47 protein-coding genes are annotated in these 56,894 nt (G+C 72.3%); 17 read left to right on the forward strand and 30 right to left on the reverse strand.

Annotated elements, in window-relative coordinates; translation table 11 throughout:
* Positions 1 to 170: 170 nt before the first annotated feature.
* From AB0C87_RS19820 to AB0C87_RS19830, 3 genes are all read right to left on the reverse strand, one after another.
* The gene (locus tag AB0C87_RS19820) at positions 171 to 1,103 is read right to left on the reverse strand and encodes an aminoglycoside phosphotransferase family protein (RefSeq protein WP_345179338.1); all 933 of its coding nucleotides are present in this window, start codon (positions 1,101 to 1,103) and stop codon (positions 171 to 173) included.
* Between the two features lie 112 nt (positions 1,104 to 1,215).
* Complete coding sequence (locus AB0C87_RS19825; protein WP_360578839.1) at positions 1,216 to 2,808, reverse strand: Coagulation factor 5/8 type domain-containing protein; 1,593 nt, start codon at positions 2,806 to 2,808, stop codon at positions 1,216 to 1,218.
* Positions 2,809 to 2,930: 122 nt separating this feature from the next.
* Positions 2,931 to 4,052 (reverse strand): FAD-dependent monooxygenase, encoded by a 1,122-nt coding sequence (locus AB0C87_RS19830; protein WP_345179342.1) that lies wholly within the window; start codon positions 4,050 to 4,052, stop codon positions 2,931 to 2,933.
* A 62-nt stretch (positions 4,053 to 4,114) separates the two neighbouring features.
* Between AB0C87_RS19830 and AB0C87_RS19835 the strand changes: the two genes are divergently transcribed.
* Positions 4,115 to 4,561, forward strand: coding sequence for a MarR family transcriptional regulator (locus AB0C87_RS19835; protein WP_345179343.1), 447 nt, complete (start codon positions 4,115 to 4,117; stop codon positions 4,559 to 4,561).
* A 112-nt stretch (positions 4,562 to 4,673) separates the two neighbouring features.
* Positions 4,674 to 6,233 (forward strand): FadD3 family acyl-CoA ligase, encoded by a 1,560-nt coding sequence (locus AB0C87_RS19840; RefSeq protein ID WP_345179344.1) that lies wholly within the window; start codon positions 4,674 to 4,676, stop codon positions 6,231 to 6,233.
* Here the strand turns inward: AB0C87_RS19840 and AB0C87_RS19845 are convergent.
* A complete protein-coding gene (locus AB0C87_RS19845; protein ID WP_360578841.1) occupies positions 6,230 to 7,132 on the reverse strand; it encodes an acyl-CoA dehydrogenase family protein in 903 nt (300 codons plus the stop codon). The genes AB0C87_RS19840 and AB0C87_RS19845 overlap by 4 nt on opposite strands.
* Positions 7,129 to 8,313 (reverse strand): acyl-CoA dehydrogenase family protein, encoded by a 1,185-nt coding sequence (locus tag AB0C87_RS19850; RefSeq protein ID WP_360578843.1) that lies wholly within the window; start codon positions 8,311 to 8,313, stop codon positions 7,129 to 7,131. Before AB0C87_RS19850 ends, AB0C87_RS19845 begins: the two co-directional genes overlap by 4 nt.
* Before the next feature lie 254 nt (positions 8,314 to 8,567).
* Here AB0C87_RS19850 and AB0C87_RS19855 point away from each other — a divergent pair, with 254 nt between their 5' ends.
* From AB0C87_RS19855 to AB0C87_RS19870, 4 genes are all read left to right on the forward strand, one after another.
* Positions 8,568 to 10,190 carry a carboxylesterase family protein gene (locus AB0C87_RS19855; protein ID WP_360578845.1) on the forward strand — a complete coding sequence of 541 codons (1,623 nt, stop codon included), beginning with the start codon at positions 8,568 to 8,570 and terminating at the stop codon, positions 10,188 to 10,190.
* Positions 10,191 to 10,285: 95 nt separating this feature from the next.
* Positions 10,286 to 10,690, forward strand: coding sequence for a LytTR family DNA-binding domain-containing protein (locus AB0C87_RS19860; protein ID WP_345179352.1), 405 nt, complete (start codon positions 10,286 to 10,288; stop codon positions 10,688 to 10,690).
* A 10-nt stretch (positions 10,691 to 10,700) separates the two neighbouring features.
* Entirely contained in the window at positions 10,701 to 12,284 is a 1,584-nt protein-coding gene (locus AB0C87_RS19865) for a PQQ-binding-like beta-propeller repeat protein (RefSeq protein ID WP_360578847.1), read from the forward strand.
* A 264-nt stretch (positions 12,285 to 12,548) separates the two neighbouring features.
* Positions 12,549 to 13,325, forward strand: a complete 777-nt coding sequence (locus AB0C87_RS19870) for an NYN domain-containing protein (protein ID WP_353834701.1) — start codon at positions 12,549 to 12,551, stop codon at positions 13,323 to 13,325.
* A 5-nt stretch (positions 13,326 to 13,330) separates the two neighbouring features.
* Here AB0C87_RS19870 and AB0C87_RS19875 read toward each other — a convergent pair whose 3' ends face one another.
* Together AB0C87_RS19875 and AB0C87_RS19880 are read right to left on the reverse strand one after the other, a co-directional pair.
* On the reverse strand, positions 13,331 to 14,641 hold the full coding sequence (locus tag AB0C87_RS19875; RefSeq protein WP_360578849.1) for a phosphodiester glycosidase family protein: 1,311 nt from the start codon (positions 14,639 to 14,641) through the stop codon (positions 13,331 to 13,333).
* Positions 14,642 to 15,117: 476 nt separating this feature from the next.
* Complete coding sequence (locus tag AB0C87_RS19880; RefSeq protein WP_360578851.1) at positions 15,118 to 18,279, reverse strand: tetratricopeptide repeat protein; 3,162 nt, start codon at positions 18,277 to 18,279, stop codon at positions 15,118 to 15,120.
* Positions 18,280 to 18,524: 245 nt separating this feature from the next.
* Between AB0C87_RS19880 and AB0C87_RS19885 the strand changes: the two genes are divergently transcribed.
* The 3 genes from AB0C87_RS19885 to AB0C87_RS19895 are packed head-to-tail and all read left to right on the forward strand — an operon-like array spanning position 18,525 to position 21,482.
* Positions 18,525 to 19,691: a hypothetical protein gene (locus AB0C87_RS19885; RefSeq protein WP_360578853.1), complete on the forward strand. Its 1,167-nt coding sequence runs from the start codon at positions 18,525 to 18,527 to the stop codon at positions 19,689 to 19,691.
* Positions 19,692 to 19,704: 13 nt separating this feature from the next.
* Positions 19,705 to 20,946 (forward strand): hypothetical protein, encoded by a 1,242-nt coding sequence (locus tag AB0C87_RS19890; protein ID WP_360578855.1) that lies wholly within the window; start codon positions 19,705 to 19,707, stop codon positions 20,944 to 20,946.
* Entirely contained in the window at positions 20,946 to 21,482 is a 537-nt protein-coding gene (locus AB0C87_RS19895; protein ID WP_360578857.1) for a hypothetical protein, read from the forward strand. The genes AB0C87_RS19890 and AB0C87_RS19895 overlap by 1 nt, the downstream gene beginning before the upstream one ends.
* On the opposite strand, the gene AB0C87_RS19900 is transcribed toward AB0C87_RS19895, so the two are convergent.
* On the reverse strand, positions 21,403 to 23,559 hold the full coding sequence (locus tag AB0C87_RS19900; RefSeq protein WP_360578859.1) for a tetratricopeptide repeat protein: 2,157 nt from the start codon (positions 23,557 to 23,559) through the stop codon (positions 21,403 to 21,405). The two genes, AB0C87_RS19895 and AB0C87_RS19900, sit on opposite strands and share 80 nt — an antisense overlap.
* 180 nt (positions 23,560 to 23,739) lie before the next feature.
* On the opposite strand from AB0C87_RS19900, the gene AB0C87_RS19905 reads away from it, so the two are divergent.
* Complete coding sequence (locus tag AB0C87_RS19905) at positions 23,740 to 24,105, forward strand: hypothetical protein (RefSeq protein ID WP_345179369.1); 366 nt, start codon at positions 23,740 to 23,742, stop codon at positions 24,103 to 24,105.
* 18 nt (positions 24,106 to 24,123) lie between these two features.
* Here AB0C87_RS19905 and AB0C87_RS19910 read toward each other — a convergent pair whose 3' ends face one another.
* Entirely contained in the window at positions 24,124 to 25,080 is a 957-nt protein-coding gene (locus AB0C87_RS19910) for a DUF5954 family protein (protein ID WP_353834703.1), read from the reverse strand.
* Positions 25,081 to 25,310: 230 nt separating this feature from the next.
* A complete protein-coding gene (locus AB0C87_RS19915) occupies positions 25,311 to 26,672 on the reverse strand; it encodes an endo-1,4-beta-xylanase (RefSeq protein WP_360348535.1) in 1,362 nt (453 codons plus the stop codon).
* Positions 26,673 to 27,090: 418 nt separating this feature from the next.
* Between AB0C87_RS19915 and AB0C87_RS19920 the strand changes: the two genes are divergently transcribed.
* On the forward strand, positions 27,091 to 28,101 hold the full coding sequence (locus tag AB0C87_RS19920; RefSeq protein WP_353834705.1) for a patatin-like phospholipase family protein: 1,011 nt from the start codon (positions 27,091 to 27,093) through the stop codon (positions 28,099 to 28,101).
* 22 nt (positions 28,102 to 28,123) lie between these two features.
* Here the strand turns inward: AB0C87_RS19920 and AB0C87_RS19925 are convergent, their stop codons facing one another.
* From AB0C87_RS19925 to AB0C87_RS19975, 11 genes are all read right to left on the reverse strand, one after another.
* Positions 28,124 to 29,155 carry a M20/M25/M40 family metallo-hydrolase gene (locus AB0C87_RS19925; protein ID WP_353834706.1) on the reverse strand — a complete coding sequence of 344 codons (1,032 nt, stop codon included), beginning with the start codon at positions 29,153 to 29,155 and terminating at the stop codon, positions 28,124 to 28,126.
* Positions 29,152 to 29,943, reverse strand: a complete 792-nt coding sequence (locus AB0C87_RS19930; protein ID WP_360578862.1) for a [LysW]-aminoadipate kinase — start codon at positions 29,941 to 29,943, stop codon at positions 29,152 to 29,154. The genes AB0C87_RS19925 and AB0C87_RS19930 overlap by 4 nt, the downstream gene beginning before the upstream one ends.
* 23 nt (positions 29,944 to 29,966) lie before the next feature.
* Positions 29,967 to 30,980 (reverse strand): N-acetyl-gamma-glutamyl-phosphate reductase, encoded by a 1,014-nt coding sequence (gene argC / locus AB0C87_RS19935; RefSeq protein ID WP_360578864.1) that lies wholly within the window; start codon positions 30,978 to 30,980, stop codon positions 29,967 to 29,969.
* Positions 30,977 to 31,831 (reverse strand): lysine biosynthesis protein LysX, encoded by an 855-nt coding sequence (gene lysX, locus AB0C87_RS19940; RefSeq protein WP_345179382.1) that lies wholly within the window; start codon positions 31,829 to 31,831, stop codon positions 30,977 to 30,979. The genes argC and lysX overlap by 4 nt, the downstream gene beginning before the upstream one ends.
* Positions 31,828 to 31,995, reverse strand: a complete 168-nt coding sequence (gene lysW / locus AB0C87_RS19945) for a lysine biosynthesis protein LysW (protein ID WP_179846692.1) — start codon at positions 31,993 to 31,995, stop codon at positions 31,828 to 31,830. Before lysW ends, lysX begins: the two co-directional genes overlap by 4 nt.
* Complete coding sequence (locus AB0C87_RS19950) at positions 31,970 to 32,980, reverse strand: transketolase C-terminal domain-containing protein (RefSeq protein ID WP_345179384.1); 1,011 nt, start codon at positions 32,978 to 32,980, stop codon at positions 31,970 to 31,972. Before AB0C87_RS19950 ends, lysW begins: the two co-directional genes overlap by 26 nt.
* Positions 32,977 to 33,816, reverse strand: a complete 840-nt coding sequence (locus AB0C87_RS19955) for a transketolase (protein WP_353834709.1) — start codon at positions 33,814 to 33,816, stop codon at positions 32,977 to 32,979. Before AB0C87_RS19955 ends, AB0C87_RS19950 begins: the two co-directional genes overlap by 4 nt.
* Positions 33,816 to 34,670, reverse strand: coding sequence for a family 3 encapsulin nanocompartment shell protein (locus AB0C87_RS19960; RefSeq protein ID WP_360578866.1), 855 nt, complete (start codon positions 34,668 to 34,670; stop codon positions 33,816 to 33,818). Before AB0C87_RS19960 ends, AB0C87_RS19955 begins: the two co-directional genes overlap by 1 nt.
* A gap of 2 nt (positions 34,671 to 34,672) precedes the next feature.
* A complete protein-coding gene (locus AB0C87_RS19965; RefSeq protein ID WP_353834711.1) occupies positions 34,673 to 35,446 on the reverse strand; it encodes an SDR family oxidoreductase in 774 nt (257 codons plus the stop codon).
* 1 nt (position 35,447) lies between these two features.
* On the reverse strand, positions 35,448 to 36,335 hold the full coding sequence (locus AB0C87_RS19970) for a sulfotransferase (RefSeq protein ID WP_360578867.1): 888 nt from the start codon (positions 36,333 to 36,335) through the stop codon (positions 35,448 to 35,450).
* A gap of 230 nt (positions 36,336 to 36,565) precedes the next feature.
* On the reverse strand, positions 36,566 to 37,603 hold the full coding sequence (locus tag AB0C87_RS19975; RefSeq protein WP_353834712.1) for a 3-oxoacyl-[acyl-carrier-protein] synthase III C-terminal domain-containing protein: 1,038 nt from the start codon (positions 37,601 to 37,603) through the stop codon (positions 36,566 to 36,568).
* Positions 37,604 to 37,758: 155 nt separating this feature from the next.
* Here AB0C87_RS19975 and AB0C87_RS19980 point away from each other — a divergent pair, with 155 nt between their 5' ends.
* Positions 37,759 to 39,990, forward strand: a complete 2,232-nt coding sequence (locus AB0C87_RS19980) for a lantibiotic dehydratase (protein ID WP_360578869.1) — start codon at positions 37,759 to 37,761, stop codon at positions 39,988 to 39,990.
* Here the strand turns inward: AB0C87_RS19980 and AB0C87_RS19985 are convergent.
* Positions 39,963 to 41,327 carry an MFS transporter gene (locus AB0C87_RS19985; RefSeq protein ID WP_345179394.1) on the reverse strand — a complete coding sequence of 455 codons (1,365 nt, stop codon included), beginning with the start codon at positions 41,325 to 41,327 and terminating at the stop codon, positions 39,963 to 39,965. The genes AB0C87_RS19980 and AB0C87_RS19985 overlap by 28 nt on opposite strands.
* Positions 41,328 to 41,474: 147 nt before the next feature.
* Between AB0C87_RS19985 and AB0C87_RS19990 the strand changes: the two genes are divergently transcribed.
* Positions 41,475 to 42,047, forward strand: a complete 573-nt coding sequence (locus tag AB0C87_RS19990; protein WP_360578870.1) for a hypothetical protein — start codon at positions 41,475 to 41,477, stop codon at positions 42,045 to 42,047.
* Positions 42,048 to 42,081: 34 nt separating this feature from the next.
* Here AB0C87_RS19990 and AB0C87_RS19995 read toward each other — a convergent pair whose 3' ends face one another.
* The 6 genes from AB0C87_RS19995 to AB0C87_RS20020 form a co-directional block, all read right to left on the reverse strand.
* Positions 42,082 to 42,528, reverse strand: coding sequence for a hypothetical protein (locus AB0C87_RS19995; RefSeq protein ID WP_360578872.1), 447 nt, complete (start codon positions 42,526 to 42,528; stop codon positions 42,082 to 42,084).
* Positions 42,518 to 43,531, reverse strand: coding sequence for a hypothetical protein (locus AB0C87_RS20000; protein ID WP_360578874.1), 1,014 nt, complete (start codon positions 43,529 to 43,531; stop codon positions 42,518 to 42,520). The genes AB0C87_RS19995 and AB0C87_RS20000 overlap by 11 nt, the downstream gene beginning before the upstream one ends.
* A gap of 92 nt (positions 43,532 to 43,623) precedes the next feature.
* Entirely contained in the window at positions 43,624 to 45,528 is a 1,905-nt protein-coding gene (locus tag AB0C87_RS20005) for a hypothetical protein (protein WP_360578875.1), read from the reverse strand.
* Positions 45,525 to 46,250: a toll/interleukin-1 receptor domain-containing protein gene (locus AB0C87_RS20010; protein WP_360578877.1), complete on the reverse strand. Its 726-nt coding sequence runs from the start codon at positions 46,248 to 46,250 to the stop codon at positions 45,525 to 45,527. The genes AB0C87_RS20005 and AB0C87_RS20010 overlap by 4 nt, the downstream gene beginning before the upstream one ends.
* 13 nt (positions 46,251 to 46,263) lie before the next feature.
* A complete protein-coding gene (locus tag AB0C87_RS20015; protein WP_360578878.1) occupies positions 46,264 to 47,553 on the reverse strand; it encodes a helix-turn-helix transcriptional regulator in 1,290 nt (429 codons plus the stop codon).
* A gap of 162 nt (positions 47,554 to 47,715) precedes the next feature.
* Entirely contained in the window at positions 47,716 to 48,324 is a 609-nt protein-coding gene (locus AB0C87_RS20020; RefSeq protein ID WP_360578880.1) for a dihydrofolate reductase family protein, read from the reverse strand.
* Between the two features lie 761 nt (positions 48,325 to 49,085).
* Here AB0C87_RS20020 and AB0C87_RS20025 point away from each other — a divergent pair.
* Both AB0C87_RS20025 and AB0C87_RS20030 read left to right on the forward strand, forming a co-directional pair.
* Complete coding sequence (locus AB0C87_RS20025) at positions 49,086 to 50,843, forward strand: hypothetical protein (protein WP_353834716.1); 1,758 nt, start codon at positions 49,086 to 49,088, stop codon at positions 50,841 to 50,843.
* The gene (locus tag AB0C87_RS20030; protein WP_360578882.1) at positions 50,827 to 52,224 is read left to right on the forward strand and encodes a hypothetical protein; all 1,398 of its coding nucleotides are present in this window, start codon (positions 50,827 to 50,829) and stop codon (positions 52,222 to 52,224) included. The genes AB0C87_RS20025 and AB0C87_RS20030 overlap by 17 nt, the downstream gene beginning before the upstream one ends.
* Here AB0C87_RS20030 and AB0C87_RS20035 read toward each other — a convergent pair whose 3' ends face one another.
* Positions 52,225 to 53,655, reverse strand: a complete 1,431-nt coding sequence (locus AB0C87_RS20035; RefSeq protein WP_360578885.1) for an MFS transporter — start codon at positions 53,653 to 53,655, stop codon at positions 52,225 to 52,227. It lies immediately after the preceding gene.
* 128 nt (positions 53,656 to 53,783) lie between these two features.
* On the opposite strand from AB0C87_RS20035, the gene AB0C87_RS20040 reads away from it, so the two are divergent.
* Positions 53,784 to 54,413 carry a TetR/AcrR family transcriptional regulator gene (locus AB0C87_RS20040; RefSeq protein ID WP_360578887.1) on the forward strand — a complete coding sequence of 210 codons (630 nt, stop codon included), beginning with the start codon at positions 53,784 to 53,786 and terminating at the stop codon, positions 54,411 to 54,413.
* Here AB0C87_RS20040 and AB0C87_RS20045 read toward each other — a convergent pair whose 3' ends face one another.
* Entirely contained in the window at positions 54,414 to 55,682 is a 1,269-nt protein-coding gene (locus AB0C87_RS20045) for a PQQ-binding-like beta-propeller repeat protein (RefSeq protein ID WP_360578889.1), read from the reverse strand. It abuts the gene before it with no gap.
* A 116-nt stretch (positions 55,683 to 55,798) separates the two neighbouring features.
* Between AB0C87_RS20045 and AB0C87_RS20050 the strand changes: the two genes are divergently transcribed.
* Positions 55,799 to 56,743 carry a TIGR01777 family oxidoreductase gene (locus tag AB0C87_RS20050; RefSeq protein ID WP_360578891.1) on the forward strand — a complete coding sequence of 315 codons (945 nt, stop codon included), beginning with the start codon at positions 55,799 to 55,801 and terminating at the stop codon, positions 56,741 to 56,743.
* Positions 56,744 to 56,894: the final 151 nt, after the last annotated feature.

Here is a 56,894-nt window from a genome sequence, read left to right on the forward strand (position 1 = left end):
ACGGGGCCCCGGCGGGCCCCCACAGCCCCGGCCCGCCCCCACCCCCGCGCCCCCCCCCCCGGCCCCCGCGCCCCCCCCCCCCCCGGCCCCCCCCGCCCCCCCCCCCGGGGCCCCCCGGCGCGGCGCGGGCCTTCAGCCCGCGCGGGTGAGAACGGCCCGCCTCTGCGACGTCATCCGGCGCGGTGGCGGAGCAGGGCGGTGGCGATGGCGACCTGGGCGGGGTCCAGGGCGGTCTCGCCGTCCTCGACGTCCCACAGCGCGTTCTGCAGAACGCGGCCGAGCGTCCAGCCGGTGGCCCGCTTCCGGTCCAGGCCGAGGGCCTCGGTGAGCAGGTCGAAGCGGCGCAGGACCGTCCGGGTGACCGCACCGCTCGCCACCACCTCCTCCCAGCGGTTGTCCAGCGCCGGCAGCAGGTCGAATCCGGGGTCGCCGGCGAGGGGCTTGGGATCGATGGCCAGCCAGGGCTCCCGCTCGGCGGCGAGGACGTTGTCGTAGTGCAGGTCCCAGTGCAGCAGGCGGTCGCCGGGTTCGCCGACCAGTTCGGCCACGGCCGAGGCGCACGTCCGCACCAGCCGCCGGTCGGCCGGGTCGCGCAGCGCGGGCACGGCCCCGGGAACCTCGTCGAGCATGGCGGCGGCGATGTCGGCCAGGCGGCGCAGCCCCTCGGGCGCGGGCGCCGCGACCAGGCGCACCAGCAGCTCGGCCAGCACGCCGACGGCGGTGTCGTCGTCGGCCACCGACGACAGCGGCCGGGCCGCGTCCAGGCGTTCGAGCAGCATCGTGCCGGTGTCCGCGTCGTGGTCGAGCAGGCGCACCGCTCCGTCGCCGTCCCATACGCGCAGGCCGACCGGTTCGGTGGCGTGCTCGTCGGTGACCGGCTGGAGCTTGAGCGCGGCGGGCGTGCCGTCGGCGCGGGTCACCGGCAGCACGAGCGAGGCCATGCCGTGCCGTCCCGGACCGTCCAGGCGCAGGGCCCAGCGCTCCAGGAACGCGTCGGCCAGGTCGGGCAGCGCCGCGATCCAGGCGCGGCCGGACGCGCCGAAGTGCTTGCTGTGCGAGGCGGCGAGCGCCTCGGGAACGTCGATGCGGATCGACGTGCTCATGGTTGACGTCTCCTTCGTGTGCTCCGGTTCAGGTCGCGTGTCACGAAGGAGACGTCGGTGGTGCCCGGCTTCCGGGCAGGGGTCAACGCATGCCGTGAAGCCTACCGGTCTTTCAGGACGGCGCCTCCTCGGCGCCGCGCCACATCCGCAGGTAGACCTCCGCGCCGCGCGCCATGTCCTCGGTGATCTCCGGCCCGCCGACCGCGCGGAGGTCGGCGATCCAGTCCGGGACGAGGCCGTAGTTGGCGACGCCGTCGGTGTTGAGGTCCCAGGTGCGCAGCCCGGCGCGGAGGCGGTCGAGCTTCACCGCCGGGTCGATCGGCGACGTGAAGGGGTAGCGCAGCGGACCCGCGTCCCCGCCCGTGCGGGGCTCCGGCAGCGCGCCCATGCCGTTGGCGTCGAGCCCGTACCCGTAGCCGAACAGTCGGGCGGGATCGCGCTGGGCCTTGTCCCGCCGCCACTCGGCGGTGAACCGGTCGGCCGCGCTGCCGTACCCGGCCACCATGCCGCCGAGCCGGTAGACGCGGGGCAGGTACGTCGCGTCCATCCAGCTGTGGGACGAGACGACGCCGGGGTACCGCGCGGCCTCGAGGATGCCGAGGGTCCGGCCGGCGGCCTTCGCGCTCATGTGGTCGACCTCGACGATCATGTGCCGCTTCATCATCCCCTGCACCATGTACGCGCCGAGGTCGCTGAGCCCCCGGACGTTGCAGTGCGGCCCGCTCGGATAGATCGGGAGCGTGATCCCCGCCATCCCGAGCAGCTTCAGGATCGGCTGGAGGGTGTCGCCGACCTCGCCCGCCGGGGCGATCGTGTTGTCGTGGGCGGGGCCGGTGCACGTCTCGGCCTGCCAGAACCGCCCGGTGCCGACGAAGTTGGCGAGGTTGACGAACGCGCCCGCCACCCCGCCGTCGAACCGCACGCCGCACAGCGCGTTGTCGTACTTGTGGCACACGAACATCGAGGCCACGCCGAGGCTCCGCGCCTCGTCCAGCCCCCGGTCGATGTCGGCGCGCGTGCAGGCCGGGGCGCCGCCGACGAGCCGGCAGCCGAACGGCTCGGAGGTCTCGATGCCGAGGACGACGGCGAGCTTGCCGTCCTCGATGACCCGGCGGGCGTCCGCCGAGTCGCGCACGATCCGGAACCAGCCCTTGCCGGGGCCGCCGCTGCGCTCGTCGATGAAGGACTGCATCTCCCGCATCCGCTGCGCCTGGAGCCGGATGCCCGCCATCTCGTCGCAGGGGTTGCGCTTGAGCGGATAGATCTCGCAGAGCTGCCGGTTGTCCACCAGGTGGTTGACGAGGACGCGCTGCCCGGCCCGCCAGGACCGCTCCAGCCACTCGTAGTACACCTGCTGGTGGGTGCGGGAGTCGTAGGCGGGCCAGTCCTTGAACGTCGGCCAGCCGGTCGGGTCGTGGGTCCCGAACGGGGTGCCGTACCGGTTGAAGTTCTCCCACCAGGCGAGCACGCCGTTGCCGGCGTGGTCGGGGCAGTCGCGCAGCGCCTCCTGGATGCCGCGCGGGTCGAACGGCTTGCCGCACATGAGCGCGCCGCCGAACGCCTCGTACGCCATCAGGTGGCTGTGGGCGTCGACGTAGCCGCGCACCTCGCGCGGCTCGCCCTCCGCGTGCGCGCGGGGGACGGGCAGGAAGGCGAGCAGGAGAACGAGGAGGATCGGAACGCGGGTGGCACGGCGGACGGGCATGGGGGCACCTCGGCCGGGGGGAGACGTCCAGTGGCTCTCCGCCGAGTGAAACACCGATCCGGCAAAATGTGAATAGTCCTCACATCGTGGCCGGTCAGCCCGGGTTCCTCAGGAGAGCGCGGTCAGGGGGACTCCGCCGCGAGCCGGTTGCTGAACCGGGCGAGCAGGGCGCTCTGGGACGTCTCCGGGACCAGCCGGCCGACCAGCGGCGGGATGCGCCAGTTCGCGGGGTTGCGCCGCGCCATGCGGGAGACCAGGGAGATCTTCGGGTGGCGGGCCCTCTCGTAGGCGCGCAGCCCGGACGCCGGGTCACCCGCCCCGGCGAGTTCGCGGCCGAGGACCCAGGCGTCCTCAAGCGTCTGGTTGGCTCCCTGCCCGAGGGTGGGCGGCATGGTGTGCGCGGCGTCGCCGACCAGGGTGACCCGGCCCTCGCCCCAGACCTCGCGCACCTTGTTCCAGTGGTGCCCGAAGAACTCGACGTCGCCGTCGGCCGCGGCGGCGAGCACCTCCGGCACGGGGGACGCCCAGTGCCCGAAGCGCCGCCGCAACTCGGCGAGGGGGGACGCGGGCCGCGGGTCGCCGGGGGTCCAGCGCAGGTCGAACCACCACTGGAGCAGGCCGCCGCCCGCGGGCATGAGCCCGCACGCCCCCTCCCGTCCGGTGATCATGAGGTGGCGGTGGGTGCCGGTCAGCTCGATCCCGATCGGGCCGAGCCCCTGCCAGGTGCCGAACGCCGCGGGCCGCACGGCGCCGTCGCCCCACAGCTGACGCCGCACCACCGAGTGGTGGCCGTCCGCTCCGATCAGCAGGTCCCCGGTGTCGGTCGATCCGTCGTCGAAGGAAGCCGTGACGCGGTCGCCGTCCTGGGTCAGGCCCGTGCAGGCCGCGCCGTGGCGGACGAGGTCCTCCGGCAGGCCGGCGGCGAGCCGTCCGAGCAGGTCGCGGCGGGCGATGGCCTTCGTCTCGAAGCCGTAGCGGGACGCGGCGTGCGCGATGTCCTGCCCGGTGCGCAGCCGCCCGGTGGACGTGAGGGCGTCGATCCGGTCGATGCGGTTGCCGGCGCCGTCCAGCGTCACGCCGAGGTCGTGCAGGACGGCGTTGCCGTTGCTCCAGATGAGCACCGCCTTGCCGCCCGTCCGGGGCCCGGGCGCCTGCTCGTGGACCCGCACCTCGTGGCCCGCGGCGAGCAGCGCGCGCGCGACGGCCAGGCCCCCCACCCCCGCGCCGATGACGAGGATCTCCATATCCCCTCCAAAGTGAAGTATCTCCGATACGAAGATACATCGCCCCGGAGTATCCTGCGCGGGTGGGTGCCGAACGGGCGGGAGAGGACGTCTTCCGCGAATTCCTGATCGCGGTCCTCCTCCACAACGAGGCGGTCGCCGACCGGCTCGGCCTGCGGCCCCTCGACGTCGCCGCCGTGATCCTGCTGGAGATGCGCGGCCCGCTGCCGGTGGGCGCGATCTCCGAGGAGCTCCGGCTGCCGTCCGCCTCGGCGACCCGGCTGGTCGACCGGCTGGAGAAGGCCGGTTACGCGCGGCGCGTCCGCGGCGAGCACGACCGCCGGACGGTCACCGTGGAGCTGGTCGAGGACGGCCTCGACGACTACCGCGCCCTCGCCGCCGGGGCCCGCCGCCACCTGGACGAGGTCGGCGCCCGCTACTCCCCGGAGCAGGCGCCGCTGCTGGTGGGCATGCTCGACGGCATCGCCGCGGCCTACCGGACGGCCACGGCCGAAGTGCGCGACGCCTAGCGGACGGCGAGACGGGCCGCGCCTACACCCTCGTTTGCCGGGACGAGATGGATGTACCGGTCACCGGGACGCCGAAGGCCGGGCGGGGGCGCGACCGGGATGATGGTGGCTCATGAGCGAGCTGACGGTTCCGGGGTTGGTGGCGCGGGCGGCGAGGGAGTTTCCGGACGCGGAGGCGGTCGTGGACGGGGACGTCCGGGTCACCTTCGCCGAGCTGCGCGAGCAGGTCCGCCAGGCGACGGGCGCGTTCGTCGGCGCCGGGATCGAGCCGGGGGACCGCATCTCCGTCTGGGCGCCGAACGGCCTGCGCTGGATCGTCACCGTGCTCGGCGCCCTCGGCGCCGGCGCGACGCTCGTCCCGCTGAACACCCGCTACAAGGGTGACGAGGCCCGGTGGCCGCTCTCCAAGGCCGGCGCGAAGATCCTGTTCGTGGAGGACGGGTTCCTCGGCATCGACTACCCCGGCATGCTCGGCGTGGACGGATCCGGCGCCCCCGGGCTCCCCGCGCTGCGGACGGTCGTCACGTTCAACGGCGCCGCGCGCCCGGGAGTGATCTCCTGGGACGACTTCACCGCCAAGGCCGCGCCCCCGGACGAGGCGGACGCGCGGGCCGCGGCCGTCGCGCCGGACGACGTCGCCGACATCCTGTTCACCTCCGGAACCACCGGCAGGCCCAAGGGCGTCGTGGTCACGCACGAGCAGAACGTCCGCACCTACCGGGCGTGGGCGGGCCGCACCGGCGTCCGGGCGGGCGACCGCTACCTCATCGTGAATCCGATGTTCCACACGTTCGGCTACAAGGCCGGCGTGCTGGCGTGCGTGATCCAGGGCGCCACGATGGTGCTGCAGCGCACGTTCGACGTCCCCGAGACGCTGCGGCTCATCGAGCGGGAGCGGATCACCGTCCTGCCGGGGCCGCCCACCATCTACACCGCCCTCCTGGACGCCCCCGGCCGGGACGAGCGCGACCTGTCGTCCCTGCGGCTGGCGGTGACGGGGGCGGGGGACGTGCCCGTCGCGCTGGTGCGGCGCATCAAGGAGGAGCTGTTCCCCGAGGTCGTGACCGCGTACGGGCTGACCGAGTCGTCCGGCACGGTCACGGCCTGCTCGGTGGACGACGACGACGAGACCATCGCCACCACGTCCGGCAGGCCCATCGCCGACGTCGAGGTCGCGATCGTCGACGGCGACGGCGAGCGGGTCCCGCCCGGGACCGACGGCGCGATCCTCGTGCGCGGCTACAACGTCATGAAGGGCTACCTGGACGACCCGGAGGCGACCGCCGAGACGGTCCGCGACGGCTGGCTCGACACCGGCGACCGCGGGCGCGTCGACGAGCGCGGCAACATCACCATCACCGGGCGCACCAAGGAGATGTTCGTCGTCGGCGGGTTCAACGTGTACCCGGCCGAGGTGGAGAACGTCCTCGCCCGCCACGACGCCGTCGCCGAGTCGGGCGTCGTCGGCGTCCCGGACGCGCGCATGGGCGAGGTGGGGCGCGCCTACGTCCGGCTCCGCCCCGGCAGGACGGCCACGCGGGACGAGCTGGTCGCGCACTGCCGGGAGCGGCTCGCGAACTTCAAGGTCCCCCGGGAGGTCGTCTTCGTGGACGACCTCCCGAAGACCGCGTCCGGCAAGATCTGGCGCGTGAAGCTGAAGGAGCGCCTCTAGAGGGCGGCGACGACCCGCGCCCGGTGCTCGGCCACGGTGCCCCACGCCGAGTACAGGGCCCGCGCCTTGCGGATCCACAGCGACGGGTCGTACTCGTCGGTGTAGCCGATCGCGCCGTGCACCTGGAGCGCGGTCTTGGCCATCCCGTAGGACGCCTCGGACGCGGAGACCTTCGCGGCGGACACGTCCCGCGCGAAGTTCGGCGTCCCGTACGCCAGCGCCGCCCCGAACACCAGCGGGCGGGCGAACTCCAGCTCGACCATCGCGCTCGCCAGATGGTGCTTGATCGCCTGGTACTCGCCGATCGGGCGGCCGAACTGCCGCCGCGTCCTGGCGTACTCGACCGACACCTCCAGCAGCGCCCGCCCGATCCCGACCTGCTGCGCCGCGCACAGCAGCACGCCGAGGTCGGTGAACCCCGCGCCCCCGGGGACGCGGAACAGCCGCCGCGCCGGGTCCAGCGACCGGGCGGCCTCCCCGGCCGCCTTCCGCTCGACGCCGTCGGCGGTGAGCACCAGGTCGGCGACGTCGGCGTCCAGGGCGTGCGGGACGGCGAGCGTCACGACCGCCTCGCCCTCGGCGATGCGCGGCAGCCACGGCGACCCGCCCAGCAGCTCGGCGGCGGCGAGCGTCTCCACGTAGGGGCCGGGCGCGGCGGCCCGCCCCAGCTCCTCCGCGGCGACGGCCAGCTCGACGGGCAGCGGCCCGGCGCCGCCCGCCTCCTCCGGGACGGCCACCGCGAACGCCCCGGTCTCGGCGACCGCCGACCACAGCGCGCGCCCCGGCCCGGTGTCCCCCGCGGCCCAGGCGCGGGCCGCGTCGGCGGTTCCGGCCGCGCCCAGCAGCTTGCGCAGCGTCTCGCCGAACATCCGCTGCTCGGCGGAGAGAACGAACTTCACCGGGACCCCCTCGGCAGGCCGAGCAGCCGCTCGGCGATCACGTTGCGCTGGATCTCGTTCGTGCCCGCGTAGATGGGGCCGGCCAGCGAGAACACGTAGTTCTCCAGCCACTCCGACTCCAGCTCGCCGTCCGGGCCGAGCAGGTCGAGCGCGGTCTCGTGCAGCGCCACGTCCAGCTCCGACCAGAACACCTTGTTCAGGCTCGACTCCGCGCCGGCGTCGTCGTCCCGCGAGACCGTCTCGAAGCCCTTGAGCCGGTAGGCCCGCGCCCTGATCCACACGTCCGCGACCCGGTCCCGCAGCGCGTCGCCGGAGGCGTCCGCGCGCTCCTTCCACAGCTCGACGAGCCGCTCGGCCGCCGCGGTGAACCGGCCGGGGCTGCGCAGCGTGAGGCCGCGCTCGTTGCCGGCGGTGGCCATCGCGACCCGCCAGCCGTCCCCGGGCCCGCCGATGACGTCCTCGTCGGGGACGAAGACCTTGTCGAGGAACAGCTCGGCGAACGCGGGCTTGCCGTCCAGGCGCCCGATCGGGCGGACCGTCACGCCCTCCGCGTCCAGCGGGAACATCAGGTAGGTGAGCCCCTTGTGTCTACTCACTGCGGGGGGACGACCCCCCGCACCCCCCGGTTCGCTCCGCTCATCTCCGGACGCCTCGGGGTCCGACCGGAACAGGCCGAATCCCCGGTCGGCGAACGCCGCCCGGGAGCTCCACGTCTTCTGCCCGTCCAGCAGCCAGCCGCCGTCGGTCCGGGTCGCCGTCGCCCGCAGGGCCGCCAGGTCGCTGCCCGCGCCCGGCTCCGACCACGCCTGCGCCCAGATCACCTCGCCCGCCGCCATCGGCGGCAGGATCCGCGCGAGCTGCTCGGGCGTCCCATGCTTGAGCAGCGTCGGCGCCAGCAGGTTGATGCCGTTCTGGCTGACCCGTCCCGGCGCGCCCGCCGCGTAGTACTCCTCCTCGAAGACCAGCCACTGGAGCACCGACGCGCCGCGCCCGCCGTACTCCTCCGGCCACGACACCACGCCCAGCCGCGCCGCGCCGAGCGTCCGCTCCCACTCGCGGTGCGCGGCGAAGCCCTCCCCGGTCTCCAGCGACGGGAGGGGCCGCGCCGGGACGTGCTCGCGCAGCCACGCCCGCACCTCGCCGCGGAACTCCTCGTCCGCCGCCCCGAACTCAAGATCCATGCGACCCTCTTTCTAACAACTGTTTGGTAGAGTATCCGCCCCTCGCCGCCCCCGCCGCCCCCTCCCGCCCAGTGAGATCCCCGGCGGCCGGGAAACCCCCTCGGAAGCCGCCGCTCGGCGGTGAGGGGAGGCCGTTCGGCGCGTCGGCGCCGCCGCTCTCCCGCATCTGCCGGGGATGTCCTGTCGTGGGGCTCCCGGGCCGCCTTACGTTCGGGCCGTCCGGCAGGAGACCCACGCGGTGAGGACGGTCAGACATGCAGTCCAGAAGATGGCTTCTCGCGGTCGCCTCGGCGGCGTCGGCGGGAGCGGCGGCCGTGGCGTTCGCGGCCTCGGCGCCCGCCCGGGCGCAGGACGGGCCGCGCGCCGGAGAGGCCCCGACCTGCGCGGAGGGGACGACCGTGCGGACCGACAAGGGCCCGGTGTGCGGGACGGCGGGGGACGGCGTCCGCTCCTGGCTCGGCGTCCCCTACGCGGCGCCCCCCGTGGGGAACCTGCGGTGGGCGCCGACCGCGCCGCCCGCGGGTTGGACGTCCACCCTGGAGGCGACCCGGCGCGGGAGCGCGTGCCCGCAGCCGCCCGGCCTCGGACCCGGCTCGACCAGCGAGGACTGCCTCACGCTGGACATCACCGCCCCTGAGAGGACCGGCGGCCGGCCGCTGCCGGTGATGGTGGAGCTGCACGGCGGCGGGTTCCGGCTCGGGTCGCCGTCCGACGGGACGCACCTCGTCAGGGAGGGCGGCGTCATCAACGTCGGGGTGCACTATCGGCTCGGGATCTTCGGGTTCATGGCGCACGAGGGGTTCGGCGCCCACGCGGGCAACTACGCGCTGCGGGACCAGCAGGCCGCGCTGGGATGGGTCCGGCGCAACATCGCGCGCTTCGGCGGCGACCCCCGCAACGTGACGATCTACGGCGCGTCCGCCGGAGGGTCGAGCGTCTGCGCCAACACCGCGTCCCCGGCCGCGAAGGGCCTGTTCCAGAAGGGCATCGCGCAGAGCGGCGAGTACAACTCGCTGCTCGGCGTGGACGTCCAGTGGCAGCCGCAGGACTGCAAGGCCGAGCTGCCGAGCGAGGACGAGGCCCGGAAGGCCGGTGAGCGGTTCGCCGCCGCGCTCGGCTGCGAGGACGCCGCCTGCCTGCGCGCCCTGCCCGTCGACAAGCTGCTCTCGCAGGCCGGCAACGGCATCGGACCGGACACCGGGACGCAGGGCCCGATCGTGGACGGCGAGATCCTCCCGATGTCGCCCGCCCGGGCGTTCGCCGAGGGGAGGGTCAACAAGGTCACGCTGATGCACGGCGTCGACCGGGACGAGGTCCAGCTCCCGTCCGCCGACACCCCCGAGAAGTACCGGGAGTACGTCCGGCAGCAGTACGGGCCGCTCGCGAGCCGCGTCCTGAAGCTGTACCCGCTGGAGCGCTTCCCGGCGCCGTCCGCGTTCATCGCGTACCGGACGATCGTCGCCGACTCCAACTCCGTGTGCCCCGCGCTCCTCAACGACGAGCGGCTGGCCAGGCACATCCCGGTCTTCGCCTACCAGACCGACAACGCCGACGCCCCGCCCATGTTCTTCCTCGACCCGACGAAGCCGAACGGCTCCTACCACGTGAGCGAGAGCCCGTTCCTGTCGCCGTTCCCCGGCGGCGCCGAGCCGACCGCGAACCAGAAGGCGTTCGGCGCGCAGCTCACCGCCCAGTGGACGGGGTTCGCCCGCACCGGGAACCCCACCGTGGACGGGACGCCCTTCTGGCCGCGCTTCACGCCCCGGGACCCGGCCGTCCTCTCGCTCGTCCCGGCCGGGGACAGCCAGGTCACCCACGAGATCGCGGAGCAGCACCACTGCGGCTTCTGGAACCGGCACGCCCCCTTCGGAGGCTGAGCGCCTTGACGCCCGGTGCCACGACCTGTGCCGGACGTGACAGATGTCCCACCCCGCCCTTGATCATCGATCGGCCCCGCGGTTTCCATGTGCGCATGCACGCCACAGTGGTCGTCCTCGTGGTCGACGCCGGCGGGCGGCGGGAGGCCGCCGACGAGGTGATCCCGGTCGGGGTGGGGCGCGCGGTCCGGTTCGTCCGGCGGTCGGACGTCCGGTACGCCGAGGCCCACGGCGACTACGCCCGCCTCTACACGGGCACGGGCAGCCACCTCGTCCGGGTCTCGCTGGCCGCGCTGGAGGAGGCGTGGCGGGACGCCGGATTCGTCCGCATCCACCGGTCGCATCTGGTCGCCCTCGCCCACGTCGAGGAGATGGTCGTCGAGTCGGGGCGGTGCACGCTCCGGCTCGGCGACGCGCGGCTGACCGTCAGCCGCCGCAATGCCGGCGCCCTCCGCGACCGGCTCGTCCGGGGCGCCCTCCCCGGAACCAGAACCCCGTGAAGGAGATCCCATGCGTCACAGCAGACGGGCAGCGGCGCTCACCGCCGCCGCGTGCCTGGCCGTCAGCGCGTCCGTCGCCCCCGGACCGGCCGCGTCCGGACGCCCCCTGCCCGGCGACTGGCCGACCTGGCAGCAGAACCTGAACGGCACCCGGTACAACCCGGCCGAACGCGGCATCACGCCCGCGAACGTCGGCGGACTCAGGCTCAGATGGGCCTTCGGTTTCCCGAAGCAGGCGGGCGCCCCCCACAGCCAGCCCGCCGTCGTGGGCCGCACCGTCTATTTCGGCGGCCCGGACGGACGCTTCCGCGCCCGCGACGCCCGCACGGGCGCGGCCAAGTGGGAGTTCGACCTCGGCACCGTCGGGACGGGTTTCGCTCAGGTCCGCGACGGCGCGGCCGTCTCCCACGGCCGGGTGTTCTTCGGAGACACGCGCGGCTACATGTACGCCCTGGACCAGGACACCGGCAAGCTCGACTGGGCGAAACGGATCGACGACCACGTCAGCGCCACCGTCACCAGTTCCCCCATCGTCTACCGGGGCCGTGTCTATGTCGGGGTGTCCAGCGGCGAGAACCTCATGGGCAAGGAGCACCCCTGCTGCACGTTCCGCGGCCACGTCGACGCCCTGGACACCGACACGGGCGAGCTCGACTGGCGCTTCTACACCGTCCCGGAGCCGCGCCAGGACGGCACCTGGCCGAACGGGGTGCCGCGCTACACGCCGTCCGGCGCGGGCGTGTGGAGCAGCCCGTCCATCGACTCCGCCACGGGCACCCTCTACGTCGGCACCGGCCAGAACTACAGCGGCAGCGGAGGGCACTTCGACTCCGTCCTCGCCCTGGACGCCAGGACGGGGAGACCGCGCTGGACCCGCAAGATGACCGACGTCGACACCTGGCGCCGCGAGTGCAGCAGCCCGTCCCCCGAAGACCAGCAGTACTGCCCCAACCTCCCCGACGGCACCGCCCTGGACTTCGACCTCGGCGCCGCGCCCAGCCTGTTCACCGTGCACGGGCGCAGCCTCATCGGCATCGGCCAGAAGGTCGGCGTCTACCACGTCCTGGACGCCCGCACGGGGGAGATCGTCTGGCAGCGCCAGCTGTCCACGCCGATGCCGGGCGGCGGCCTGAGCGGGATCCAGTGGGGCGCGAGCTACGACGGCCACCGCCTCTACGTCGCCACCTACATGGCGAACCCGGGCACGCTGTTCGCGCTCGACCCGTCCAACGGCCACGTCGTCTGGAAGACGCCGAACCCGGCGGACGGCTGCACCACCGGCGGCGCGGCCCAGTACCCGAAGGTGTGCCGCCTCGGCCACCCGCCCGCCGTGACGACCACCCCCGGCCTCGTCTGGGAGGGCGGCATGGACGGCAAGATGCGCGCCTACTCGTCCCGCACCGGCGAGGTCCTCTGGAGCTTCGACACCATCGCCGACTTCCCGACCGTCGACGGCGGCACCGCCCGCGGCGGCTCCCTGGCCGGCGGAGGCGGCGCCGTGGTCTCGCACGGCATGGTCTACGTCCTGACCGGCGACATGTTCACGCCCTACCCCAACGACAAGGGCTACGCCCTCCTCGCCTTCAGCCGCTGACGCGGGCGACGCCGCAGAAGGCGTCCACCTCCGGCGGCTCGTCGAACGGGGACGGCTCCGGACGCCACCGGGACACCGGCACGACGCCCGGCGCCCAACCAGTGGTTCCAGATCCGCGGCGAGTGCGGAACCCGCGATCGTATTGCGGTCGGCGCTTCCGGCGACCCGCTGGCCCATGCCGGGCATCCGGCAGGGCGTGCACGACCTCTGATGTACTGGCCACGCCGCTCGGCCGAGCGGCTCGGTGGCGTTCGGGAGGTGCGTATGGTCAGCGAGAACACTGCCAGGCTGGCGGTACTGATCGATGCCGACAACGCGCAGGCCGCGATCGTCGAGGCCCTGCTGGCCGAGGTCGCGAAGTACGGGACCGCGCATGTCAAGCGGGCTTACGGCGACTGGACGGGCACCAGCCTGCGGGGCTGGAAGGAGCGGCTGCTCGACCAGTCGATCCAGCCGGTCCAGCAGTTCGCCTACACCAAGGGCAAGAACGCGACCGACGCGGCGATGGTCATCGACGCGATGGACCTGCTGTACTCCGACCGCTTCGACGGGTTCTGCCTCGTCTCCAGCGACAGCGACTTCACCCGCCTGGCCGCGCGCATCCGCGAGTCCGGCCTGACCGTGTACGGCTTCGGTGAGCGCAAGACGCCCAAGCCCTTCGTGGCGGCGTGCGACAAGTTCATCTACATCGAGAACCTGCTGTACGACCAGGACGCCACCACCCCGGCCGCCGCGACGCTCAAGCCGGCGCCCCCGACACCGGCCGCCAAGCTGAAGAAGGACGCCGCCCTCGTCAACCTTCTCCGCAACGCCGTCGAGGCGGCCTCCGACGAGGACGGGTGGGCCGCCCTGGCGTCCGTCGGCCACATCATCACCAAGCAGCGCCCCGAGTTCGACTCCCGCAACTACGGCTACGCCAAGCTCAACGAGCTGATCGCCGCGACGACGCTGTTCGTCCTGGACCGCCGCAGCCCCGGCGACGGCAAGGCGAACATCATCTACGTCCGCGACAAGCGCCAACAGGACAAGAAGTCCTCCTAGCCCCGTTAACGCGCGCCACCCGGGCGAGGGCGGTGCGGGCGGTCTGGTGTGAAGACGCCGATGCCGTTGGCGACCGCGCGTTCTGAGCCGTCCGACGGGGTGTTGCGGACGGTCACCGCGGGCTCGCCGGGGGACCGGGCGACGAGCGCCGAGGAGCCGCCGCCGTCGAGGTTCACGGCGTCGTCGGCGCCGGCCTTGTCGAGCAGGGACGCCAGTTCGGCGACGGTCAGGCCGCCGCTGCGCTCGGACCTGCCGTCCACCACCACGAGGTAGAAGTGCCGGCCGTCGCGGCTCACCCCGGCCGCCGTGCGCGGCGCCGGGCCGGTGGCGCTCAGGCCGTCCAGCGGCCTGCCGTCGCGCAGGATCGGGAACCCGCCCACGGCGAACCGGAAGCGGACCGGCCCGGTGAAGCGGTAGGAGACCCGCACCCGGTCGCCGGGCTTGAGGCGGCGCAGCGCGCCGGCGCCCTTCTCCCGGCCGACGAGCACGGTCGTGCCGGACGGGATCGCGCCGCCGCCCACCGTGCCGGAGACTCCCGTCACGACGCCCCGCCGCACGGTCACCTCGGCGGTGTCCGTGCTGCACGGGTCGTTGCGCACCTTGTCCGTCCCGCACACCGCGCGCTGCCGCGACACCTCCCCCCATTCGGGACCGAAGGCCCCGACGCCGCCGACCGGGAGCGCGTACTGGTTGAGGCCGCGCAGGGCGATGGACGTCCTGCCGGAGCGGACACTCCCGGCCAGGCGAAGGCGCCCCACGTGCCCGCGCCGGTCGACGCCGACGCCGATGACGTCCTCGGCGGACGTGCCGGGCGGCAGCGAGGGCCCGAAGCGCTGCCCGTCGGGCACGGCGCCCTTGAGCGGACGGCCGCCGTCCACCTCGGGCCCGGACGACGACCCCGTGGGCGCCACCCCGGCATGGGTCTCGCTGATGTTGAAGAAGTCGCCGTTCACCCCGGCCACGGCGTTCTGCGCGTCCGCCATCGCCGACACCGTGCGCCTTGCGGCGACCACGGGGGGCCGCAGGAGCCCGACCCCGGCCTGCCGCAGGTCGACGTCCACCAGATTCCCGGCGACCGCCCCGCCGGCCCCGGACGTCTCGAACCCCCGCAACGTCGCCCCGGACGCGAGCCTCTCGGAGGAGGTGAACCGCACGTCCCCGACCTCGGCCGAGACGCGGGCCCGCGCCCCTGCCGCGTCGGCGCGCTCCCCCGACCCGGCCCCGTCACCGGCCGGCGCGTCCGCCCGCGCCGGACCCCACCCGACCCCGACCACCACGACCGCCGCCGCCCCCGCGACCACCCACCTACCAGCCATCCGCCCGCCCTTCGATCTGGCCAAATTTCGGTGATCATGCCACGCGAAGGGTGAAAAACAGGCCACTTGCCCACTAACCTTCGAACAAGATCTTCTGACGCGTCGGCGCGGCGGACTTCACCTTATCCGTCGCAGACACAGGAAAGGGTGGGACCTGCCGTGCGGTCCCACCCGATACGTCGAATGATCAGCTCAGGTCATATGTACCAGCACTGCGGCGCTGGCCCCTCCTGCGTCGATCACTAGGACGATCAAGGCCGTGACGGCCACCGCGACAGTGCGCATCATTCGGTGTTGACCTACTTTTCTAGAGGAGTGTGAAGTGGGTTCCCCCTTGCGCTGCCACTCTATCGGTCGAAAGCAAGTGATGTGAACCGTTTTGGAATTGTACTTTTAGTCCATATTTAGACCTCATGCCGGATTTGTGTCCCCGGTGGCGCCGCATGCGGCCTTCGGCCGGAAGAGGTACGTCCGCGCTATGTGCCGGTGGCCTCGTCGAGGCGGCGGAGGCGGGTTCGGAGATTCTCAGCCTCGGCCAGGTCGAGGGACTCGAAAATTCGGGCGGCCTTCTCCCAGTACTCCCGGGTCTTGTCCTGCCCCTGGACGTGCAGGAAGGCGGTGCCGAGGCTCTCCAGCGTCTTGCCGATCTCGTCCGGCACGCCTATGCAGGCGGCGAGGTCGCCGGCTCGTTGGAGGTGCTCGATGGCGGCCGGGTACCGGCCGGACGCCGTCAGCGTCTCGCCCAGGTGCCGGAGGGCGAGCGCTTCCTCGTACCGCTCGCTAATGCTCTGAGAGATCGCCAGTGCACGCTCGTGATGGATGAGAGCCTCGCCGTAGCGGCCGGTGTCCTGGAATGTGGCGCCGATGCCAATCAAAGTCTCGACCTGGTTTCGCCGGTCGCCCAGTTCCATCGCTAGTGCGAGTGCTTTTCGATAGTGCTCCAAGGCCCTCTCGTGGTCACCGGTATGCCTGCTGACATTGCCCAGGTTGATGAGCATGATGGCCTGGTGCTGGCGTCCGAGCTCCGCCGCCGCGGCGGCCGTCCGCCCGTAGTACTCCACGGCCTTGTCGACGGCACCCATGCGCAGCATAAGATCGCCCATATTGTTGAGAGCCATTGTCCTGCCGCGCGGATCCTCGACCTCGGTGAAGAGTGCCAAGGCGCGGAGACGTAGTTGCTCGGCCTCCCGGTACCGACCCATGTACTCCAGATATATGGCGGTGTGATCGAGATTCTTTGCCTCGCCTCGCCGGTCGCCTAATGACCGGTGGATGGCAAGCGCTTCCTCCCCGTGGGCGAGTGCATCGGGGAACCGGGAGAGATGCCACTGGATGAGGCCGATGTGATCGAGGATGTCGGCCTCGCCGTGTCGTTCACCTACCGACCTGAAGACCGCCAGGGCTCTTTCGGCGTCCTCCAGCGCGCTGTCATACTCGCCGCCGCGGAACCGGACGAGACTGCGGTCCGACAAAGCGCGGGCGAGACTCGGCCCGGCATCTCCGTCACCGAGGGCGATGATCGCGCGGGAGTGGAGTCGTTCAGCCGCATCCCAGTGGCCTTGCGACTCCAGGTATCCGGCGAGCACCCGGGCGAACCCGACAACATGGTCGGGCAGTCCCGCGCGTTCGGCTTCGGCAGCCGCGTTCAGCAGGCAGTGATGCTCAGTGGCGAACCACTTGGCGGCCTCCGCCTCATCCAGCGGCGAGGGGAGCTCCGGGGGTTGGTGGACCAGTTGCATGCCGTGCGCAGGGCGGTGCGGGGAGATCAGCCGGTCCGCCCGCTCGGCCGCGGCAAGGTAGAAGTCCAGGATCCTATGAACGATCCGGCGGCGCTCCTCGTCCGAGTCGGTCTCGCGGGAGAGGCGGCGGGCGTAGTCGTTCACGAGGTCGTGGAAGTGGTAGCGGCCGCCGACCGGTTCGGTGATCAGATGGCGGTCGAAGAGGTCCTCCAGGATCCGCTCGGCCTCCCGCACTGGGCGTCCGAGTGCCGCCGCGGCCGCGTGTGCCGTCAAGTCGGGCCCGGGATGCAACCCGAACGCGCGGAAGGCGTCGCCGAGCGACGGGGGAAGCCCGCGATAGGAGATCTCGAACACGGTGGTGATCTCGCGCCCCTCGTCCCGCACCTCGTCCAGTCGCCGGTCGTCGGGGGACAACCGGACGAGGAGGTCGCGGGTGGTCCAGGCACGGCGGTGCCTCAGCCGGCTCGCAACCATGCCCACCGCCAGCGGCAGTCGCCCGCAACGTTCGACCACCTCCCTGACGTCGTCGCCTGCCTCGGCGCGCCCGGCCCCCGCGATGCCCGTGAACAGGGCCGTCGCGTCTCGCACCGGCAGGACGTCCAGCGAGAGCGGCCAGGAGTCGTGCAACCCGGTCAGCCGTCGGCGGCTGGTCACGATCACCAGGCACCCGGCGGACGCCGGCAGCAGCGGTCTCACCTGCTCGTGGCCCGCAGCGTCGTCCAGCACGAGGATCGCGCGGCTCGCCGCCAGCTCGGACCGCCACAACGCGGCGCGCTCGTCCAGCGCCCGCGGCACGCGGGTTGCCGGAAGCCCGATCATGCGGAGCAGCGTGTCGAGCGCGTCGGCGGGGTCGACTGGCTGCTGCCGAGGGTCGTGCGCGTGTAGGGAGAGGAACATCTGACCGCCGGGGAAGTGCTCGGCCAGGCGGTGTGCCAGGCGGACGGCCAGCGCCGTCTTGCCGACGCCCGCCATTCCGTCGAGGGTGATGACGGTGACCGTGGACGTGCTCGGCGGGCCCGCGGGCCCCCGCTCCCGGACGGTCGGCACCATGTCCATGAGCTGCTGGAGTTCTTCGTCGCGCCCGACGAACACCCGCGGGTCGTGGGGCAGCGTGTGCGGAGACCGGTCGACGCTCAGCTGGGTGCCGGGAACACGCAGCAGCGCGGGGTCGGACCGCAGGATCTGCTGTTGGAGCTGCCGCAGCCCTGGACCCGGCTCCGTGCCGGTCTCCTCCACGAGGAGGCCGTGAGTACGCCGATACACCTCCAGCGCCTCGGTCTGCCGGCCGCACCGGTAAAGGGCCATCATGAGCCGCTCGACCGGCCGCTGGTCCTGAGGGTGGCGTTCGGTGAGGTCGAACAGCTCGCGGAGGACATCGGCGTGGTTGCCGCGCTGGAGCTCCAGTTCGATGCGGTCGAGTGCGGCGGCGAGCAGTTCCTCCTCCAGATTGCGGCGGGTGCGCTCGGCCCAGTCGCCGGTGAGGTCGGCGAGCGGCTCGGCGCGGCAGAGCGCGGCCGCCCTTCGGTGATGGTCCAGGGCGTACTCGTCGTCGCCGCTCTCGGCTATCGCCCGTGCCTGACCGCGCAACCGCCGGAACAGATGCAGGTCGACCGCCTCGTCGGCGATGTCGATTTGGTAGGAGCCCTGTCGCGACACGAGGGCGACGTCTTCCACGCCTTCCAGCCGGTTCCGTAAACGTGCCATATAGGTGTGGAGTCCCTGGCGAGCTTTGGCGGGAGGGGTGTCGCCCCATACGCGAAATATGAGAATCTCAGCGGGTACAGGTTGCCGTGGAGTGAGCAGGAGCGCGGCCAGCACGCATCGCTCCTTGGTCGTTCCGAGGTCGCGCCGCTGGCCGTCGATCCACAGCTCAACGGGGCCTAAGACACGGAACTCCACCCGGCGCCCCTTTGTGGAAAATTTCCTCCTGAGCCGATTTTGGCATCGGGAGCCCGGCATGACCAGAGTTCCGGTCATAGTTCACATGGCCGCCAGGGGTCGCACCTACTTGCCGAGTCAGGCCGACTGCAAGTTTTCGTCAAGTTCTCCGATCGACACTCGATTCCAGAAGCGGGTCATTTCGATCCGCGACGGAGGAACGGATGACAACATCCGAGGTCGAAGGGGGTTCGTTGACGGGGCCAATGGGTTTCGAATGGCGCCGGGCGCTCAGCCGGTTCGATCCTGGCTGGTGGGGCGGACTGGGGGACCGGCGGACGGTGCTGGTGGTGGTGGACTCGCCCGATCTCGGGCAGCCCGTTCTGGACACGGCCCGGCTGGCGGGCGTCGATCCGCGGCTGCGGGTGCTCTTCACGGCACCGCCAGGGCCGTCCGAGGCGGCGGTCGGGGCGCTGCTCCGGGACGCGGGCGCCGTGCCGCTGCCCTGGCGCGAGGCGCGGTTTGGTGACTTCGCCCTCGTCGTCGCCGCTTCCTCGCTGCCCGGACAGGGGCCGTCGGCGCCGACGATCATGCTTCCGGGGACGGGTACGGAACGTGCATCGCACCCGGGGAGCAGGAAAGGACGCGGGGGGCCGGTGGTTCTCGCCTGCGCCCATGAGATGGACCGTCCCATGCCGACCGAGGCCGGGACGGCCACGGAGGTGGTGACCGTCGGCGACTCCATCCACGACCGGATCGTCGCGAGCCTGCCCTTCCGCGACTTCTACCGGCGTGCTCTCGGGGTGGGCAGGCATCGCAAACTCGTCGTCGTGGCGCTTCCTGCGGCCGGTGCCTCGGGTCGTTGCCAGGTTGCCCGCGGCGGTTCGGGAACTCTCGTGCACCGCCTGCTCACCGAACTGGCCGCCGAGGACTTCCAGGTCCTCGGTCTCCACGGACCTGGGCCGTACCCGTGTGCCGGCGGACCCAGCGCGACCGAGCTGCGGAATGGCCTCGGGCTCCTGCCGCCGGACGCGGACTGGCGTGCCGCCCTTGTCGCCGCCGACTGGATCATCGGGCCGCCCGGCCCGGTGACCCGGTACGGCACGATCACCGGCGTCCCGGTAATGATCACCGGCGGCCCGCCTCGCGCGGGAGCGCCTCCCTCGGCCGTGCCGATCCCAGGCGGTGTCCGGCTGGTGGCGCACCGCCCGGTCCTGGAGCAGTTGACCGAGGCGGCGGCGCGATGGCGGCCGGAGCGCGTCCGGGCGGTGGTCAGGCGGATCACCTCGGAGCCGGGGCGGTTCGACCGCGCCGTCCGCCGCACGATGTACAGGCTCCTGCGCCTGCCGCAGCCTGCCACGATCCCCGTCGCGGAACCGGTCTCGCCGCCGTTCCGCATCGAGTGCCCGGCCGATCGTCCGATCGACGCGTGACAGAAAGGTTGTTATGGAGTGGACTATCCACCCCTGGGTGCCGGGCCCGTTCGGACTGGACGCCCGGCGGGGTGCGACGATGCCCGGGCAGCGCACCGTCCTCGCGGTGGCACACCATCTGACGGCGGCGACGCGGCTGGCGGACGTCATCCCGATGCTGGAGACCGACCGGAGAGTGGCCGTCGCCTACACCGCCGCACCGGCGTCGGTCTTCACCGGCGGACTGGACGCGCATCTGCGGGACCTCGGAGGGCTGGTGCTGCCGTGGTCCCAAGCGGTCACCACCCGGTTCGACCTCGTCGTGGCGGCGAGCCACGGGATGCTGGAGAACCTGCACGGCCCTGTCATGACGGTCCTCCACGGGGCCGGCCCCGGCAAGCTGCTCGGCCGCCTGCGGGGCGCCGGACCTCCCGCCGCGCGGCCGGTCACCGGACTGATCAGAGAGCGGATCGTCGTCGCGGGACGGGTCGTGCCCTCGTCGATGGCCCTGGCGCACGAGCGGCATCTGAGCATGCTCGACCGCGAGTGTCCGGAGGCGCGGCCGGTCGCGTTCGTCTGCGGAGACCCGTGCCTGGACAGGCTGACGGCGAGTATGCCCTACCGCGAGGCGTACCGGCGGGCGCTGGGCGCCGTCGGCGGCAGGCGACTGGTCTTCGTCAGCTCCACGTGGGGCCGGGACTCGCTGTTCGGGGCGCACCCCGACGTCCTCTTGCGGGTGGCGACCGAGTTGCCGCGCGACGAATACCAGATCGTCGCGGCACTGCACCCGCACATCTGGTCGTGGTACGGCAGAAGGCAGGTGCTCTCATGGCACGCGGACTGCCTGCGACTCGGCGTCCGGCTACTGCCACCGGAGGAGGGCTGGCGCGCTGCGCTGGTCGCCGCCGACCGGGTGGTCGGCGACCATGGTTCGGTGACGTACTACGGCGCGGCGTTGGGCGTGCCGGTGCTGCTCGGTGCGTTCCCCGAGGACAGCGTGGCGCCTGGGACGCACACCGCCGGGCTCGGGGCGGTCGCTCCGCGGGTCGAGTGGGACAGGCCGCTCATCCCCCAGCTCGCCGAGGCCGCCCACGCGTTCACCGAGCGGGTGCACGACGAGCTTCGCCATGGCCTGAGCTCCCGGCCGGGGGAGGCGGCCCGCCTGATCCGGGCTGAGATGTACCGGTTGATGCGACTGCAGGATCAGGCGCGCCCGCCGGACGTCTTACCCGTTCCGGCGCCGTGTCCACCCGCCGTCCGCGTGCAGGCGGCGTGATGGTCATGCTGGTGCGGGTCTGGGAGGAGCCGGCCGAGCGCCGCGGTGCGGAACCGGATCGGGTCCTGGTCGGAGGCCGGGTGCTCCGGCTGGAGCGCTCGCCGGCCGGCGGCGCCCCTTTCGAGCCGCCGCTCGACGAGCATCTGGTGGCCGGGCCCGGTGAGACGTCGCGGGCCTTGCTCTCCTGTGCGGACGTGATCGTGCGGGACGGCGGTGAACCGGCACTGCACAGGGCGGCCTTCCCGGGATGCTTGATCGTTGCGGTGAACACGCAGGGCGGGTGCCTTCTGGTCGCGCGTGGCTGGTCGGCACGACTCGTGCCGGTCCTCGGGGAACGGTGCGGCGAGGAGGACGCGTCGGCGTACGCCTCTGCCATCCATGCCTGGATGGTGGCGGGACTTCCGCTCGACGCGATCACGCGCCTCACGGCCGTACGAGGCAACGCCATCGCTCAGGTCAGGGTGCGGGATCCGGCTGTGCAGGCGGCTCCTGGGGCGCGGGCGGTTCGGACCGAACTTCGTCGAGCCGTTCCTTGACCGGTGCTGCCTGCGGGGCGCCGAGTTCGGTGTAAATGGCGAGCGCCTGCTCCAGAAAGCGGCGCTCGTCTGCCGCGGCGCCCTGGTGCGCCGCCACTCTGGCGAGTTCCCGCAGGGCGCCGGCCTCCACGTGGCGCGCGCCCGCCTCCCGGGCGACGCCGAGGGAGGCGTGGAGTGCCTCCGCTGCCTCGTCCGGGCGCCCCGCCAGCAGACGGGCCTGGCCCAGGCAGGTCAGGGTCCGGGCCTGGTGGTAGGGCTCGTCGAGCCGCACGAACGTGTCCAGCGCGCCGGTCAGCGCGGCGTCGGCCTCACCGTGCCGCCCCCACGCGCTGAGCGCTTCGCCGATGTGTCGTTCCATGAGCGCGATGCCGCGTGGACGGTCGAGCGCCGCGTGCACGTCCCGCGCCTCCCTGAACAGGCCGACGGCGGGGGCCAGGTCACCAGTGGCGAACGCGACGAGACCGAGCCCTTCCAGGGCCGCCGCCTCGCCGAGCCGATGGCCGGTCTGACGCTCCAACGCGAGCGCGGCCTCGTACTTATCGCGGGCGGCGTCTATCTCCTGAAGGTTGAGGTGGGCCACGCCGAGGCCCTCCAGCATCCGTGCCTGAGCGCGCGGGTCGTCGCAGCTTCGGGCGGCGACGAGGCCTACCTCATACATCCGGATCCATGCCCGGTAGTGCTTGCGGTGGAGGAACAGCGGCCACCCCGCCTCGCAGAGCTGCCACGTCACAGGGTGCAGCCCGGCCTCATGTGCCTCCCGCGCCACCGCGGCGAGGTTGTCCCGCTCCTGTTCGAGCCAGGACAGCGCCGTGGGACGGTCCGTGAGCGCGCCGTTGCGCCGCTCGGACGCGTACTTGTCGCCCAGATGCCACCGTCCGGGCATCAGGAGGAGGTCGGCGGTGACCGCGGACGTGAGGTACCAGTCCGCTAACCGAGCCAGCGCCTCCATTCGGTCGAGTGCGGCTGTCGGTTCATGGGCCTTGTCACGGGCGTGCAGCCGTACCAGGTCGTGGAAGAAGTAGCGCTCGTCTCCGCCTTCGATCAGGAGGCTGGCGTCCACCAGATCGTGCAGCAGGTCTGCGGCGTGGTCTTCGTCTGTTCCGAGCAGGGCCGCGGCCGCGGCCACATCGAAGTCGGTCCCGGGATGGACGCCGAGCAGCCGGTAGGCACGTGCGTGGGCGTCGTCGAGAGCCTGGTAGGAGGTGTTGAACACGGCGTCCACCGAGATGTCTCCCTCTCCGGTGCGCAAGGCCGACAGGCGGCGCGCCTCGTCGTCGAGCTCGGCGACGGCGCGGGCGATCGGCCAGCGCCGCCGGGCGGCGAGGCGGGCGCCCGACGCGCAGACCGCGAGCGGCAGCGTCCCGCAGAGTGCCACGAGCGATCGGGCGTGCTCGCGTTCGGCCCTGATCCTCTCCGCACCGATCAGACGCTCCAGCAGTTCCAGCGCACCCGTCACACCGAGCGGATCGACGTCCACGAAGCGTGCGCCGTCCACGACGAGTCCCGACAGGCGACGCCGGGAGGTGACCACGACCAGTGACCCGCCCGCGCCGGGCAGCAGCGGCCTGACCTGGGCCGCCGAGACCGCGTTGTCGAGGAGAACGATGAGGCGGCTTCCCGTGGTCATGGATCGGAACAGTGCCGCCTGCTCGTCGATGCTGGGCGGGATGCTCTCCGGAAGCGCACCGAGCGCCCGCAGGAAGCGTTCCAACGGCTCGTCCGGGGGAAGCGGATCGGCTCCGGAGAATCCGCGCAGGTCGACGAATAACTGGCCCTCGTATTCGTCTTTCAGCTCGTGTAACCAGTGCAGGGCCAGTGTGGTCTTCCCTACACCGCCTGCCCCAGTGATAACGACGAGCCCCTGCCGCCCCACGTGCGCACGCAGTTCCGCCATTTCGTCGTGGCGGCCGGCGAACAGCCCGGGCGCCGGAAGTTGTGCCGGAGCGGGAAGAGACGCGCTTCGCGGCATGGTGATGTGGACACCGCCGGCGATGGAACCTGCCTGGACGCTGGAACCCGCTATCGTTCCGGTCAGTTCGTTGGCCCACCGGTCCCGTTCGTCGGGAGACTGCACCATCGATCCATCCCATGACATGGCGGACGAGAGGATTCGCGCCCGATCCACTCTTCAAGTTACCTTGCCTTTCTGGATCGCTATTAATTGACGTTGCGGTCGAGAAAAATTCGGCAAGTCATGCTGGTTTCGGTTATTGGCTTGGCGGGGTCGTCGTGATGAACTGTGAGGGTGACAGATCCGATGACCGTCGCAGTCGCGACCGCGATGGCGGGCAAAGCAGTCGAGGTCGCCGGAGAACCGGTCCGGGCCGCCGTCGCCGAACTCTCTCGGCGAGTCCGCGAACGGTTCCGGGGACGTCCGGCTGACGAGGAGGCCCTGGAGAGAGCGGCCGGCGATCCGGCTCCCGACCAGATCGCCAGGCTCGCGGGCGCCGTCGAGCGCCTCATGGCCGAGGATCCCGGATTCGGCGTGGAGCTGCGGAATCTCTGGAACCAGGCCCAGACCAACGCCGCCGCCACGAACGACGGCGTGGTCAACGTCCTCAACGGCCGGGCCGGAAAGGTGATCCAGCTCAGGGACGTCCACGGCGACCTGAACATCGGCTGATCTCTCTTCGCGGCGGGGTCAGCCGAAGGTGGGGAGGCCGTAGCGGTCCTGGTCGGAGGGGCGGGGGGCCTCGGGGCCGTCGCGGCCCAGGCGGAGCATGCGGCAGACGCGGACCGTGCGGAACTCGCGGCCCCGGACGTTGAACCTGTGGCCCGGCGTCGCGCGGATGCCGTCGGCGATCGCGGTCCACTCGGCGAGTTCGGCGTCCGACGGGGAGTCGCCCTGGAACTCGCGGAGCCTCGGCATCAGGTCGGTGAAGTGGCGCGCCAGCCGGTCGCGGGCCTCCTCGGGGTCGTCGCCGCCGGTGAGCGGGGCCCAGGCCTCGCCGTCGACCTCCACCGCGATGAAGGTGGGCGGGAGCAGCACGACCCCGGGGTGCGTGCGGACCGCGTGCCGCGCCTCCGTGCGGACCATCTCCGAGACGGTGCCGGGCACCGGGAGCCGCCCGACGAGGTTCAGCCGGAGTTGCGCCTCCCACTGGCCGCACGGCGCGGGCGGGTCGAGCAGGTGGTCGCGCAGCAGGGCGTCGGCGGAGAGGTCGGCGTCGGTGGACCGGGGCGGCTCCATCACGCGGTCGCCGAGCAGGATGAATTTCTCCACCCGGATGACCCGGTAGCGGCGGTCGCCGATCTCCCACTCGTCCTTGGCGAGCTGCTCGCCCTCCTCGGGGTCGAGGCGCGCGGCCGCCGCGAGCATCGCGCGGGCGGTCGGGGGGTCGGTCTCCTGCGCGGCGGCGGTGCGGAGGTCGATCGCGAGGTTGTAGCGGGCGGTGGCCGGGCCGTCCGCGCCCAGCGACCCGATCCGCCATTCTTTCCCAAATTGCACCGCATGGCCGAATTCGGGGGATCCTGCGGGAAAGAGCTTGGGGTACCGCCGGATCCGCTCACCGAGTTCCCGGTCTCGGACGTCCGCGACCGGATCCAGCCGGGCCACCACGTTGATGTGGTCGTACCCGGGCATCAGCGGGAAGGTCATGCCCGCATCCTGGCCGGATGCGGCAACCCCCGCACGGCTTTTCTCGCATTCGAACGCCGGAAAGATTGGGAGTTGAGGTATTTGCAGCAGTTATTCGAGCGCCCTATCGGTGAGGATGATAACGGCTTTCGTATCGTCCGGAGGGGGGCGGAGGCGCCCGCCCGGGGGCCGTCCGGCACGGCGGCATGGGAGCCGACGCCGTGCCGGACGGCGGTCTCGCGGAGCGGGCGTCAGGGACTGCCGCAGGTGACGGACGGGGCCGCCTGGTTCCCTCCCGGGGCGTTGACGGTGAACCCGAAGGAGGCGGACGCGCCCGGAGCGAGGTTCGCGTTCCAGCTCACCGGTTTCACCGTGACGACGTTGCCGCTCGTGCTCGGGGTCCCGTTCCACAGGCCGCTGATCTGCTGCCCCGAGCCCATCGTCAGGACGGCCGTCCACGAGCTGACCGCGCCGGCGCCCGCCGTGATGGTCACCTGGCCGTTGAAGCCCGTGTCCCACTGCGCGGTGCGGGTGTAGGCGCAGGTGACGGTGCCCGGATCGCCCGGGCCGCCTGGGTCCGTGCCGCCGAGGGCTTCGAGGGACGCGTTGTAAGCGGGCTTCTTGCCGTAGTTCCCGTCGAACAGCAGTGCTGCCCCCTCACCGGGGAAGACGTCGGGAATCCACGAGTACTTGTCGGTGATGCCCCAGACGGTGATGACGGTGCAGCGCGGCACGGCGAGGCACGCGGAGACGACCTTCTTGTAGTCGTTGGCCTGGGTGGCGAGCTTGGAGGCGTCGGCGGGCGTGGACATGCGGATGTCCAGTTCGGTGATGTGGACGTCCACGCCCAGGTCGGCGAAGCGCTGCATGTTGGCCTGCATGTCGGACGGGACGCCCCCCAGCGTCAGGTGCGCCTGCAGGCCCACGCAGTCGATCGGGACGCCGCGCGCCCTGAAGTCCTTGACCATGGCGTAGACGGCATTGCTCTTCGCGTTCTGGCCGTCGATGTTGTAGTCGTTGTAGCAGAGCTTGGCGCCGGGGTCGGCCGCGCGCGCCGCCCGGAACGCCTCCTCGATGTAGCCGTCGCCGATGACGCGCTGGAACACCGAGTCGCGCCGCGCGCCGGAACCGTCCTGGAACGCCTCGTTGACCACGTCCCAGTAGGCGATCTCGCCCGCGAAGTGGCCGGCCTCCTTGGCGATGTGGTTCCGCATGGCGCTCAGCAGGTCGTCGCGGGAGGAGATGGCACCGACCCAGCCCGGCAGCTGGTTGTGCCACACCAGGGTGTGCCCGCGGATCTTCATGCCCTGCGCCTGGGCGTGGCCGACGAGCTGGTCGGCGGCGCCGAAGCCGAACGAGTTCCTCGACGGCTCTGTGGTGTCCCACTTCATCTCGTTCTCGGGCGTGAGCTGGTTGAACTCGCGGTCGAGCGTGGAGGCGTACGCCGACTCGCCCATGTGGGACTGGGCCGCGGCGGCGCCGAAGACCCGGCCTTTCGCCGCGGCGGCCTCCTTGAGGGTGCCCGGGGCGGCCGACGCGGGGAGCGCGACGGCGACCAGCGCCGCCAGGAGCAGTGCGCTCGCGCCGAGCAGCGCGAGAAGTGCTCTCCTCATGGTCTCCTCCTTGGGGTGGGGGACGAGAACCACCGAAAAGTTTCGATATCTTTTCGGTAGCCGAAGGGAAAGTAACCCCAGGAAACTCGGGCGTCAACGGTCTTTCCTTGTTTTCACAGGTCAGTGAAGCTTGCTGGTGATCCGGTCCGAGATCGTCCGTCGAAAGTTTTCGGACTGTGCTGGCGGGAGAGTCGGTCTCGATGCCATCTGCTGATCGATTCCGTTCGACCGAAGGTCGTTTTTCTCGATCGAGGAAAATGCGTGGCGAAAAACGCCGGACGGACCATTGAAATAATGATCGATAGGGCATCTTCCCAGAGAGGGGCGGAACGGAATCCATTCACATGCCAGTCGTTTTCCGCTGCCCCGGAACAGTGGACCGCGGCGTCCGGCGGGCTCCGCGGCGGAAGGGAGATCGATGGGAGATGCGGCAGTGCCGCGCGCCGACCTCGTGCTGGAGGGCGGCGGCGTGAAGGGCATCGCGCTGGTCGGCGCGATCGCCGAGACGCAGGCGCGGGGTTACCGGCTCGGCGCGCCGGCCCGCGTCGCGGGGACGTCCGCCGGCGCCATCGTCGGAGCCCTGCTGGCGGCCGGGATGCCGGTCCCGGAGATGGTCGAGCTCATGCGGAAACTCGACTACCGGTCGTTCCAGGACGGCTCGCGCTTCGCCGTCGTACGGGGCCTGTCTCTGCTCACCACCCTCGGGCTGCACAAGGGCGACGCCCTGCACCGGTGGATCTCGGCGCGCCTGAAGGAATGCGGGGTCGAGACGTTCGGTCAGTTGAGACTGCGCGATCCCGATTCGGCGCTCCCGCCGGAGCGCGCCTACAAACTCGTCGTCGTGGTCTCCGACGTCAGCAGCGGGCGAATGGTCCGCCTGCCATGGGACTACGAACGGTACGGCCTGGATCCCGACGAGCAGCCCGTCGCGGACGCGGTGCGCGCCTCGGCGTCCATTCCGGTGTTCTTCCGGCCGTGCCGCGTCTGCCGCAAGGACGGCCGCGCCTGCGTCCAGGTGGACGGCGGGATGCTCTCCAACTATCCGATCACCATCTTCGACCGGGAGGACCGCGAGCCCCGCTGGCCGACGTTCGGAGTGAAGCTGTCGGCCCGCCCGCTTCCCGGGGGCGTCTTCCCGCAGTGGCGCGCCGTCCGCGGCCCGGTCGGCTACGGGCGCGCGCTCGTCTCGACGATGGCGGAGGCGCACGACCGGGTGCAGATGGACGAGCCGGCCATCGTGGACCGCACCATGTTCGCCCGCACCGACGGTGTCCTCGCGACCGACTTCGACCTCGACGCGGCGACCCGCGACCGTCTCTACGCGGCGGGCCGCGAGGCCGCGGCCCGCTTCCTGGACGACTGGGACCACCGCGCCTACCTGGCGCGCCACCGGGCTCCCCGCCCCGTCGCGAGCCCGGCCCCCGACTGACCGGGCCGATCCCGGCCCCGGGTCAGAGGGTGGCGGCCAGCTCGTCGAGGGCGGTGGTGAGCACGTCCACGCCCTTCAGGAACTCGGCGATCTCGATGTGCTCCTCGTCGGAGTGGTCCAGCGAGCTGTCGCCCGGCCCGTACGTCGCCATGGGCACGTCCCAGTGGGGGGCGACGGTGTTCATGTCGGACGTGCCCGTCTTGAGGGTGGGCCTGGGCGTCCCGCCGTGCCGCCGGATGGCCGCCGACACCGCCCGCACCACCGGGTCGGTCCGCCCGCGCCGGACCGCCGGGACGTGCCGGACGACCGTGACCTCGCCGCCGTTCGCGCGGGCGCGCAGCCGCTCGGCCAGGGCCTCCGCGTCGTACCCGGGCGGGACGCGGCAGTCGACGTCGAGCCGCGCCTCGGTGAGGTCGCCGTGGACGCCGCGCAGGGTGGCGGCGGGCAGCCCGAACGCGCCGTGGTCCCGCTCGGGGCCGAGCGCCTCCAGCAGGTCGTGCCAGAACGCCACCGCGACCTCGGTGGCCTTGGCGGCGGGGTTGGTGGAGTGCGTCGCGGCGCGGGCCACCCGGTACCCGATGTCGATCTTGCCCTTGTAGCCGAGCACGACCCGCGACCAGCCGCTCGGCTCCCCGACCAGCAGCGCGTCCGGCGCGGGGACGGTGCGCGCCAGGTGCTCGCCGCCCCGCGACAGCCGTTCCTCCTCCACCGCGCCCACGACCCGCAGGGTGCCGGGGAACGAGGGCCGGGCCGCCGCCGCGCTGATCATCGCGGCGAGCGGCCCCTTGGCGTCCGCGGCGCCCCGGCCCACGAGCCGCCCGCCCTCGCGCCGCGCGGGCAGCGGCCGGTCGACGGTGTCGAGGTGGCTGAGCAGCATCACCACGGGCCCCCGGCCGGTGCCGATGTCACCGATCACGTTGCCGGCCTCGTCGCGTCCCGCGGCCATGCCGAGGTCGTTCATGACCTTCTCCAGGTACCGCGCCAGCTCGTCCTCCCGGCCGGACGGGGAGGGGATCGACAGCATCGCGTGCAGCAGGTCGACGGGGCCGCTCATGTGATCTCCAGTGTCGTGCCGGCGCCGTCCAGGGCCGCGGTGACCGGGCGGGGGATCCGCCCGTCGCCGATCGACACCCGGGGGACGCCCGCGAGCAGGGCCTCGCGGGAGGCGATGAGCTTGCGGTGCATGCCGCCGCTCGCCGCGTGGGGGACGGGGCCCTCGCGCGGGAGCGGGCAGCGGTCGAGCAGGGAGCCCTCGTCGGACGGGTCGCGCAGCACGCCCGGCGCCGCCGTCAGCAGGACCAGCCGCTCGGCGCGCAGCGCGCCCGCGACCGCCGCCGCGACCCGGTCGGCGTCCACGTTCACCGGCGCGCCGTCCTCGCCCAGCGCGGGCGGCGACACCACGGGCACGAAGCCCGCGCCGACCAGCACGTTCAGCAACCGCGGCCGGACGCCGGTGAGCCGCCCGCTGTGGTCGTCCCGGACGATGACGGTGCGGCCGTCGCGCACGGTGCGCTGTGCGGGCTTGCGCCGCGCCCGCAGCAGCCCGCCGTCCAGCCCCGTCACGCCGACGGCCGGGACGCCGCTCGCGGCCAGGGCGCGCAGCAGCCGCGGCTTGACCCGCCCGGCGAGCGCCAGCGTCAGCACCTCCAGCATGGCCGGATCGGTGTGGCGGCTGGTGACGCCGCTCGGCGAGACGAGGGTGCGGGCGGGCACGCCGAGGTCCGCGGCGAGCCGGTCGACGTCGGCGGCGCCGCCGTGCACGAGGACGGCCCGGCCCGCGAGCCCGGCGAGGTCCGCGCACACCGTCTCGGCGGGCACCGCGCCGCCGCACTTCACGACCACGATCCCTCCCGCGCCGGCCCCCATCAGACCGGGTGCAGGCCGGGGAACCCCAGGCCCAGGGTCTCGGGCTGGCCGGTGCGGATGTTCAGGCACTGCACCGCGGCGCCCGCCCCGCCCTTCACCAGGTTGTCCAGCGCGGCGATCGCGGTGATCCGGTCGCCGTCCACCGCGAAGCCGACGTCGCAGTAGTTGGACCCGGACAGCAGCTTCGGATCGGGAAGCCGGTGCGTTCCCGTGCGGTGCGCGACGATCCGCACGAACGGCTCGCCGGCGTAGCGCTCGCGGTAGGCGCGGCGGACGGCCCTCTCGTCGGCGGAGGCGGCGCCGGTGGCGTGGCAGACGACCTGCACTCCGCGCACGGCCTCGACCCCGGTGGCGGTCATCCTCGCGTTCAGCCCGGTCAGCCGCGCCACCTCCGCCTCGTGGCGGTGCCGCACGGGGGCGAACACCCGCAGCGCGCCGCTGCGTTCGGCGTGCAGGTTGGCGTCCCCGGCGAGGGCGCCCGACCCGCTCGACCCGGTGCGGGCGTCGATCTGCACGTCCGGGCCGATCAGCCCGGTCAGGGGGTGCAGCGCCAGGATCGCCGCCGTGGCCATGCACCCGGGCACGCTGATGAGGTCGGCCTCGGCCAGCTCCGCGCGGAACAGCTCGGGGACGCCGGGGACGAACGCGCCGAGCAGTCCGGGCGCGGCGTGCGGGACGCCGTAGTACCGCTCGTAGACGGCGGGGTCGGGGTCGCGGAAGTCGCCGGAGAGGTCGATGACCGTCCTGGCCCGTCCCCTCATCTCGGGCAGCAGGCTCATGGTGGCCTTGTGCGGGGTCGCCGTCAGCAGCACGTCGCAGGCGCCGAGGTCGTCCGGGGCGCTGAACAGCAGGTCGGTCTGGGCCCGCAGGTTGGGGTGGACGGAGTCCACGCGGCGGCCGGGGAACCGGGTCGAGACCGCGTACGCGACCTCCGTCCCCGGATGGCCGAGGAGCAGCCGCAGCAGCTCGCCGCCGAGGTATCCGGCGGCGCCCAGGACGCCGACCCGGATCACGCCGCCTCCAGCAGGTGGGAGACGATCGCGTCCGCGACGTCCACGTCCTCGCCGTGCGCGTCCTGGAACCCGCGGAACTCGACGTTGTGGTTGACCTCCAGGACGAGCGGTCCCTCGGGGCCCTCGATCAGGTCGACGCCCAGGATCCCGCCGCCCACGGCCCGCGCGGCCCGCAGGGCCGGCTCGACCAGGTCGGGCGTGAGCGGGCAGGGCTCGGATCGCGCGCCCCGGGCGGCGTTGGTGCGCCAGCCGTCCGAGTAGCGGTACGTCGCGCCCACCACCGTGTCCCCGGCGACGATCACCCGGATGTCGCGTCCCGGTTTGTCGACGAGTTCCTGCAGGTAGACGATGTGCTGGAGCGGGGAGGGCAGCGCGGCCCGGTGTTCCAGGACGGCCTGCGCCGACTCCCGGTCGCGCACGGCCGCCGCGAGCCGTCCCCACGACCCCGTCAGCGGTTTGATCACCACGGGGAAGCCCAGCCGCTCGGCGGCCTCGGCGCCCTCGTCCGGGGTGAGCGCGACCGCCGTGCGCGGGGAGGGGACGCCGGCGCGCTCCAGCTCCAGCGAGGTGCGCAGCTTGTCACCGCACACGGTGATCACCTCCGACCGGTTGACCGTCGGCACCCCGCGCGCCTCCAGGATCATCGACGCGTAGAGGGCGCGGCTGTGGGAGATCTCCCGGTTCAGCGCCGCCGCGTACCGCGGCCCGGCGCTCGCCGCCCCACCGCCCAGTTCGGCGCTGAACCGCCGGGTGTCCACGTGCGCGTACGGCACGCCGCGGCGCTCCAGCGCGGCGAAGACGCGCTTCTCCTCGTACCGCACCCGGGAGGCCAGCACGGCCACCGGCCTCACTCGCCCCAGTCCTCCTCGATCTCGGGGGCGAGCGCGAGGGTGACCGGGTCGAGGCCGACGACCTCCAGCTCGCTGGAGCAGTCGGCGCACTGCGCGATCTCGCTGAGCCGGACGGGCTCGGCGAGCTGGACCGGGCCCTCACACTCGGGACAGGTCTGGGTCATGCGTGCCACCTCCGTGGGTTCCGCTGGTCAGGTGCAGCGCGGCGGCGACGACCGCGCCCGCCGTGATGCCGTACCGGTCGAGCAGGTCCTCCTGGCCGCCCGCGCGCTCGGCGAACGTGTCGGGCATGCCGACCCGCGCCACCCGGGCCGGCGCGTGCTCGGCGAGGGTCTCGGCGACGGCGCCGCCGAGGCCGCCCGAGCGCCAGTGCTCCTCGACGGTGACGACGCCCGCGGTGCCCTCGGCCGCCGCGACGACGGCCGCGACGTCGAGCGGGCGCAGCGTGTGCAGGTTGAGGACGGCGGCGCGCACGCCCTGCCCGGCGAGCCGGTCGGCGGCGCGCGCCGCGGCCAGCACCGGGTGCGGTCCGCAGGCGACGATCGCCACGTCCCCGCCGCGCCGCAGCCACTGCGCCCGTCCGATCTCGAACGGGCCGCCTCCGGGCGCCGCGCCGTCCAGGTCGGGGGTGGCGGAGCGGCCGAGCCGGATGTAGGCGGGGCCGGGCAGCGCCGCGCTCTGCCGGACGGCCTCGCCCGCCTGCCCCGCGTCGCCCGGGACGACCACGGTGAAGCCGGGCAGCGCCCGCATGATCGCCAGGTCCTCCAGCGCGTGGTGGGTCGGGCCGAGGTGCCCGGCGGCCAGCCCGCCGTGGGTGGCGACGATGCGGACCGGCAGCGCGTTGTACGCGATGTCGATCTTGATGGCCTCCAGCGCCCGGGTCGCGGCGAAGGTCGCCATCGTGGTGACGAACGGGACGTTCCCGCTGGCGGCCAGGCCCGCGGCCGTGCCCATCAGGCTGTGCTCGGCGATGCCGAGGTTGAGGTAGCGGCCGGGGACGCCGGCGAAGGCGGCCGCCTCGAACAGCCCGGTGTCGCTGTCCAGGCAGTACAGCCGGTCGTCGGCGCGCATCAGCTCCGGCAGCAGGTCGCGGTACACCTCCCGCGCGGAGCGCGGCCGGGGCGTCTCCTGGGCGCGGCCGGCCGTCACGGGACGGCCCGCCTGCGCCGGGCCTGGAGCACGGCCAGGGACCGCTCGGCCTGGCGGCCGCTCAGCCTGGCGTAGTGGCTGCGCGTCTTCGCCTCCAGCGACGGCAGGCCGCGCCCCTTGACGGTGCGGGCGAGGACCACCGTCGGAGGCTCCTCTCCGGTTCCGCCCGGGGCGAGCGCCTCGCGCAGCGCGCCGAAGTCGTGGCCGTCGGCCTCGCGCACCGTCCAGCCGAAGCTGCGCCAGCGGTCCGCCAGCGGCTCCAGCCCGATCGCGTCCTCGGTGGGGCCGGTGATCTGGAGGCGGTTGCGGTCGACGACGGCCGTCAGGTTGCCGAGGCCGAGCGAGGCCGAGGCCATGGCCGCCTCCCAGACGGCGCCCTCCTGCAGTTCGCCGTCGCCGAGGACGGCGAAGCAGCGGCGCCCCCGGTCGGCGACGGCGAACCCGTTGGCGAGCGCGAGCCCGTGCCCGAGCGATCCGGTGGGCATCTCCACCCCCGGCACCGCACGGACGGGGTGGCCCATCAGCCGGCTGCCCGGCCGTGAGTAGTCCGCCAGCTCCGCGACGGGGAAGAAGCCCCGCTCGGCCAGCACCGCGTACAGGCACATCGCGCCGTGCCCCTTGCTGAGGATGAAGATGTCACGCTCCAGCGCGGCGGGGCGGCGCGGATCGACCCGCATCACCTCGAAGTACAGCAGCGTGAGGATCTCCACCAGCGACATCGAGCCGCCGAGGTGGCCGCCCTCCGGCCCGGCGCACATCCGCACGATGTGCTCGCGGACCCGGTGGGCGACCGCCGGAAGGTCCGCCGCCGGACCGGCCGGCGCCGGCGCGCCCATCAGCGCCCGCCGGGAAGCGAGGCGAGCACGAAATGGCCGGGCAGGTGGACGGCGAGGCCCTCGCGGATCTCGGCCACCAGCGCGTCCCCGTCCAGCCGGATCGTCGAGGACCGGCGGTCCAGCAGCGTCGCGGCGGCGGTGAAGTCGCCGACGAGGGCCGTGCCCGCGGGCACCATGCGGGTCCTGCTGACCTTGACGCCCTGCACGGCGAGCCGTTCGAGGAACGCGCCGTCCGCCACGAGCGGCCACCAGTCGTCGGGGTGCATGACGATCCCGTCCGCCGACCCGCCGTACCACTCGCACAGCGCCGCCGTCGCGAGCAGGGTCCGGGCGGCCGAACCGCCGTCCGCCGGGTCGGAGGGCCGTTCGCGCAGGCCCGGGACGCGCAGCAGGCCCTGGATCGGCCCCGTCCCGTTGAGCAGGACGTCGTTCTCCGCCGTACCGAGCCGCACCAGCAGCCGGTAGTCGACGAACGCGGCGAGCGCGGCCGGGTCGGCGAGGATCTCCTTGGGCACCGGCACCGAGGCCCGCACGACCTGCGTCCGGACGGTCGCGGAGCCGACCTCGAACTCCCACTCCGGCGCGGCGTCGTCCGGCGAGGTGTTCTCGGCCCGCTCGGTGAAGACGGTGATCTCGTCGGCGCCGACGACGGCCTTGCGGAGCAGGTGCCGGACGGTCAGGCGGGGACGGCGCTTGGCGGGCGGGAAGAGGTCGCTGATGGAGGCGCGCAGCTCGACCGCCGCGTCCGGCCCGTGACGGGCGTGGGCGAGCGCGAACTCCTCGCCCGGGCTGCGCCGGGTCAGCTCGGGGTCGTCCAGCATCATGCGCACGTCGGGCACCGGCATCTCGGACATGGTCAGACCCCCAGGGAGCGGCCGCCGTCGACGACCTGGACGGTGCCGGTGACGAAGCTCGCGCGGGCGCTCAGCAGGAACACCCCGGCCGCCGCGACCTCCTCCGGCCGGGCGACCCGGCCGAGCGGGATGCCCGCCTCCCGCGCGACGCGGGCGGTCTCCGCCTCGGGTTCGCCGGTGAGGCCGGACAGCAGCGCGTCCGTCGCGGTGTATCCGGGCGCGAGGACGTTGACGGTGACGTCCCCGGGGCCGAGTTCGTGCACCAGGGTCTTGGCGTAGCCGACGAGCCCGGTCCGCACGATCCCCGAGAGCGCGAACGCGGGGATGAGGTCGCGGATCGTCTCGCTGGTGACCATCAGGATCCGGCCCCAGCCGGCCTCCCGCAGGTGCGGCAGCGCCGCCTGCGCGAGCCCGATGTGGGAGACCATCGCGAGGTCGAGGGCGGCGCGGTAGTCGTCCGGGCCGAACGCCCCGGTCGGCCCGGCGGGCGGCCCGCCGGCGTTGGTGACCATGATGTGGACGGCGCCGTGCTCGGCCGCGGCGTCGTCCACCCAGGCCCGCGCCGCCTCGGTGTCGCGCACGTCCAGCGCCCGGGTGCCGACCTCCGCGCCGAGGTCCGCGCGGATCGCGTCGCGGGCCTTGGCCAGCCGGCCGGGGTCGCGGCCCGCGATCGACACCGCGGCGCCCTCGCGGACCAGGTCGCGGGCGATCGCGAAGCCGATGCCCGCCGACCCGCCCGCGACCAGGGCCACCTTTCCGTCCAGTCCGAGGTCCACGTCACACCCTCTTCTCGTAGCCGTACCGGTGCAGCAGCGGGAGCGCCATGAGCGTGGTGGCGGAACGCTGGGAGCGCGGGAGCGCGGCGTGCCACCTGCGGTCCTCCTCGATCCGGGTCCGGCCGCGGCCGAACCGGTTGGGGTTGCCGGTGACGGTGTGGTTGCCGCCGAGCTCGACCGTCCCGTCGGCGGCCACGGGGTTCGGGCCCTCGTGGCCGAGCAGGTCCAGGATGGTTCCGACCGCGGCGCGGGGGCTGCGGACCAGCGCCTCGTAGCGCATGTGCAGCGAGCGGTCCGGGTGCGCGCGGCCGACCGCCTCGGCCGCCAGGTTGAAGCCGGTCCAGTGCCAGGTGCTGTTCAGCGCGGAGCGGCGGCCCGTGTACGCCTTGGGCCGCAGCCACGAGCAGGCGACCGCGCGGGGGTCGCGGATCAGGTGGACGTAGCGTCCCTCCACGCCCGGCAGGGACGCCAGCAGCGCGGCGTCGGAGGCGAACTTGGAGCTGTCGACGATGACGCGGGCGCCCGAGACCCGGGCGATGGCGCGGTAGGCGGCGGCGAGCGCGTCCGGCCACCCGTTGCGCGGCGGGTCGCGCAGCACCCGCCAGGTGTGCCGGGTCCGGTACGCGTCCTGCCAGGCGACGACCTCGGCGGCGTGCCGTTCGAGGGACGTCCCGGGCGGGCGGACCTCCTCCAGCACCGCGGACCAGAACGGGCATTCGCGATGGCCGAGCCCGCACCCGCACCTGCCGTTGCTGCCCGTTCCGAGAACCCCGTTCAGCCAGAGGAAACGCAGTTCGCCGACGTGCACGATCCCCGGGGCCTCGGCGAGGACGTTGCCCAGCATGGTGCTGCCGCTGCGACACCAACCGGCGATGTAAAGCACCTTCATTGGCAAACCGCGACCTTCCGGGGTGTACCGGCACAAGCTGGTCGGGAACATAAAAACATGATCTTCCGTAAAGTGGAACCATCAAGAGAGGAACAGGATTGATTCGTCTTTTTGTGACGTCATGACATAACAGAGCGGGGTCGTGATGGCCGGGACCGCCAGCGCTCCGCAATATCGGCGGGCACGCTGGTGGGGGCGCCGGTGAGCGCCTGACGTGGGAGCGGCTCGCGTCAGCCGCCCCAGGCGGGACGCTCGACGATCTCGACAGCGGCGCACGTCCAGGCGAACCCGGCGCCGATCCCGACCAGCAGCACCCGGTCGCCCGGCCCCACCCGCCCGGACTCCACCAGATCGGTCAGGCCGGTGAGCTGGTCGGCCGCGCCGACGTGGCCGGTGCGGCGGCCCCAGTCCCAGGTGGTGCGCTCCACGTCCAGGCCCAGCGGCTCGGCGTACCGGGTGCGCAGCACGTGCAGGCCGACGTTGGGGAAGGCGAACCGGGAGATGTCGGCGATCTTCAGCCCGGCCTCGTCCAGCGTCCGGCCGACGGCCTCGGTCAGGCCGGAGGCGGTCCGCTCCGCGAGGCTCCCCACCAGCGCCCTGGCGTGCGCGGCGAAAGCGGAGCGGCGCGCACGCACGTCCACCGGGCGGCCGGGCGCGGACGCGAACGGCTCGTCGCCGCGGTACATGCCCTCCAGCGCGGTGTCGACGACCGTCGAGACGGCCAGCAGCCGGGCGAAGCCCTCCCGGGCGAGCACCGCCGCGGCGGCGCCGTCCCCGTAGACGATGCCGCGCACGTCCCCGCGCCACCGGTCGAACCCGGGGTCGGTGAACCGGTCCGCGGTCGTGACCAGGGCGGACGCGCGGGACGCGTCGGCGGCCAGGTAGGAGGCGGCCAGCTCCAGCGCGCCGAGGGCCCCCGCGCACATCTGCTGGACGTCCAGCGCGGGCGCGTGCCGGCCGTCGTCCCCGAGGACCTCGCGGTGCACGTACGAGGCGGCCGGCCAGTAGTCGACGCCCTGGAACCAGGCCGACGCGTGCAGCAGCAGCGCGACGGCGGACGGCGGGATCCCGGACCGCTCCAGCGCGCGGCGCGCCGCCGCGGCCGCCATCTCGGGCGGGGCCTCGCCGGCGGCCACGGCGACGGAGGCGTACCCGTCGGCCCTCCGGTCGTCGGCGTCGTAGCGGCCGCCGTCCACCGCCCCGTCCACGTCCACCGCCTCGGGAATCCGGTGGGCGAGCCCGGCGAGGAACAGACCGTCGCAGCGCATGTGCGGACCTCCGGAGAGTGACGGCAAACAAATCACACATTATGTTGATCTTCTTCGCGGGGCGAGAGCCGTTTCGGTGGCGGAGGGAGATCGCAGTGGGCGACGGACGGCACTCGGTGCCGCTACCCGGAACGCGATGGTCGGTTTGGCGAGATGTGCTGATCCGCTCCACCGGATTCCCCGCGGACGGGCTCGCGCTTTTCGCCGCGCCGGAATGCGCCGCGACCGCCGATGCCTTTCTCGACGGCATCGCCGGAGAAACCGAATTCGCGCAGGCCATGGACGCCGCATTGGCGGACGCGGGCCGCGCCGCGGCGAAGATCGCCGCCGACCCGCTCTTCCGCGAGGCGGTGACATGGCAGAACCCCACCGCCGCGGTGCATTTGGCACGTCTCGCCGACGGCCCGGCCGCCCGGCCCGGGAAGAACCCGAGGCTGGAGCGCAAGAAGCGGCGGGGGCGCGAGAACACCCTCGCCCGCTACTGGCAGCGCTACTGCGGCAAGAACGACACCGCCGGGTTCTTCGGCCCCGTCGCCTGGGGCACGATCGACCCCGAGGCGGCGGACGCGGTCGAGGCGAGGCCCGGCGGGGGACTGCTGCGGTCCCGCAAGGTCGACTACGAGTTCTGGGCGCTGGAGGCCTACGTCGCCGCACTCCTGGACGACCCGGACGTGGCGCCGTGGCTGCCCGTCGGCGTCCACCCGCACCTGCTCGTCCGGGGAGAGGACGTCCTGCGGCCGGGGGAGGACCCGCGGCACCTGACCACCGCCGAAGCCGAGGTGCTGTCCCGCTGCGACGGCACCCGGCCCGCGGCCGAGGTCGCCCCCGGTCCGCACCTGGCCGCCGCCCTGGACCGGCTGGTCGAGGACGGGATCGTCTGGCGGGGCGTGAACATGCCGTACAACCCGCGGGCGGAGCGGGTGCTCCGCGACACCCTCGCCGCGATCGCCGAGCCGCGGGCCCGGGAACGGGCACTGGCCGGACTCGCCCGGCTCGACCGCGCCCGCGCGTCCGTGGCCGCCGCGGCGGGCGACCCCGACGCCCTGGCCGCCGCGCTGGAACGCCTGGACGCCGAGTTCACCGCCGTCACCGGGGCGGAGCCGGAGCGGCGCAGCGGGCAGATGTACGCGGGACGGCGGCTCTGCTACGAGGACACCGTCCGCGACCTGGACGTCACGTTCGGCGGCCCGCTCCTGGACGCGCTCTCCGGCCCGTTCGGGTCCGTCCTCCTGCCCGCCGCGCGCTGGCTGTCGGCGACCCTCGCGGACGCCTACGACGCCGCGTTCCGCGACCTGTACCGCGACCTGCTCGAACCGGGCGCCCGCGGCGTGCCGATGCCGGCGTTCTGGGACGCCGCCCAGGCCCTGCTGACCGGGCGCGACCGCCCCGCCGACGCGGTCGCCGCCGAGTTCGCCCGCCGCTGGAACGCGCTGTTCGGCCTGGACGGCGCGCCGGACGAGCGCCGCCTCGCCTTCACCGCCGCCGACCTGGCGGATCCCGCCGCCCGGCTGTTCGCCGCCGAACGCCCCGGCTGGGCGGGGGCCCGCATCCACAGCCCCGACCTGTGCCTCGGCGCGGCCGGCCCCGAGGCGATGGCGGCGGGGGAGTTCACCCTCGTCCTCGGCGAGATGCACACCGCGTGGCCGACCCTCGACTGCGCCGTCTTCGCCGACCGGCACCCCGACCCCGGCCGGCTGCGCGCCGCGGCGGCCGAGGACATCGGCCCCCAGTTCCGGCCGCTGTACCCGACCTGGTGGCCCCAGTACACCGCGCGCATCGCCCCCGTCCTCGGCGTCACCGACCACCAGCTCGCCTTCGCCCCGGCGCCGGGAGCGGACCCCGCCCGCGTCCTGCCGCTGGTCGCGCTCACCGTGCACGAGCACGCCGGCGCTCTGGAGGTCACCGGGCCGGACGGGCTCCGGTGCCCGCTCCGCGAGGTGTTCGCGCTGCTGTTCGGCTGGCTCGGCGCCGAGGCGTTCAAGCTCGCCGGCGCCGGCCCCCACCACCCGCGCCTGACGCTGGACGGGCTCGTCGTCGCCCGCGAGACCTGGCGCACGACCGTCGGCGGGACGGCCGTCGCGCCCGCGCACGGCCCCCGCGAGTACCTCGCCGCCCGCCGCCTGCGCCGCTCCCTCGGCATGCCCGAACGCGTCTTCGCCAAGGTCGGCACGGAGGTCAAACCGGTCTACGTCGACTTCACCGGCCCCCGGTACGTCTCCTCGTTCGCCACGCTGCTGCGCGCCGCCCGCGCGACCGCCGGCGACGACGTCCCCGTCGTCTTCACCGAACTCCTCCCGGACCTGGACGAACCGTGGCTGCCCGACGCGGCGGGCCGGCGCTACGGCTGCGAGCTGCGCCTTCAGTTCTGCGATCCGGAACGTCCCTGAGAGCGGAAGGCGGCCAGCGCCAGAAGCATGCAGGCGGTGAACGCCACCCCGGCCGTGAACGCGTCCCGCATGCCGTCCACCTTCGACGAACCGGCGTGGTCCACGGTGACCAGGACGGCGACGCCCAGCGACCCGCCGATCTGCTGCATGCTCTGGAGCAGCGCCGAGGCCGCCCCGGACTCCCCGGGCGGCACCGACCGCATCGCCGTGAACGTCGCCGCCACCGCCACCAGGCCCGTCCCCGCCCCGAACAGCAGCACCGGCCCGAGGATCATCGCGACGTAGGTGCCGTCCCGCGACACCTGCGTCAGCCACACCATCCCGGCCACGCACAGCACGGTCCCGGCCGCCATGATCGGCCGCGGCCCGTACCGGGGCAGCAGCCCGGGCACGGCCCGGCTGGCGGCGATCAGCGCGATCGTCGTCGGCAGGAAACCGAACCCCGTCGCCAGCGGCCCGTACCCCAGCACCCCCTGCACGTAGAGGGTCAGGAAGAACAGCATCCCGCTCATGGCCGCCGTGAGCAGGAACCGCATGAGGAAGGCGCCCACCCGGTCCCGGTCGGCGAACAGCCCCAGCGGGACGATCGGCTGCCGCGCCCGCGCCTCGACCACCGGGAACAGCACGAGCAGCGCCGCCGCCCCGCAGAAGGCGCCGACCGTGAGCGCCCCGGACCACCCCTGCTCGGCGGCGCGGATGAACCCGTACACCAGCAGCGTCGCCCCGGCGGTGCACGCGACCGCCCCGCCCGCGTCGAACCGTCCCTCCTGCCTGGCCGACTCCCGCACGACCCGCGGCACGAGCAGCACGATCGCGAGGCCCACCGGCACGTTGACGAACAGCACGGCCCGCCAGGACGCCCACGCGGTCAGGACGCCCCCGAGCACCAGCCCGGCGACCATCCCCACACTCGCGACCATGGAGAACACGGCCAGCGCCCGGCTCCTGCCCTCCGCGTCCTGGAAGGTGGTAGCGATGAGCGCCAGCGCGCCCGGGCCCGCGAACGCGGCCCCCGCCCCCTGCATCGCCCGAGCCGCCAGCAGCCACCCCGGCGAGACCGCGAACCCTCCGGCCAGCGACGCGACGGTGAACACCCCGACCCCCGCGACGAACACCCGCCGGTGCCCGAGCAGATCACCGGCCCGCCCGCCGAGCAGCAGCAGCCCCCCGAACGCGAGCGTGTACGCGTTCACCACCCACGACAGCCCGGCGTCGCCGAACCCGAGCCCCCGCTGGATGCTGGGCAACGCGATGTTCACGATCGAGGCGTCGACCACCAGGGTGAGCTGGCACCCGCACAGCAGCGCCAGCGCCGGCCCCCCACCCCCCGCACCCACCCGACGCCGACCAGACGCTTCCGCAGGGAGCATGGGTCTCCTAACCACGAGCGGCCAGCCCAAAAGCTAACCAACCCCCCACACCCCCACCACCCCCGAACTCAGCCGACTTCTAGGACACCGGCAGACCGAGAAGGATGATCCACGATGGCGTTGAGTGATCAAGCTAACGATCCCAGCAGCACGCTGTGCGCGTTCCTGGATGCCCATCGGCCGCACCGTGGCCTGGTGGCAAAGCAGTGGATCAGGCAGATGCGCAGGACTCCGTGGGCGCCGATCGATATTGAAGCCGACCGCCGCCGCCTCGGCATCGCTCTGGAACTGCGAACGGGTCTGGATCTCGCGGATGAGCCGGCCCACTGGGGGCTGCTGGCGGATCTGGTCAAGGGCCGGACCCTCGTCGAGATCAAGGCCTCTGCCGAGCCTGCGAAACATTGCGATGCCTGGCTGAACCAGCTTCTCGGATACCTGTTTCTCGACCACCTCGACATTTTCTGCTGGGAAGCCGTCGCGATCTATCTCGGCTGGCACGCTACGACCCTTTCGGTTTCCGTGCAGAGCCTTCTGGTGGCTTCCTCTGCGGGCACCACTCCTGCATTGAGCGACCTTCGCGCCGAATTCCGTAAGGTCATTGCCGATAAACTGGACGAGGCGGCCAGTTGGCACCTCCGCGATCGGTATCCGGTTCCCCCGGTCACGTCAGACGATGTCCGCACATGATCTGGCTGTGAGTCGACCTAGGGAGAGGCGGATACTATGACTGTCGATCACGCGCCGGGCCGGTCTCGCTGATTGGCGGTGCAACGTTCACATCACCTGAGATCTGGCCGGCCTGGATGACGGAGCCGAACGTCACGTCACCGCTGTTGAAGTTGGAGACCGATTCGGTCGAACGCGCTGTCCGCGTGGTGAGAAGGCGTCGAACCTCCTCTTCTGCAGTGGCGTCTGCGAGGAGAAGCGACTCCAGGCGGCCCCGCCAATGATCCCCTACCTCTTCGATCCTCGAAGCGTCGTGCGCAAGGTATGCCGCCAATATTTCCATTCGCGAGTACTCTAGTTCCTGAAGTGGAACCTCCGGCGGGCCGTGGCGCCCGAACAGGCGCGCCAAACTGCCTTTCACCTGTGACCATGAATCTGAGACCATCAGTCCGACGAGTGTGGTCGCTCCGACGCTTGCAAGTGCGGATAGTTCAGCTTCCATCGAGCCATCCCTCCTGTTCCGCATCAGATTCACTCGGTGGGTCGTACCGGCGGATGAGTTCTTCGGCGACGTCCTGGCGTCCGTGCTTGGTGACCAGTTCGGCAAATTGTCGAGCGAGGAGGCGGCGGCGAGGATCTGAGTGGCTGAATCCCATGGCTTCGAAGAAGGCTTCGATACTGTCTTGACTAGGCTCCTCGTCGCCCGTAGAGGCCGCCGTGGCTGATCCGTTCATGGTTGGCAGGTCATTGGCGAATGGTTCATCGCTTGCGGTGAAGCGTGGTAGGAAGGGATGGAACGTCTGCGGTACTGCGGTGTTGTTCGCCGCGGATGCGAGTTGTGCGATCAGGCCGATGTCCTTTACCGTCTGATCCACCTGGTCATCGTTCTTCGCGAGCCACCACACAACGGCGCTTCCGGGGTCCTTTAATACGTCATGCTGGAGATAGTCGCGTCTGTTCTGTTCGTATTTGCGCTCGTGCTCCCAGACAGCCTCCTCCTTGCGGACTTCGGCGAGCTTGTCCAAACGCTCCTGGTCAGGTCCAGGAAGCGCGAGCTGAACCGACTCGGCTCTGGCGTGCAGACGTCCCGTCGGGTCCAATCGCATTTCGCCCAGCGCGCCGGCCAGCTCGTGCTGGACGAGCGAGGCATGCCCGGGATCTCGTAGCTCGGTGAGTTCACAGGCCCGCTCCACGATCGCGCTGACCGCGAGGGCGGCATGGTTGGCCTCGGATTCGGCTGACTCCGCCACCGTCGGCGACCACATCACCATGGCGGAGAACTGGAACCGATAGTCCGCAGACCTGCTGGGCAGCAGGACGTCGGTCAGGCGTTTCGCTCTGACGTCCGAAGCCGGGGCCGACGCGTATGTGAACGCCGCCGGGGGCGAACTCCCTTTTGACTGGCCTCTCGTGTTCCTTTCCCGGAAAAGCAGCAGACCAAAGATCGTGAACGCCGTGGCGAAGGCCGTCCACAGTGGCCAGGGGGCGAACAGCATCAGCCCCACGAGGACCGCTCCCGCGGTGACCGCGAAGTAGATCGTCGTGACGTTCCGTCCCGCACACACGGTTCTCTCCTGATTTCTGTGAGAATGATGGTCTACTGACTGTGTGAAAAGGTTCCAAAGCGCTGGCTGATCTGGGCGCTGAGCGGAATCAGCGATGGTGTTGTGCGTGTCATCTCGTAGAAGCGAGACAGAAGAATTGCGTCTCCACCGGTTCCGTGGACGAGAATGTCGAGAAGCGTGTCGCGATGACGCGCTTCTTCGACGGCTACGGTTAGCCATCGCCGGACGAAAGGAGCCCACGTCTCGTAAGGGAGTCGCGCGAATACGAGGGACCAGCCGTGGGTCAACTGACGTCGAATGGTCTTTTCGGCGACCAGGGGATGGTCGCGTTTGCCGAGCGCGGTGAGCGGCTCAGGAGCGGCGATTTCCAAGAAAAGGGTGACATCCGAGGGGAATTTTCCCGGTTCGAATGTAGCCTCCGTTAAGCGTGCCAGCATCTGCCGGCGAAGTCGCGGCGCATCCTCAACGAGCGCTACAAGGGTGTCGCGGGCGCGGGTGCCCGTCTCGCGTCGAGCCAGGTGATGCAGGCGAACCAGCGCTTCTGCAGGATGTGTCGTCATCATCTCGTCCCGGCACGCCGCGATGATCAGTTCGGCCATCCGGATCGAAAGGTTGGAAATGCGCGACCAATCGTATATCTGCCGCCGAAAGAATCTTCCCTGCTTCTCCTCCCGAAGGCCGCGCTGCAGCACCTGAGCGGCGGCCTCCATCTTTCGGCCTGTAGTGGGAAGTGCGGTCAGTTGGTTCAGAAGCGAAACCATAATCTGCCTGTACCGCTCATGCAGCAGGCACTGGTCGGTGAAACGCTCGACCAGATCCCTCCGCTCGCTCGGCGACAGGTCTGGCGAGTCGACCGTGCTGACGACCCAGTCCCGCAGAGTGTCGTGGAGGCCTGGCATGTGAGTCCAGAAATACGACCGGACCGCGGCATCATAGTCGAGTTTGGTGAAACGCACCGCCCCGGAGTCATCGATCCGCGCATCGATTTCATGAAGTCTCTTGTCGAGAAACGCATGCTCTAGCAACGGAATATCTTCGGGTGGATGTTCTGCGCGGTCGAGAAGGGCCGCGCCGGCGCGGTGCACGACGTCGGCGTGGGCCCCGTGAAGCATGGCGACGGAGATGAGCAGGGCGCGCTCTTGGCCTGTGACCAGCGTGGCCATCTGGTCGGCCACATCCTGCGCCTGACCGGACCAGGCGGTGAAGGCGGCCTCGCTCCACATCGTGAAGTCGCCTTCGCGGTGCTCATCTCGAGCCCGGCAGATGAGGTCCACGTAGGCCGGGATGTCGGACATGCGCCGGGCGGCGTCCAGGAACCGAAGCGGAGGCAGCGGTATGGGCCGGTCGATCTTCTCCGTCTGGAGATAACGCACCAGAACTTCGGCTACCGCAGGACGGTCAATCCTTGCGCGGTAAGGGGCCAAGGTCGGCTCGAGGGCCGCCGTCTCGTCCGGCAGGATGACGGCAAGGTAAGCATCGCGTTCCTGCACGATCGCACGCAGCGAGGAGAGCTCCGCGTGGACCTCCTCCCAACGCGGCCCGGTGAGTGCCGAGAGGTCGAGCCAAATCAGCTCGCCGTCGCCGACATGGGTGTGATCGATGCGCGGGGCGTTCTCTTCGTCTTGCGGTACCAGTTGATGAAGCTGCCCGGCGTCGGACTGGAGGCCCTGCAGAAGGATTTGAGCTGCTGCGACTCGGCCGCTGCCTGGTGCCCCATCGATGAACACGGTGTGCGAAACCTCGAGGATTTCCCGTGCCTCGCCCAGTCCCGCCGGCTCTACGAAGCGACGTCTGAGCCACCACAGCTCATCCGCTGGCTTCTTCCGAGGCGACGCACTCAGCGTGCCCGAGAGCATGTAGATGTTGTTGATGTCTCCGTTTCCCGCGTGGACACTCCCGGAACCCCCGAAAACGTGCGTCTCGAAGGAGTCGCTCACCCCCCTTCCTCCTTGCGGGTGCGGCCGAAGCGGTGGTTGACGCCGCCGTGGTTGTCGCCCTGAATGTAGGTCGCCCCATCGCCGGAGAACTGAGGGGAGTTCTGGTTGATGTCGCCCTTCCCGGCGTGGACCGGGCCGTGGTTGCCCTTGACGACGGTGCCGACATCACCCCGGATGTCGCGGCCCTGGTTGACCGTCCCGCGGGGGGCGCTCACGGTGTTGCGCACTTCGGCGATGCCGGAACGCCCGGCCGCCTCCTGCTCTGCTTGCCCCAGCTCCGGCACAAGCTTGGCCAGGTAATCGCCGATGTGGCGCAACTCGCCTTCGCAGTCTCTGGGATCCAGCCGCAGAGACTGGATCTCGGCCAGGTGCTCCAGTTCGGTCGGCAGGTCCGTTGTCTTCAGGCGTTCGGTCGTCCGGCCCTTCAGCACCGGGATCACGGTGGCTCCCGAGGCACGCGCTTCCAGGATCTCCCGGCGGACCCAGTCGTCCTCCAGCCGCAGCCGCGGATCGCGAGCCCATCCGGGGCCGATGACGGCGAGCAGGACGGTGCAGTGGCGCACTGCGTTCAGCAGCTCCTCCGGATAAGACCGGCCAGGGCTGATGGAGGTCGTGGCCCGGAAGATCTTCTCCCGGCCGAACCTGTCGGACAGACCTCGCTCCAGCAGGGCGGCGGCCTCGTCGCCGTCGCCGGTGCGGTAGTTGACGAAGACGATGTGCATTCCGGTCTCCTCACTACGGAGCAGCGGCTCTGAGCGCCGTCCCGAGTCCGGGCAGCAGCTCGCTCGCAGATGGGTTCTTCGGGTGACGCGAAAGAGTCCGTGCCAGGGCACGAAGGTCGGCGGAGACCGTCGCCGAGCTGATCGTGGTGATGTCCCTCAACAGTCCACGGGTCAGCAGGCAAGCCTGGTCGATCTCACCGTCCGCGGCATGAGACAGCGCGCCGCGGACGCCGAAGCGGACTCGCGTGCGCACGGCCCGCTCGGGCAACTGCGCCAGTTGGGTCTCGATGACCTGGGCGGCCGCGCCGGGCCGGCCCAGGTCATAGAGGCACCAGCCGCGGACCATCTCGGCCGGATCCGGAAGATTCGTCGTGCCGATGACCGGTGACTCCACGCTCTCGGCATGCTGGGCGAGCAGCGTGCGCGCCTGCTCCAGGCACCGCATGCACGAGTCGTAGTCACCGGCCAGCGCGTGTCCCTGGGCTTCCCGCTGCGCGGCCAGCCCGCGGATCCTGGGTGGTCCTCCGCCTGTCTGCGCCCGCCGGGCCAACCCGATCGTCTGCTCGGCGTCGTCACGGTAGAGGGTGACGAGTGCGCGGCGGACCAACGCATACGCGGCGAGATTGTGATCGCCGCTGGCGTCGGCAAGCTCGACGGCACGCCGGGTCCACCACAGAGCACCGGCGTCGTCGCCGCTCTCCTGCACCAGCCAGCCGATGTACTCGGCGTAGCGGGATCCGAGCCGCAGCAATCCCTGACGCGTCCTTGCCCCCACTTGGCGGGACAGCTCCTGGAGAGCATGGGTCTGGGCTATGAGGACGGGCACCAGGAGCCCGGCGTTGGAGGCCTGACCGAGTTGCCGATACTGATCAAATAGAGATCGATACGATCCGAGAAGAGAAGTGTCCTCTTTTGCGGTATGAGCGGCGGGGATGCCAATGCGCATCCCCGCGACCGATGCGGCGCCTGCCATGACCGCTTGTCGCCGACTTATCGGATGAAACCGACTCTGGCCGTCCGGTGACAACTGCATTATCCACACCTCCTCGTCAGCACTTGTTTCTGCGGTGATCTGGTCCCTGGAGCGGTTCTCCTGACACAGGGCGACGAGCGTCCCTGCTGCACCGAGCGCGGCGTCGCAGAGGCGGGCCAGCTCCCGGCTGGGGCCCTTGAGGCCCCGTTCTACCTTGCTGAGCTGGCTCTTGCTGTAGTGAACCCGCTGTGCCAGGCCGGTGAGGCTGAAGCCGGCCGCCAGCCGTCTCCGTCGAAGTTCCTCTCCGAATGTGGTGGCTTGCTGGACCATTTCGCCCTCCATCACTGCCGTCCGGGGTCCGGGAGCCACCTCCGGTAAGACTGCGGGAAACGAGGCAGGCCCGACAAGTGGCTCCCGGTGTTTCCCGTTTCCTCTATGGAGGCAACAGCAGATCGCGGCGTTTGTCGATGAACGCATTGAGTGACATTCTTGCTACTCCGGCTGGCCGGAGAGGGGGCGGCGGCGGGTGTAGTGGGCGATGATGACGCCCTTGGGGGTGGTGACGCTGCCGGTGAGGTCGAACTCGGTCAGCGGGGCGGGGCCCTCGAAGAGGCGCTTGCCGGAGCCCAGGGTCAGCGGGTGGATCAGCAGCGTGTAGTGGTCGATCAGGCCGGCGGCGTGCAGGCTCCGGACCAGCGAGGCGCTGCCGTTGATCGCGAGGTTCCCGCCCGGCCGGGCCTTCAGTTCCTCCACCGTCTCGACGGCCTCGCCGCGCAGGAGGATCGAGTTCTCCCACGCGTCCGCGTCGTCCAGCGTCTTCGACACCACGTACTTCGTGGCCGCGTTCATGCGCGTGCTGAACGGGTTGCCGTCGGTGGCGCGGCCCCACGCGTTGAGGAAGTCCTCCCACGTCCGGCGCCCGAACAGCATGTCTCCGGCGTTGGCCATCCCCTTGGCCATCTCGTGGCCCATCACCTCGTCGTTGTACTGCGGGCCCCAGCCGCCGTGGGCGAACCCGCCGCGGGTGTCCTCGTCCGGGCGTCCCAGGCCCTGGACCACCCCATCGAGGGAGACGAACATCGTGACGCTGATCGAACGCATCGGCCCGGTCCTTCCTTGTAGTGCGGGCCGCCCGGTCGGGGCCCGTCACCCTCTACACGAACGCCCGCCCCCGGAATCGACAGCGCCCCTGGAATCGACGGCGCCCCGGGTCGCGCCGCCGAGCGGGACGCCCGACCCGCGCATCCGTCGAAGCGCTTAACCCAAACCTCGGACGGCGGCCGGATTCGGTCAGCTAGCAGATTTTGTAGCAAAGTCGCGTGCCGGGAGCAGTTCTTATGGGGAATGGCGGGGAGGCGCGGCGCGATCGGTGGCCGGGTTTCCGGATGTTGCGCGGCGGTGGGCGCCGAGAACGCGGCGGGACATTGACTTATGAGTTCACTCCGCGTCGGTGGGATGGTGGAATCGCCGGGCGGGCCGCCGGACGGCGGTCGGCGCGACCATGTATGCGCTGACCAGCGGGTCTGTAGGAGCCGTCTGCCTGCGGAGTTCGAGGTGAGCTCCCTGGCCGTGCGCGGCGGAACGCGTGAAGCCGTGGCTTGGCGGAGGGGCGGCCGAACCGCCGGCAACACCGTTGCGGAACGATGGGCCCGGACGCGGAAATCCTTCATGTCCAGAGGCCCGCGGGCGGCCGGGACGCAATCCGCGCGCCCTTCCGTCCCGGGGTCGGCGTGCCGCGCGTCCGACTCTGGATAGCTAGTAATTAGTATAGTAAATTGACGCCGATCGGCGATCCCGCCTGCGGAAACACGGGGGACAAGCCCATGGTCGGCATTGAACCGTTCTCGAAACTGCGCCGAAGGTTGATCGTTCTCATCGCGCTGGCGGCGGCGGCCGCCTGCCTGGTCGCGTTCCAGCCCGTGGCAGGGGCGGACGCCGGAGCCGGCGACGTGGTCGTCAGCACCTCCAGCGTCAAGGGGCGCGACGGCACCACCTACACCGTCACGAACCACATCGTCCGGACGAACGGCCAGGGCCACCGGAAGGAATGGCTGCTGGTCTGGACGGGCGACGCGAGCGTCCCGGGCGGCCCGGTGGGCGCCGCGGGCCACGCCGCCCACCGGAAGTCCGACGTCGAGGGCTCCGCCGACCCCGACTTCCTCGCCGTGATCGACGCGACGAAGGGCTCCCGCGACTACGGCAAGGTCGTCAACACCGCGACCATCGGCCCGCTGCTGCAGAACGAGCCGCACCACATGCAGTACGTGTGGCACAAGGGCGACAAGGTCTACGCCGGCGGGCTGCTCAGCGACACGACCTACGTGTTCGACGTCGCGAGGCTTCCCCAGATCAAGCTCAGCGGCGTCGTCACCGCGACGGACACCCCCTGCGGCACGGCCCCGGACGCCTTCACGACCCTGAAGGACGGCACCGTCTACGGCGCCTACATGGGCGGTCCCAACGTCCCCGGGCCGTGCACGTACACGCACGGTGAGGTCAGGACGGGCAACGGCGCGGCCGGCACCCCGGGCGAGGTGCTCCGGATCGACCAGAGCGGCCGGGTGCGGGTCGAGTACCCGGCGGCGACGGAGGCCGCCGAGCCCGACACCTGCCACAGCATCCCGCAGGTGGACCCGCCTACCTGCGCGAACCCGCACGGCATCCGGGTGCGCGAGGACCTGAACCGGCTGGTCACCAGCGACTTCGCCGAGGTGCGGAGCCTGATGCTGATCCCGTCCGCCGACTTCTACATCGCCCGCGACACCGTGCGGATCTACGACATCGCGCAACGCGACCGGCCCAGGCTGCTGTCGGTCTCCCACCTGCCGGACGGCCCGCGCAAGGAACCGTTCCTCATCGAGGAGGAGCCGCGCGTGGTGATGGAGACGGCGCTCACCAACGAGCGCCACCACCGGGGCGGGTTCGTCTCGACGATGGGCGGGGCGTCCATCTACTACACCCCCGACATCACCGACCCGAAGCCGACGTGGCGCGAGGTCTTCGACGACACGACCGCCTTCACCAGGCTCGCCCCCGAGCTGGACAACCGCGTCGGCATGGACGGCGGCTCCTGGCTGCAGACCAGCGCGGACGACCGCTACCTGTACCACGTCGTCATGCGCCGGGGCGACGAGTCGTCCGGCGGCAAGGACACCGGCATGGTGTACGTGCTGGACATCCGCAAGCTCGTCGGCGCGGGCAAGCAGGCGCGGTGCAACATCGACACCATGGAGGAGGTCACGCGCGGCGGCGCCGAGCCCGACTGCCCGTCCCTGGTGAGCGTCCTGCCCGTCGAGGACCCGACGACCGGCGGCCCGCACTGGGCGGCGCTGGACAACTTCCGGCAGGGGCCCGGCGGCTACTACCAGGAGACGCGGCAGCCGACGCGGCTCGTCATGGCGAACTACTTCGTCGCCGCGTCGCCGTTCGACGGAGACCACCGCGTCTGCATGGTGAACATCTCCCCGCGGCAGCAGCTCTCCATCGACCGCGGCTTCAAGGACGAGAACACCGGCCGCCCGTGCGTGGAGTTCAACCGGGCCGCGTGGCCGCACGGCGAGACCGGCGACGCCCGGCCGCACGGCGTCCTGTTCGCGGTCTCCGATGCCGACGTCCGCTGACGTCCGGCGGGTGGCGGCGGGGACGGCGGCGCTGCTGCCGCTCCTCGCCTCCCCGGCGTGGGCGGACGGCGGACACGGCGGGCACGGCGCGGTGCCGGACGGCGGCTGGGCGACCACGGCGATCCGTGTCGTCGCGCTGCTCGCGACCGCCGTCGTGGCGGGCGCCGCGCTGCTCCGGCCGCGCGTCGGCCCGCCGTCCCGCCGCGTCACGGTGCTGGTCTCGGTCGTCGCGGCCGTGGCCGCGGTCGGATACCTGGTGGCCGTGGACCGGGTGCTCGTGGCCCTGGCGCTCGGCGCGGTGGCGCTCGCGACGCCCCGCGCGCTCCGGCACCCCCGGCGCTCCGTCGCGTCGGGCACGGTGCTGGCCGCCGCGCTCGCGGTGCTCACCGTGGGCGGGTCGCTCACGGTCGTCCGGGACCGGGTCGCCCCCGGCGTTCCGCTGTTGCGCGAGGTCGACCTGGCCGGGGAGCGCCTGCCGATCCTGGTGACCCCGCAGCGTCCCGGCTGGAACCTCGTCCACACCGGCGACCGTCCGGTCTCGGTGGGGACGTCCCGCGGCCCGGCGGGCGCCACGGCGCGCATGCCGGGCGCGCCGGGAACCTGGCGGCAGGTGTGGCTCCCGCCCGGCCGCAGCAGGATCCGCCTGGCGGCCGGCGGCCGGACGACCTCCCTCGCGGTCGACACCGGGCAGGGCCCGGCCGCGTCGCCGCGACTCCGCACGGACGGCCCGGAATGCGCGAGCGCCGCCCTCGGCGTCCTCGTCGCGGGCGGCGACACGGCCGTGCCGTGCCCCGCCGACCGGCTCGACGTCGCCGACGCCGCGGCCCTCCGCGCGACGGTCGGGTTCCTCGCCGGCCGCGGCGTGCGTTCCGTCCACCTGGTCGGGGACGGGTCGCCCCGGTCGCGGGCCGCGGCGCTGGTCGTCCGGGAGGCGAGCGCGCGGGCCGGGCTGACGGTCACGGCCGCGGGCGCGGACCGTCCGGTCATCCTCGTCCCGGGCTGGTCGAGCGCGGACGCGGTCCTCCGCCGGATGGCGCGGGGAACCCTGCGCGGCCAGGGCGCCTACCTGGCGCCCTGGCTGCTCAGCGCGCCGCTGCTGGCCATCCCGGCCGCCCAGATGCTCCCGCTGCGCTTCTCTCCGCGCGACCCGGACCCGCTCCGCTACGCCGCCGAGCTGAGGGCCCGCTTTCCGGACGAGACGCCCACCGCCGCCGGCTACCGGGCCTGGCGCGGCCCCGAGGGAACGGACGGCCCGCCCCGCCTGTACGCGGCCTCCCTCGTCACGTTCATGCCGTCGAGAGCCCCGGCGCAACACGCGCACACCGGCACCAGCTGGCTCCCCGGCGGCACCATCACCGTCGCCACCGGCCCCCTGACCTAGCTAGTGGGCGTGCGGGCCCCCGGTCATCCGCGGCTTGCCCGGCGGTACCAGCCAGAGGGACACGACGGCGGCGGCCGCCGCGGCGACGGCGAACACGGTGAACGCGGTGGTGAAGCCGTCGATGGAAGGGACGTCCGCGAGGCCCGCCGCGGCGACGGTGGACGCCACCGCCACGCCGATCGCCGCGCCCAGTTCGTGGAAGGTGTTGACCACGCCGGAGGCGAGGCCGGCCTCCGAGTGCTCGACGTGGGCCAGGGCGGAGGCGCTCGCCGCGACGAACACCGGCCCCACGCCCGCGGCCGCGATCACCAGGCCCGGGAGCAGCTCCAGGCCGACTCCGCCGTCCGCCGGCAGGCCGGTCAGCAGGCCGGCGCCGGCGGCGACCAGGGCCAGGCCCGCCGCGGCGACGGGACGAGTGCCGGCGGAACCCACGAGCCGTCCGCCGACATGCGCTCCGACGCCGGTCCCGAGCGCGGCGGGCAGGAACAGCAGGCCCGTCTCCAGAGCGCTGATGCCGCGCGCGTGCTGCAGGTACTGGGATCCGAGGAAGAACAGGGAGATGAGCAGCCCGGAGGCGACGAGCATGAGGAAGGCTCCGGCGGCCACGGGACGGCGGGCCAGCATGGTCACGTGCATCAGCGGGGTCCTCGCCGCGCGCTCGATCCAGCCGAAGGCGCCGTACAGCAGGACGGCGGCGGCCAGCGGGACGAGGGTGCCGGAGCCGGACCAGCCGTCGTCGCCGGCGTTGGTCATCCCGTAGATGAACGCGGCCGTCGCGGCGGTGACCGTGCCGGCGCCGAGCAGGTCGAGCCGCTGCCCGGAGGGACGGCCGGAGCGGCCGCGCACCACCGCCGGCAGCGTGCCCAGCAGGGCGAGCCCGACGGGGACGTTGACGAAGAACACCCAGCGCCAGCCGGGGCCGGCGGTGAGGACGCCGCCCAGCAGCACGCCCGCGGCGAAGCCGGCTCCTCCGAGCGCACCCCAGATGCCGAGGGCCTTGTGGCGTTCGGGGCCGTGGAAGGTGGTGGCGACGGTGGACAGCGCCGCCGGGGACAGCAGCGCCGCGCCGACGCCCTGCGCGATCCGGCCGCCGAGCAGCAGCGTCCCGCTCTGGGCGAGGCCGGTGGCGAGGGAGGCGGCGGTGAAGACGGACAGGCCGGCCAGCATCATGCGCCGGGCGCCGAAGGCGTCGGCGAGCCGTCCGCCGAGCAGCATCAGGCCTCCGAAGAACAGCGTGTAGGCCGTGACCGCCCACGTCAGGCCGGTGCGGGTGAGCTCCAGGTCGGCGCCGATGTCGGGGAGCGCCACGTTCACCACCGTGACGTCCAGGATCAGCATGAACTGCGCCACGCTGATCAGCGCGAGCGCCGTCCAGCGGCGCGGATCCGGTGGCGCCGCGGTGTGGTCGCGGGTGGACGAACCGTGAGCCATGAGGGGCCTCCCAGCCCGGCGGACACCGGAGCGTCGCCGATAAACCGAACATTAGTGTTCGGGTTAACGTATACCGGCGCGAGGCATAAAGTGAACAGCGGCGTTCGACTTGACGTAGGGTGTCGGCCATGGGAGGCAGGACGGGCGGCCGAGCGAAGGCGGAACCGGAGACCGGCGGACGTCGCCGCGCGGACGCCGAACGCAACAGCGCCGCCATCATCACGGCCGCGACGGACCTGTTCGCCCGCGAGCCGGACGCGAGCATGACCGACATCGCCCGCGCCGCCGGCGTCGGCCGGGTCACCCTCTACGCGCACTACCCGTCCAGGGAGGACGTCATCCGGGCCGTCCTCCGGCGGGCGATCGACCAGAGCACGGAGACCATCGAGGGCGCGCGGAGCACCGGGTCGCCCGCCGACGCCTTCGCCCACCTCATCCGCACGACCTGGCCGCTCATCGGCCGTTTCGGCCGCCTGTACAACGCCGCGCGCCGGACACTCCCGGCCGAGGAGGTCCGGCGACTGCACGACCCGCCGATGGCGCACGTCCGCGAGCTGATCGTCCAGGGGAGGGACGCCGGGGACTTCCGCGCCGACCTTCCCGTGGAATGGCTCGTCAGCACCGTCTACGCGCTGCTGCACGCCGCGATGGAAGAGGTCTCCGCGCAGCGCTTCGACCGGGTCGAGGCCGGCGAGGCCCTCGTGCGCACCCTGCTGGGCGCCCTGGGCGCCGACCCGGGGGACGCCGCCGGCAGGTAGTCAGACGCGGATGAAGTCGTAGGTGAGCGTGTTCACCTTGGCGCCGTGGCCTATCGCCGCCCAGTCGTCCCCGAGCCCTTGCAGCCAGCCGGGGAAGCGGCCGAGGCGACGGCCCGTGGCCGCGTCGTAGACGAGGACGAACGGGTGGTCGCCCTCGGCTCCGCTGACGGCGACGCGCCGCTGCGTGACGGCGGTCTCCCAGCTGGCGGACGTCCCCGGCAGGCCGGGATCGGGGGCCTTCCACAGGACGCGGCCGGTGGCGAAGTCCAGCAGCGAGAGGGCGCCGGCGTCCGCGTGCTCGCGGACCAGGAGCGCGTGCCCGTCGCCGTCGATCGGGACGCCCGGGGCCTCGCCGCGCCAGACCGTCCGTCCCGAGGCGAGATCGAAGACCTGCGGCCTGCCGGTGTCGGTGGACGCGGCGATCCGGCGCCCCTCGCCGATCAGGTCGAGGCCGGTGCTGGACGGCGCGAGCCGCTTCCCGCACTCGCCGCCCGCGTCGCGACCCGCGTAGACCTTGCTCGTCCATGCGCGGTGAGCGGTCGCCGCGTCGGTCGCCGAGACGGTGACCGTGCAGTTCTCGTCGCCGGACGGCGGGTCGTGGTCCGTGCTGATCAGCGTCCGTCCGACCACCACCGAGTACCAGCCGCTCCCGTCGGCGCTCTTCCCTCCCGGCGGGGGCAGGGGCCGGTCGTCGCCGCGGCGGGAGGCGAAGATCTGATCGGTGTCCGGGACGAGCGGCCGCCGCACCCCGACCGCCGTGTCGGCCAACCGGACGTCGTCGCTCCCGAGCCTCCAGCGGACCTTCCCGGTGCGCAGATCCCTCCGGGTGATCTCGCAGTCGGCCCCCTCGCGGCAGGCGGTGGTGAGGACGGCGTCCCGCGTGACCCGCGCCTTCGTGACCGGGCCGTCCTGCCAGAGCGTTCCGCCGCTCGCCGGGTCGATGACGCTGAACCGGACCAGGTCGTCCGTGGAGCTCTTCCGCCGCTGGACGATCAGGTCGCCTGCCACGTCGACCTCGTCGTCCTCGCCGGAGGGCACCCGCCACAGCTCCCGGCCGGACCCGGGGTCGACGCCGAGCACCGCCCGGTCGTTGGCGATCACCGCGACCCGCCCGACGACCGCCGTGGTGTTCTCGCCGGTCGGCACGGACAGCGACCAGGCCGCGGGCGGGCCCTCGCGCGACGGAAGGTCCGGCGAGGCACTGGAGCAGCCGGCCCCCGCCGCGGACACCAGGAGCACGAGAGCGGCACCGAGCCGGGAGCGGATCATCCCGACATCATCCCGGCCCGGCCTTCCGCCCGCCATCGGCCCCCGGATCTTCTTGCGGCCGAGTATTGAACGTGTTCAAATGAGTGGGGCTCGTGTCGCGAGGCGGGGGAGAGCAGATGAGAATCGTGATGCCCGGCGGGACCGGGCAGGTGGGCGCGGTCCTGAACCGTGCGCTGTCCGCCGCCGGCCATGACGTCGTGGTCCTGACCAGGCGCCCGGCGCACGCCCACGAGGTCGGCTGGGACGGCGAGACGCTCGGCCCCTGGACCGAGGCGATCGACGGTGGCGACGTCGTGATCAACCTCGCCGGGCGCAGCGTGAGCTGCCGTTACACGCCGGCCACCCTTCAGGCGATGATGGATTCACGGGTGCGCTCCACCCGGGTGGTCGGCGCGGCGATCGCCGGGGCCGCGAAGCCTCCCTCGGTCTGGCTCCAGATGAGCACCGCCACCGTCTACGCCCACCGCTTCGACGCGCCCAACGACGAGGCGACCGGGGTGATCGGCGGCACCGAGCCCGGCGTCCCCGGCTACTGGGCCTACAGCGTGAGGATCGCCAAGGAGTGGGAGCGGGCGCAGCGCCAGGCCGAGACGCCGTCCACCCGCAAGGTCGCCCTGCGTACCGCCATGGTGATGAGCCCCGATCGCGGCGGGGTCTTCGACTACCTGCTCTGGCTGGCCAGGCTCGGCCTCGGCGGCCCGGTCGCGGGCGGCGCGCAGTACGTGTCCTGGATCCACGACCGGGATTTCGTCCGCGCGGTGGAGTTCCTGATCGCCAGGGACGACATCGCCGGCCCGGTGAACCTCGCCGCCCCCGGCCCCCTGCCGCAGCGCTCCCTGATGCGGACACTGCGCACCGCGTGGGGTGTCCCGGTAGGCCTGCCCGCAACGAGATGGATGGCCGAACTAGGAGCGCTCGCCCTGCGCACGGACACCGAACTCCTCCTGAAAAGCCGCCGCGTAGTCCCCGGCCGCCTCCTCGAATCAGGCTTCACCTTCGACCACCCCCACTGGCGAACAGCCGCCGAAGACCTAGTGCAACGCGTACGCGACTCGCGGTAACCGCCGCCCGGCAATGCCGCCGTGGAGATACCTGAGGTCAGGGATGTTCGGGGGTGGGTGCCGGCGGCAGGGTTGGGGCGTTCGTTCCGGACGGCGCCCTTGAGGCGTTCTGCCGGGCGGGCGGACTTCAGGGGGAGTCCGTTGTGATCGG

It is taken from the genome of Actinomadura sp. NPDC048021 (assembly GCF_040653135.1).
GTDB classification, from domain to species: Bacteria; Actinomycetota; Actinomycetes; order Streptosporangiales; family Streptosporangiaceae; genus Spirillospora; species Spirillospora verrucosospora.

Excerpts from the sequence above, each read along its gene's own strand:
- AB0C87_RS19905 (WP_345179369.1), top strand. The coding sequence starts at position 23,740 with ATGACCGTCGCAGTCGCGACCGCGATGGCGGGCAAAGCAGTCGAGGTC.
- lysW (WP_179846692.1), bottom strand. The coding sequence starts at position 31,995 with ATGACCCAGACCTGTCCCGAGTGTGAGGGCCCGGTCCAGCTCGCCGAG.
- AB0C87_RS20045 (WP_360578889.1), bottom strand. The coding sequence starts at position 55,682 with ATGATCCGCTCCCGGCTCGGTGCCGCTCTCGTGCTCCTGGTGTCCGCG.
- AB0C87_RS20010 (WP_360578877.1), bottom strand. The coding sequence starts at position 46,250 with ATGCACATCGTCTTCGTCAACTACCGCACCGGCGACGGCGACGAGGCC.
- AB0C87_RS19825 (WP_360578839.1), bottom strand. The coding sequence starts at position 2,808 with ATGCCCGTCCGCCGTGCCACCCGCGTTCCGATCCTCCTCGTTCTCCTG.
- AB0C87_RS19850 (WP_360578843.1), bottom strand. The coding sequence starts at position 8,313 with ATGGATCTTGAGTTCGGGGCGGCGGACGAGGAGTTCCGCGGCGAGGTG.
- AB0C87_RS19840 (WP_345179344.1), top strand. The coding sequence starts at position 4,674 with ATGAGCGAGCTGACGGTTCCGGGGTTGGTGGCGCGGGCGGCGAGGGAG.
- AB0C87_RS19915 (WP_360348535.1), bottom strand. The coding sequence starts at position 26,672 with ATGAGGAGAGCACTTCTCGCGCTGCTCGGCGCGAGCGCACTGCTCCTG.
- AB0C87_RS19920 (WP_353834705.1), top strand. The coding sequence starts at position 27,091 with ATGGGAGATGCGGCAGTGCCGCGCGCCGACCTCGTGCTGGAGGGCGGC.
- AB0C87_RS20040 (WP_360578887.1), top strand. The coding sequence starts at position 53,784 with ATGGGAGGCAGGACGGGCGGCCGAGCGAAGGCGGAACCGGAGACCGGC.
- AB0C87_RS19865 (WP_360578847.1), top strand. The coding sequence starts at position 10,701 with ATGCGTCACAGCAGACGGGCAGCGGCGCTCACCGCCGCCGCGTGCCTG.
- AB0C87_RS20015 (WP_360578878.1), bottom strand. The coding sequence starts at position 47,553 with ATGGTCCAGCAAGCCACCACATTCGGAGAGGAACTTCGACGGAGACGG.
- AB0C87_RS19900 (WP_360578859.1), bottom strand. The coding sequence starts at position 23,559 with ATGGTGCAGTCTCCCGACGAACGGGACCGGTGGGCCAACGAACTGACC.
- AB0C87_RS19925 (WP_353834706.1), bottom strand. The coding sequence starts at position 29,155 with ATGAGCGGCCCCGTCGACCTGCTGCACGCGATGCTGTCGATCCCCTCC.
- AB0C87_RS19890 (WP_360578855.1), top strand. The coding sequence starts at position 19,705 with ATGGAGTGGACTATCCACCCCTGGGTGCCGGGCCCGTTCGGACTGGAC.
- AB0C87_RS19895 (WP_360578857.1), top strand. The coding sequence starts at position 20,946 with ATGGTCATGCTGGTGCGGGTCTGGGAGGAGCCGGCCGAGCGCCGCGGT.
- AB0C87_RS20050 (WP_360578891.1), top strand. The coding sequence starts at position 55,799 with ATGAGAATCGTGATGCCCGGCGGGACCGGGCAGGTGGGCGCGGTCCTG.
- AB0C87_RS19870 (WP_353834701.1), top strand. The coding sequence starts at position 12,549 with ATGGTCAGCGAGAACACTGCCAGGCTGGCGGTACTGATCGATGCCGAC.
- AB0C87_RS19970 (WP_360578867.1), bottom strand. The coding sequence starts at position 36,335 with ATGAAGGTGCTTTACATCGCCGGTTGGTGTCGCAGCGGCAGCACCATG.
- AB0C87_RS19955 (WP_353834709.1), bottom strand. The coding sequence starts at position 33,816 with ATGGGCGCGCCGGCGCCGGCCGGTCCGGCGGCGGACCTTCCGGCGGTC.
- AB0C87_RS20035 (WP_360578885.1), bottom strand. The coding sequence starts at position 53,655 with ATGGCTCACGGTTCGTCCACCCGCGACCACACCGCGGCGCCACCGGAT.
- AB0C87_RS19860 (WP_345179352.1), top strand. The coding sequence starts at position 10,286 with ATGCACGCCACAGTGGTCGTCCTCGTGGTCGACGCCGGCGGGCGGCGG.
- AB0C87_RS19885 (WP_360578853.1), top strand. The coding sequence starts at position 18,525 with ATGGGTTTCGAATGGCGCCGGGCGCTCAGCCGGTTCGATCCTGGCTGG.
- AB0C87_RS19995 (WP_360578872.1), bottom strand. The coding sequence starts at position 42,528 with ATGGAAGCTGAACTATCCGCACTTGCAAGCGTCGGAGCGACCACACTC.
- AB0C87_RS20030 (WP_360578882.1), top strand. The coding sequence starts at position 50,827 with ATGCCGACGTCCGCTGACGTCCGGCGGGTGGCGGCGGGGACGGCGGCG.
- AB0C87_RS19910 (WP_353834703.1), bottom strand. The coding sequence starts at position 25,080 with ATGACCTTCCCGCTGATGCCCGGGTACGACCACATCAACGTGGTGGCC.
- AB0C87_RS19960 (WP_360578866.1), bottom strand. The coding sequence starts at position 34,670 with ATGTCCGAGATGCCGGTGCCCGACGTGCGCATGATGCTGGACGACCCC.
- AB0C87_RS19990 (WP_360578870.1), top strand. The coding sequence starts at position 41,475 with ATGGCGTTGAGTGATCAAGCTAACGATCCCAGCAGCACGCTGTGCGCG.
- AB0C87_RS20020 (WP_360578880.1), bottom strand. The coding sequence starts at position 48,324 with ATGCGTTCGATCAGCGTCACGATGTTCGTCTCCCTCGATGGGGTGGTC.
- AB0C87_RS19975 (WP_353834712.1), bottom strand. The coding sequence starts at position 37,603 with ATGCGCTGCGACGGTCTGTTCCTCGCCGGGCTCGCCCACCGGATTCCC.
- AB0C87_RS19820 (WP_345179338.1), bottom strand. The coding sequence starts at position 1,103 with ATGAGCACGTCGATCCGCATCGACGTTCCCGAGGCGCTCGCCGCCTCG.
- AB0C87_RS19855 (WP_360578845.1), top strand. The coding sequence starts at position 8,568 with ATGCAGTCCAGAAGATGGCTTCTCGCGGTCGCCTCGGCGGCGTCGGCG.
- AB0C87_RS19875 (WP_360578849.1), bottom strand. The coding sequence starts at position 14,641 with ATGGCTGGTAGGTGGGTGGTCGCGGGGGCGGCGGCGGTCGTGGTGGTC.
- AB0C87_RS19830 (WP_345179342.1), bottom strand. The coding sequence starts at position 4,052 with ATGGAGATCCTCGTCATCGGCGCGGGGGTGGGGGGCCTGGCCGTCGCG.